The organism is Streptacidiphilus pinicola (assembly GCF_003258295.1).
Classification (GTDB): Bacteria; Actinomycetota; Actinomycetes; order Streptomycetales; family Streptomycetaceae; genus Streptacidiphilus; species Streptacidiphilus pinicola.
Window position 1 is genome coordinate 1 of sequence record NZ_QKYN01000051.1, and the last position, 55197, is coordinate 55197.

Consider the following 55197-nt stretch of genomic DNA (forward strand, 5'->3'; position numbering starts at 1 on the left):
GCGCGGGGGGCAGCGGTCCGGCGGGGCCGGGGGAGGTGGCTGGGGGGGGGCGCTGGCGCGGCGAGGCGGGGGGGCGGGGGGGGGGGAGGGTGGACGCGTGCCGAGGCAGCGCCCGCAGGGGGCGGGAGGTCATGGAGCAGAGTGGCTACGGGGAGTGGCCATCGGGGGCACGAGCCCCCTGGAGGCTGCGACGGCCTGGGGGAGCGTTGCTGACGGCTGGCGCTCGGGGGCTATCGCCCAGCGCCCACGGGCTGCGGGTCGGGTTCGGGGGTCGGCGCGGGCTCGGGCTCGGGCTCCGTGTCGGATTCTGCATCCGGCTCGGGCTCGGGGTCTGGCTCGGGGTCAGACTCCGCATCTGGCTCGGCGTCGAGCTCGGCCTCCGCGTCCGCCTCCTCGTCGGCGTCGGGGACGGGGACGTCTTCGTCGGTGTCGGACGCCGCAGCAGCGGATTCGTCGTCGGAGCCCGCATCGGGCGTGGCCGGAACGGGGTCAGGGTGTGGTTGCTGCTGCTCGTCGGTCGACGTGGGCACGACAGACCTCAGTCCTCAAGGGGCCAGAAGAAAAAGAACGGCTTGGAACGCACACGGAGATTTCTCGTCTGGCCCCAGAGGTGGACTGTACAAGGTGACAGGCGTCAGGCGCCCCAGCCATAGGCGTCGTGGGAGGAGAGCTCTCGCCAGAACATCGGCGCGAGACGGGCGCCCTCACCCATGGGCTACCGGGTCAGCTGCGTGCGCGGTAGGAGCCGGACCGCAGGTCGGTGACGGCGTCCGGGGCTTGGGGCCGCCAGCCCAGCTGCTCGCGCGCGGCGTCGCCGCTGACGGACTGGTCCAGGGCGAGGGCCTCGGCGAACGACGCGCCCAGCTCGGCCGCGGCCTCCGCCAGCGGCCAGACCTCGGGCTCGGCCTGGACCCCGGCGGCCTGCCCCGCTGCCGCGGCCAGCTCACGGACGGGTACAGCCGGCTCGCTGACGCCGTGCCAGACCGTGCCCGCCAGGGCCTGCCCGACCACCTTCACGAACAGGTCCGCCAGGTCGTCGACGTGCACCGCGGGCCAGCGCACGCCCTCGTCCCCGACGATCCGGGGCGCTCCGTGCTTGCGGGCCAGCTCGACCAGCAGGGCCGGGATCCCGCCGCCGCGGCCGTGGACGATGCCCGGACGGACCACGCTGGCCCGTACGCCGTCGGCCCCGGTGGCGAGCACCCGGCGTTCGATGTCCGGCCGGTTCGCCACGATCGGGATCGGGTCGGTCGCCGCGGTCTCGTCCGCGGTCGCCGCCCCGGTGGCGCCCAGCACCCAGACCCCGCTGGTGTAGACGAACGCGCGACCGGTGCCGCGCAGCGGGGCCGTCAACGCGTCGACGGCCGCCGCGTCGGTCGCCGCGTCGCCGGTGGGGCTGGCCAGGTGGACCAACGCGTCGATGTCGGGGGTGACCGAGGCGGTGAGCGAACCGGGGTCCGTCAAGTCACCGATCCGCCGCTCACGACCGCCGGCCTGCTCGGCCTGGCCGGACCGGCCCGGGCGGACGAGCTCCACGACCTGATGCCCGGCATCCGTCAGCTGCTCGGCGACGGCGGAGCCCACATAGCCGCTCGCACCGAGGACCAGAACACGCATGTTGCCTCCAGAGATGGCTGCGTCACCGCAGCGTCCACCCGCTCGAGGTACAGGAAAACGGTCAACCAGGCTGCGGCGCAACGGGATTCGGGGCGCGGGACCTGGTTTCGGCCGTACCGACGTCCTCGCGCTGACGTGGCCGGCACGCCCGGGGGACGGGCGGGAGAAATTCAGGGCGACCGCGTGAAGCCCACGGATGCCCCGTCCCGCTGCCAGGGCCCAGAGTGAATTCCGTGCCGCACAGGGGGTGAGGCACGGGAGGTGAACATGTCTCTGAGGGCCGATCTCTACGCGGACATCACGGGGTTCCTCACGGCCAAGTGCGATGCCGACCCGGACGAACTCTCCGCGGAATCCGATCTGTACAACGACATCGGCATCGACTCACTCGACCTCGTCGCCATGGCGCAGACCCTTCAGGGTGCGTACGGCATCTCGATGGACGACGAGCGCATCGGTTCGCTCCGCACTGTCGGCGACGTCCTGGAGTTCGCCGTCTCCAAGGTCGAAACCACCGCAACCGTCTAGATCACACGGGGGAGACACAGTCATGCCTGCCTACATCACCGCGATGGGACGCTTCCTGCCTGGCGAACCCGTGCCCAACGAGGAGATCGAGGACTACATCGGCAGCGTGGGTCAGGCGAGTTCGGGGCTGCGCGAACAGATCCTCGACAACTGCGGGATCAAGTCGCGGCACTACGCCATCGACAAGCAGCACCGGACCCTGATCTCCAACACCGAGATGGCGGCCGCGGCCATCCGCGAGGCGGTGGACCGCTCGGACATCACGCTCGACGACATCGACCTCATCTCGGCGGCCACCGCCGTCCCGGATCTCGTCGCGCCCGGCATCGCCAGCGGTATCCACGGCGAACTCGGCAGCCCGCCCTGCGAGATCGTCACCACCCACGGCATCTGCAGCTCCGGGATGATGGCGCTCAAGAACGCCTACCTCCAGGTGGCAGCCGGGGAGAAGAAGGCCGCGGTCGCCTCCGCGTCCGAACTGGCCTCGCGTTTCATGAGGAGCGAGCGGTTCGCCGACGTCCGGCCGGTCTCCGACGACGGTGCGATCGCCATGGAGATGGCGTTCCTGCGCTACATGCTCTCGGACGGCGCCGGCGCCGCGGTGGTACAGGACCGCCCGGCCGCCGAGGGGGTGAGCCTGCGGATCGACTGGATCTCGCTCACCTCGTACGCCAACACCGAGCAGACCTGCATGTTCATGGGCTCGACCGACAACTCGGTGGAGCGGACCTGGTGGGACTACCCCTCCGCGGCCGAGGCCGCCGCTGACGGCGCGCTGGCGCTGCGTCAGAACCTGGGCCTGCTGCCGCATCTGGTGCGGATCGGGGTCAAGGAGTACCAGCGGCTGCTGGACGAGGGCCGCTTCGACCCGGACGAGCTCGCCTGGTTCCCCGCGCACTACTCCAGCGAGCGGATGAAGTCCATGGTGCTCAAGGAGATCGAGCGGAAGAAGGTCAGGGGCCCCTCCGTCGAGAAGTGGTACAGCAACCTGCCCCGGGTCGGGAACATGGGCTCCGCCAGTATCTACGTGATCCTGGAGGAGATGCTCCGCGAGGGCCTGGTGTCGCCCGGCGACAAGATCCTGGCGATGGTCCCGGAGTCCGGCCGGTTCGCGGTGTCCTTCGCGCACCTGACGGCCGTCTCCCCAGGGGAGGCCTGACGCCGTGGGTGCGCAGCCCCGAGTGACGGTCTACTGGTACTCGCAGACCGGTCAGCTCATGGAGTCCATATCCGCCGTCACCGACCCGCTGGAGAAGGCCGGTTGGGACATCCGCAAGGTCGAGATCCGGCCGTGGGAGACCTTTCCCTTCCCCTGGCCCGTGCGCCGCTTCTTCGGTGTCTTCCCCGCCTCCGTCGACCCCGAGGCGATGCCCGCGTTCACCGCCGTGCCGCCGGTGACCGAGGACGACGACGCGGACCTGGTCGTCTTCGCCTTCCCCGTCTGGTACCTGGCCCCGGCGCTGCCCATGCGGGCGCTGGTCGGCCGCGAGCCGCAGGCGTTCGACGGGCGAGCCGTCATCGGCCTCGTGGCCTGCCGGAACATGTGGTACTCGGCCGCCCTCGAGGTGCGGCAGCTGCTCCAGGCCGCGGGCGGCCGCTACCTGGGCACGATCGCCGCGGTGGACACCGCCTCCGCCGGGGTCACCTTCGTCACCACGCTGCGGTGGTTGCTCGCCGGCAAGCGCGAGGCGTCCTGGGGTTTCCCGCGCGCCGGAGTCGGCACGGACGAGCTGGACCGGCTCGCGCTCCTGGGCGAGCGCATCGCCGAACTCGCCCCGGCGCAGACCGAACCCGCCCCGGCACAGCCCGAGTCCGCGTCCGGCGCCGTCTCGGAGGAGGCCCTGGCCGACCGGGTCCGCGAGATTCTCGCCGCCCATGACGCGGCCCCCGTCTTCGCTCCGCTGGCCGCCGCCGACCTCCTGGCCGGGAAGGTCTTCCGGATCTGGGGCCGGGTCATCCGTGCCGGCGGCCGCCGCGGCGACGTCCAACGCACCGCGCTCACCGGGGCGTTCGTGCTCTGGCTGACCGGAGCCGTCTTCGTCGGACTGCCCACGGTCGTCGTCGCCCGCGTTCTGTTCAAAGCCGGTTTCGACGCCGCGGTGGCGCGGCGCCTGGCGCCGGTCGTCGCCCGACTTGCGGAGGTGCACCGATGACCGCACACGTATCGCCCCAGCCGGAGTCCGACCCGCAGCCGGAGACCGGCGCGCTCGTCGAGGCCGACGTCGTGGTGGTCGGTGGCGGGCCCACCGGCCTCGCCGCGGCCCACTTCCTGGCCGGACACGGCGTCCGCACGGTCGTCCTGGAGCAGCGCCTCACCCCGTCAGGTCACCCGCGCGCCACGGTGATCAACTCGCGCACCATGGAGCTGCTCCGGCACCTGGGCATCGACGCCGCGGTGCGCCGCGCCGGTGTGCCGCTGCAGAACACGGCGCGCATCACCTGGTGCACCGAGCTCGCCGGCACCGAGCTGGCCGGGCTCGACATCATCGCCTCGGCGGACGCCCTGATGCAGCGAGCGGTCAACAGCCCCGTCCTGCCCGTCATCTGCTCGCAGAACCGCGTCGAAGCGCTGCTGGTCGACCGGCTGCCCGACAACGCCCGTGTGATCCGCGGCGTCAAGGCCGAGGAGCTGGCCCCCACGCCGTCCGGCGTCAGGGTGACGGCCTCGGGCGAGGGCGGGCGCCCGTTGGTCGTCGAGGCCCGCTACGCCGTCCTGGCCGAGGGGCTGCACGGTTCGCTGCGCGAGACCGTGGGCCTGGAGCAGACGGCGGCCACGCCGCTCGGCCGGCTCCTCGACATCCACTTCAGCGCCGACCTCTCGCCCTGGACGGCGGGTCGGGAGAGCGCCCTGTACTGGGTGCTCAACGACACCGTGCGCGGCGTCCTGGTCACCGTCGACCCCGTGGACGGCGAGTGGCTGCTGGAGATCCCCGCCCTCAGCGCCGACGAGGAACACCGCTACTTCGAGCAGGAAGTCGACCACCACAAGCTGATCGAGGCCGCCATCGGCAAGCCGGTCGACGCGATCGAGGGGCTGCGCATCCACTCGGTACGGAACTGGGTGATGGGCTCCACCGGGCTCACCTCCTGGCGCAGCGCGGACGGCCGGGTGCTCGCCGCGGGCGACGCGGCCCACACCTTCCCGCCCACCGGCGGCTTCGGTATGAACACCGGCATCCAGGACGCCCACAACCTCGCCTGGAAGCTGGCCGCGGTGCTGCGCGGCAACGCCACCGACGCGCTGCTCGACTCCTACGAGCGGGAGCGGCGCCCGGTCGCGGAGTTCAACGCCCGGCACAGCGAGACCAACGCCCTGCAGAAGCGGGCGCTGCTCCAGTCCGACGCCGACCCGGAGTTCGCCCGCAACATCGAGGAGCACCGGCCGCACTTCGACTTCGAGGGGCAGACGCTGGGCTTCAGCTACGAACCGGGCCCCGGCGAGTCGGTCGTCCAGGACGTGGTGAACTACCGGCCGACCGCCCAGGCCGGCCACCGGGCCCCGCACGCCTGGCTCGACCGGGACGGCGACCGGATCTCCTCCATCGACCTGGCCCGTACCGGCTTCGCCCTGCTGACCGGGCCCGGTGGAGCGGTCTGGCGGCAGGTGGCGCAGGAGACCGCGACCGTCGCGGGCCTGCCCCTCACCGCAACCGTCATCGGCACGGCCGGCAGTACGGCGGCCGACACCGCCGCCGACGGGCCCCAACTGCGGGACGTCAACGGGGCCTTCGCCGACAGCTACGCGCTGCGAGGGGCGGAAGCGGTGCTGGTACGGCCCGACGGCCACGTCCTCGCCCGGCTGCCCGGCGTCGCACCGCGGCAGGAACTGGCCCAGGCCGTCGACCGAATCGTCACCACCGGGCTGATGCCCGCACGAGCGGAGGTGCTCTCATGACCGTCGGACCCCTCTTCCCCCCGGAGCGGCTCGCGGCCCTGCGCTCCGGCGACCTCGCCGACGTGCGCGCCGCCCTCGCCGGGCTGCCGCGCGCGGAGCTGGCCGCCTGGCTGGCCACGTCCGAGGGCGAGGCCGTGCTGCGCACGGTCTTCGAGCGGATGCCCGAGCGCTACACCGGAGGTCCCATGGACGGTCAGCAGACCGCCCGTTGGGTGGTCGAGCGGGAGCCGGCCGAGACCCTGGCCTACGACCTCGTGCTGACCGAGGACAACTGCGAGGTGCGCCGGACGGGCACCTCGGGCGAACCGACGGTCACCCTCACGCTCGACGCGGTCAGCTTCGTGGAGATGGCCTCCGCCGCGGCCCAGGGCATGGACCTGCTGCTCCAGGGCCGCCTGCAGATCCAGGGTGACGTGCACCTCGCGGTGCGGATGGAGTCCCTCTTCGGGCTCGCCGCGCCGGGTGAGCCCGGATGAGCACCGTCCCCGGGCGCCACCGGGTGGTGGTGACGGGCATCGGCATGGTCAACCCGCTCGGCATCGGCACCGAGACCGTCTGGACCCGGCTGCTCGCCGGAACCTCCGGCGTGGGACCGATCCGGGGCTTCGACGCCGACCGGCTGCCGGTGCGCATCGCCGCCGAGGTCACGGACTTCGATCCGACCGACTGGCTGACGCCCAAGGAGGCCAGGCGCCTGGACCGGTTCTGCCACTTCGCGATCGCCGCGGCCGAACTGGCGGTGGAGCGCGCGGGCCTCGACGGCATCGACCGGGAGGGTGCCGCCACGGTGATCGGCAGCGCCATCGGCGGCGCCACGACCATCATCGAGGGAGTGCTCAAGGACGCGACGGCGCCGAGGATGGTCTCCCCGTTCTTCGTGCCCAGCTCCATCGCCAACATGGGCGCCGGCACCGTCGCCCAGCGCTTCGGCTTCCGCGGCCCCAGCGCCGCACCCGTCACCGCCTGCGCCTCCTCGGCCGACGCGGTCGGGCAGGCCTACCGCATGGTCCGCGACGGCTACGCGGGGGTCGCCCTGGCGGGCGGCTCCGAGGCGTGCGTCGCCTCGCCGCTGGTCGCGGGCTTCGCCAACATGCGGGCGCTGTCCCGCCGCAACGACGAACCCGGCCGGGCCTCCCGCCCGTTCACCGCGGACCGGGACGGCTTCGTCATGGGCGAGGGCGCCACCATGCTGCTCCTGGAGACCGCGGAGTCGGCCGAGGCGCGGGGCGCCCACGTCTACGCCGAGATCTGCGGCTACGGCCAGACCACCGACGCCTACCACGTCACCGCCCCCGAGCCCACCGGGCGCAGCGCCGCCCGCGCCATGCTCGCCGCGCTGCGCGAGGCCGACCTCAAGCCCGGCGAGATCGACTACGTCAACGCCCACGGCACCTCGACGCCGTTCTCCGACGCCGCCGAGACGAAGGCGATCAAGTCCGCCTTCGGGGCGCACAGCGGGAACCTGGCCGTCAGCTCGACCAAGTCGATGACCGGCCACCTGCTCGGCGCCGCCGGCGCGACCGAGACGGCGTTCTGCGCCCTGGCCCTGGACCGCGGGGTCATCCCGCCCACCGTCAACCAGGACGCGCCCGACCCCGAGTGCGATCTCGACTACGTGCCCAACGCCGCGCGGCCGCACGAGCTCCGGGCCGTCCTGTCCAACTCCTTCGCCTTCGGCGGGCAGAACGTCGCGCTCGCCCTCCAACGCTTCGTCAGGGAGTGAGCCCGCCCGTGAGGAAGGTACCCCGATGACCCAGGTCACCACCGCGCCCCCGGCCGCAGCCCGCAGGGCCGCCGCGACCGCCGCCCCGGGCCCCACCGGCCGGCTGCGCGCCCTGCTCGCGATGTCCGGCAATCCGCTGGACTACCTCACCGGGCTGCGCGACCAGTACGGCCCCGTCGTGCGGATCCCGCTCGGCTGGCGCGAGTTGTACATGATCAACGACCCGGAGGCGGTCCACGAGGTTCTCGTCACCTCGCAGCGCAACTTCAGGAAGGACGTGATGAGCGCCGGGCGCGGCAAGTGGGCCGCCCCGCTCGAGGTGATCCTCGGCAACGGCCTGGTCACCAGCGACGGCTCGTTCCACCGCCAGCAGCGCCGGCTGATCCAGCCGATGTTCCACCACGAGCGCATCGCCGGCTACGGCCGCGCGTTCGCCGAGCTCTCCGACGACATCCAGTCCGGCTGGAGGGACGGGGGCCGGCTCGACCTGCACGTCGAGATGACCGAGCTGACCCTCGCCATCGTCGCCCGCACGCTCTTCGACGTCTCGCTCGACAGCGATGTGGCCCGCACCGTCCGCACCGCCATCCCGCGCCACGAAGGGCCGATGCGCTGGGACTCCCTGCCCTTCGCCCGCCAGCTCGCCAAGCTGCCGCTGCCCGGCAACAAGCGCTTCTACGCGGGCCGGGCCAGCCTCCATGACATCGTCGACCAGCTCATGGCCGAGCGCAGGCGGGGCGACGGCCAGGGCGCCGACCTGCTCTCCCTGCTGCTCGCGGCGCGCGACGCCGACACCGGGGAGCCGATGGAGGACGGGCAGGTCCGGGACGAGGCGATCACCCTGCTGATGGCCGGTCACGAGACCACGGCCAGCTCCCTCACCTGGGCCTACCACCTGCTCGGCAGCCATCCCGAGGCACGCGAGCGGATGCACCGGGAGATCGACGAGGTGCTCGGCGGCCGGCTGCCCACGGTCGAGGACCTGCCCCACCTGGTCTGGACCGACGCGGTCCTGTCCGAGGCGATGCGCCTCTACCCGCCGATCATGGGCCTCGCCCGGCGTCCACTGGACGACTTCGAGGTCTGCGGCCACCGGATCCCCAAGGACACCTTCGTCGGGATCATCCCCTACGTCGTCCACCGCGACCCGACGTGGTGGCCGCAGCCGGAGCTCTTCGCCCCGCAGCGCTGGCTCGAGCACCCGCCACCCGACGGCTCGGCCGACGAGCTCACCGGTCACGCGGTCCGGCCCGGACGCCCGCGCTTCGCCTACGTTCCCTTCGGCGGCGGTCCGCGGCAGTGCATCGGCAACACCTTCACGCGGATGGAGGGCGTCATGGCGCTCGCCACCCTGGGCCGGCACTGGGAGTTCGAGCCCGTTCCCGGGTTCGACGTCGACCCGCTGGCCCGGATCACCATCCGGCCGCGCCACGGTCTGCCGGTCACCGCCCGGCGCCGCTGAGCGCGTCGGAACCGGGCGCGCACCGGCCGGCCCCTCACTGACTCACATTCGAAGGGAATGCCCGCACATGTCCCAGCACACCCAGATCGCACTCGACAAGGAAGAGCTGCGCTCCCTCATCGCCGACGTCCTCGAGCTCGACGTCGAGGAGATCACCGACGAGGCCGACTTCGCGCAGGACCTGGACGTCGACTCGCTGATGGCGCTGACGATCGTGGTCCGGCTGGAGAAGCGGTACGGCGTCAAGCTGAAGGAGGGCGACCTCAAGCAGGTCTCCTCGCTCGACCAGGTGCTGCAGCTGCTCACGGACAAGCGCGGCGCGCAGGCCGCATCCTGACGGGGGGAGAGAGGCATGCCAGACACCCAGCGCCCGGTGGCGCTCGTCTCGGGCGGCTCCCGCGGCATCGGCCGCGCCGTCGTGTCCCGGCTGGCCCGCGACGGCTTCGACGTCGCGTTCTGCTACCGCGCGGACGCGGACGCGGCCGACGAGGTCGTCAGGTCGGCCGCCGGCACCGGAGCCCGGGTCGTCCCCCACCGCGTCGACGTCGCCTCCCTGGAGGAGGTCCGGGCGTTCACCGACGCCGCGGAGAGCGAGCTCGGTGAGATCGACGCCGTGGTGACCTGCGCGGGCGTGGTACGCGACAACCCCCTGGTGCGGATGACCGACGAGGACTGGGGCGAGGTCCTGAGGACCAACCTCGACGGCACCTACAACATGTGCCGCGCGGCCGTCTTCTCGTTCATGAAGCGCCGGGCCGGCTGCGTGGTGACGCTCTCGTCCATCGCCGGGGTGCACGGCAACGCCATGCAGGCCAACTACGCGGCCTCCAAGGCGGGGATCATCGGATTCACCAAGTCCCTGGCCAAGGAGTGCGGACGGTACGGCGTCCGTGCCAACGTCGTGGCCCCCGGCCTCATCGAGACCGACATGACCGCGGGTCTGAGCGAGGCGGTCAGGAAGGACGTCCTCGACAGCGTCCCGCTCGGCCGTCTCGGCACCCCCGACGACGTCGCCGAAGTCGTCTCCTTCCTCGTCTCCGACCGGGCCCGCTACATCTCCGGCCAGGTCCTGGGTGTGGACGGCGGCCTGGTGATCTGATGAGGCTCGGACTCAACCTCCGCTACCTCGGCAGCCTGGGCGCCGGGGCCCGGCCGAGGGAATCCGCCCGGTACGTGCGCGAGGCCGAGCGCCTGGGCTTCTCGGTGGCCTGGACCGCCGAGGTCTTCAGCTCGGACACGGTCTCGCTGCTCGGTTGGCTCGCCGCGCAGACCTCGCGCATCGACCTGGGCACGGCGGCGATGCAGATCCCCGCCCGCACCCCCGCGATGACGGCGATGACCGCCGCCACCCTCGACCTGCTCTCCGAGGGCCGCTTCCGCCTCGGACTCGGCGTGTCCGGTCCGCAGGTCGCCGAGGGCTGGCACGGCGTCCCGTTCGACAAGCCGCTGGCCCGCACCCGCGAGTACGTCGACGTCGTCCGGATGGCCCTGGAGCGCAAGGCTCTTGCCTACGAGGGGGAGCACTACCGCCTGCCGCTCCCGGACGGCCCGGGCAAGGCCCTCCAGTTGGGCATGCGCCCGCGGCGCAAGCGGATACCGGTCTACCTCGCGGCCGTCGGCCCGGCCAACCTCCGCCTGGCGGGCGAGATCGCGGACGGCTGGCTCTCCGTCTTCCTCCAGCCCGAGTTCGCGCAGGAGTCCCTGGCCGAACTGCGCGTCGGACGCGAGCGCGCGGGGGCGGAGCTGGACGGATTCGACGTGGTGGCGGCGATGCCGGTCGCGACCGGCGGCGATCTCGCCGACTGCGCCGACCGCATTCGCGTCTTCACCACCCACTACGTGGGCGGCATGGGCTCACGCCGGCAGAACTTCTACAACCGGCTGATGGCCCGCACCGGCTTCCCCGCCGAGGCCGACCAGGTGCAGAAGCTCTACCTGGACGGGCAGCTGCGGGCGGCCACCGAGGCCGTGCCGCAGGAGTACCTCGACCGCACCGCCCTGCTGGGTTCCCCCGACCGCATCGCGGACCGGCTGCAGGCGTACGCCGAGGCCGGGGTCACCACCCTCTCGGCCATGATCTTTCCGGACGACGCCGAACAGGGCGTCGCGACCCTGCGCGCCTTGGCGGAGGCCGTGGACAAGGCCGGGGTGGGGGAGTGAGGCGCCGTCAGATGTGAGCCACCGCCGTCACGATCAGGTTTCGCCGGTGGAGCCAGCGCCCATGGAAGGTGTGGAGCTGTCGGCCCTCCGGGTCCCGGCCTTCGCGCAGGAGACGGACGCGGAAGGTTCCCCCGAGCGGGTTGATGTCCAGCTCGGCCTCGTGGAAGCCGAGCCACTGGCCGGTCAGGGGGAACCACGTCTTGTAGACCGATTCCTTGGCGCTGAAGAGCAGCCGCCCCCAGTGCAGGGAAGGATCCTGCTCCGTCAGCTCCGCGACCTGCTGCCGCTCGCGCGGCCGCGCAATGAACTCCAGGACTCCGTCCGGCAGTTCGACATCAGGCTCGGCGTCTATGCCGAGCGAGGCCACCTCCGCCCGGAGGGCCACGGCCGCGGCGTGGTAGCCGTCGCAGTGCGTCACCGATCCGACGACAGCCGGAGGCCAGCTCGGCGCGCCTTGCCTCCCGGGCAGCAGCGGCACCACCGGCTGCCCGAGGGCGGCCAACGCCCGGCGCGCGCACTGGCGCGCGGTCGCGAACTCCCGGCGCCGCTTCTCGACGGCATCGACGATCACGGCCTGCTCCTCCGGGAAGAGGAGCACATCCGCAACACTCTCGAACGCCTCGGCGGTCCGGATGCTGCCCGGCAGCAGTTCCGACAGCAGGGTCACAGGCGCGGCCCCCTTCCGCTGGTGTGGCGAACCGATCGGCTCCGTCGTGCAGCGAGGGTAGCGCGCGACCTTCGGTCAGCCGGTGGCGGGCAGGTCGCAGACGTGGTCGGGGGTCACGGGCCGTCCACCCGGACGGGCTCCACCTACTCCACGTTGGCGGCGATCACGGTCCACGCGTTCGTCGAGCTGTCGTCCAGCCGGAGGTCGAACGCGAAGGTGATCGGCCGGCGGTTGCGGGCGTCACCGCGGAGCACCTGTTCGGTGCGGCGGTCGACCTCGTAGTAGACGCCCTCGGTGGCGACCGCGACGTGGAAGACGATCGGGTCGCGCGAGACCAGCGAGCGCACCGTGACCGCTGAGATGACAGCCTCGCGCATGACGGTCCGACTGACCGTGCGGACGGAGGTGAAGTCGAGGCTGCCGTCGTTGATGACCCACTCCTCGAGGAACCGCTCGACGGCGACCTCGAGAACGGACTTGTCGAACCGGCCGTCGAGCACGCTCAGGTCGCCGACGGCGGCGTCGGCGTCCGTGCTCCACGAGATGTTGGTGAGCGACAGGATGTCGGTCCCGCCGGTGACCGCGGTCTTCCCGGCCACCTCGAGCACGGCCTGGCGGGCGACGTCCTTCTGGTCCCAGCCGTCGGTCTCGATGGCGCTGGTCAGGTGGTGGGCGCCCTCGGCCGCCTGCTCGATCGAGGAGACGATCCACTCGCCGCTGTGGTTCTTGCGCAGCGTCCAGTACTCGACCGGGCGCGTCGAGCCGTCCTTGCGCACGGCGTCCCCGCCGTAGTTGCGGCGCACGTAGTCGTTGAGCGTCGCGGTGATCCGGAAGGTGACGGTGTCGTTCACCTCGCCGGCCCGGTTCGCGACGTCGACCAGCTCGACCTCCGGGCCCGAGACGATCTCCACGACGTTGACCTCGCCGCGAGCCTGGTAGTCGCGCAGCTCGTCGGCCCACTTGCCGTACAGCACCGGGGACAGGATCTGCTGCAGGGTGCCGTGGTCGCGATCCGTCCAGGCCCGCTGGGCAGTCGTGTACAGCCAGACGGCACGGCGCTCCAGCGCGGCGCGGTCGAAGGTCGCATCCGTGTCGGCGACCGCATCCACCCGCGCCCCGACCTGGGCGGCGCGCTCGCGCGCCTGCGCGTCCGCGCGGTGCGCGGTGCGGTCGGACACGGTGTTCAGACCGGCCGCCTGCGCCGCCTTCCGGCGCCGGGACCTGAGCCACAGGATCAGCAGGACCACGGCCACGAGCAGCAGCAGGGGGAGGATCCCGCCGCCTCCGGATCCGAAGCCGGTGCCGAAACCGAAGCCGAAACCATGGCCGAAGCCACCGCCGAAGCCACCGCTCGACCCGTGGAAGCCACCACCGTGGCTGCCGCCCCCGCCGCCGTGGAAACCGTGACTACCGCCCCCACCGCGGGCGTACGCGGCCGTCGGGCTGCTCAGCGCGACGACTCCAGCGACCACACATATCCAGCGACGAGCGCGCACCGGGCCGTCCCCCCAAGAAATCAGAGATGTTCCAGGCCAGCCTACAAGCAGACGCTCCACCGGAGCTCAGCGGCGCGGTGCTGGACTTCCCGCGACGAGCCGCGCCGACCGGACCTGTGAGGCATCCCTCTCCCGTCGCCGTGGCGCTGCCCGCTCGGGAAGGTTGACCATGGAGTCATGACCTCCTCTCCCGCCCGCGGTTACCTGCTGGACAACGCACGCGCCGAGGCGGGTGAGCGATTCGTCTGGCTGGCCGAGTTGTTCGACGGCGTGACGCGCGGGCACCTCGATCGACTGGGCGTCAGGGCCGGTTCGCGCTGCTGGGTCGTGGGGGCCGGTGGCCCCAGCATCCCGGAGGCGCTCACGGCGGCCGTCGGTCCGACCGGGCACGTGCTGGCCACGGACATCGACCCGTCGTGGCTGAAGACGGACGACGGGTACGAGGTGCGCCGGCACGACGTCGCCGCAGATCCGACCCCGGAGCCGGGGACCTTCGACCTGGTGCACGCCCGGCTCGTGCTGGTCCATGTGCCCGACCGGGCTCGGGCGTTGGCCACGATGGCGGCAGCGCTGCGGCCCGGCGGCTGGCTGCTGGTCGAGGACGCGGACACCGCGCTGCAGCCCCTGGCCTGCCTGGACGACAGCGGCCCGGCGCAGCAGCGGGCCAACCGACTGCGGGACGCGATCCGCGAGCTGCTGGCGCGCCGCGGCGCGGACCTGCGGTACGGCCGGACGCTGCCGCGCGCACTGCGTGAGGCCGGCCTGGTGGACGTCGCCGCGTCGGGCGCCTTTCCCGTCGGCGGGCCGGCCTGCGACCGCCTGGAGGCGTCGACCATTCGGCACGTCCGTGGCGAGCTGCTCGCGGCCGGTCTGACCGACGACGCCGAGATCGACGCGCATTTGGCCGCGATCCACGCCGGTGAACTCGACCTGACGCTCGCGCCGCTGATCTCGGCCTGGGGACGCCGCCCCACCGAGCATCCGTCAGCACTCGGTTAGAGGCTCGCGGAGTTTTTCACGAATACCGCCATGCAGCCTGACCTGCGGGGACAGGGTTTTCGTTGCGACGGAATAGAACGCGCCGCTTGCATCTCTGTAATTCACGCTTTGATTGGGTGAATACCCGAGAACAAACTGCGAGGCTCGCGCGGATTGGCGAGAACCACAGCCAGGTGCATGCCACTCCCTTCACAAGGGCTTTTCCGCACAATCTCAGATTGTAGACACAGCATATATCACAGCTCTAGCCGGTTAATTATATCACACGACTCAGAATCGGCGTATCACATCCTGAGACGCACGTCACACTCGCACCCCAGGCTGGTTTGGTCGAGTTGTCCGATATCCGCCCGGATTGCGGGGCGCCAATAGACCTTGACTCGAATCCATGATCGTCAATATGTTCGCTCGAAATCGTTTGGATCGCGAGCTGGCACGGTCCGGTTCGGTTACTGCTCGGTAATAAGCACCGCGCACGTACCGACGGTGTGGCGATGCGTTTGCGGATTCTGAGGAAGGTAAGCGACAGTGCGGTCGAGTCCACCTCAAGCAGTAGCTGCAATAGATTTTTGTGCACTGTTCACTTTGGCTGCTGACAGTCTTGGTCTCGTCTGCGACGATCCCCGCAGCGAGTTCGGCACCAAGTCGTTCGCGGAACTCGGCGGGACATCGCTGCGCGCCGTCGATCTGATGGCGAAGGCGGAGGCGGCCGGTGCCCGCCTCGAACTGTCCGATCTGCTCGGGGAACGCCCGTTGGCCGAGGCGCTGGAGAGCGCGCAGGCCGTGATTCGGCAGCCGCTTGCCGCGCAGCACGAGTCGGTGGGGCCGGACGAGCGGGTGAGGCCCTGCACGTCGCGCGAAGCCTCGATGCTGATCAGCGAGCAGATGGGTGCCGGCACCGGATGGCACCTTCTGTTCAGCGCGGACATCCGTGGCGGCCTCGACCATCAGCGGCTTCACTCCGCTCTGCAGGCGCTGACCGACCGTCATCCGGCGCTGCGCACCGTCTTCTCGCCGGAGCAGATGACGGCCAGAGTGGTCCGAAACCACCGGGTCCGGCTGCTGACCTGTGATCTCGACCTCCCGGGCGACGATGCCGTCGGCGCGGTGAACGCCATGGTCGGCCAGAGTTCCGCGCGGCTGCTCGACCCGTTCGTGCGGCCGCCCGTGGCCTTCCAGCTGACCCGGGTGTCGCCGGAACGGCACGTGCTGAGCATGCTGATCCACCACGCGGTCGCGGACGGCTGGAGTGTCGGAGTCCTCTGGAAGGAGCTCTTCGATCGCTACGCCGCCGGTTCCGACGAGTCGGTGGGCGAGGCGGCCGTCGTGCCCGCCGTGGTCGCGTCGTACGAGGACGTGATCGAGCGAAGGGTTCCCGAGCTCAAGGGCGTCCCGACGGTTCTGGAACTCGGCGGCGATCTGGAGCGGCCGGAGGTCTTCGACTACCGGGGACTGCGGCTGCCGTTCCGGCTCCGTGCGGACGAGGTGGAGGGCTGCGAGCGGCTGGCGAGCTCCCTCGGGGTCACCCGCAACGCCGTGCTGCTGGCGGCGTGGTCGCTGACCCTCGCCAGGCAGGCGAGCGTCGACGACCTGCTCCTGGGCCTGACCTGGGCCGGACGGATCTCGGAGGCGGAACGCGGGCTGGTCGGCCTGCTGACCGACGTGCTGCCGATCCGGTGCGCCGTGGACGGCGACATCGCCACAGCGGAGTTCGTGCAGCGGATCGCCCGGGAGATGCGTTCCGCGCTGTCCGCGCGCAAGGCGCCGTTCGAGGAGATCGCGAAGACCCTCGGGGCGGACTACGACGCCACGCGCAACACGCTCGTGCAGTTCGCCTTCGCCGCCCATGACGAGCTCGTCTCCGAGCAGATGTCGCTGCCGGATCTCGACGTGACGATCCACGAGGGCCACTGCCTCGGCACCGTCTTCGACTCGGTGCTCTACGTGCGTCGTTGGGGCGACGACGCGGAACTCTGCCTCGAGTACGCGACGTCCGTCGTCGCGCCCGGCGAGGCGGCGCACCTGGTGTCCGGATTCCGTGAGGTGCTGCGCGGGTTCGTCTCCCGCTCGGAGCACGGCACGCGCATCGGCGAGCTGTCCGCCGGTCACGAGGGTGCCTCGCAGTGGGATCCGCGTCGACAGTCCGCGCGGGCACAGGTCCAGGAGGAGGCCGGCCTCGCCGGACTCTGGCAGATGTTCGAGTCCATGGCGGCGAGCCGACCGGACGAGCCCGCGTTCGCCGAGTCGGCACGGGGAACCCTGACCTACCGTCAGATAGCGGCCGCCGCAGTCGCGCAGTCCGAAGCGCTGCGTGCCGCAGGGGTCGCCGAAGGCGACCATGTCGTGCTGGCGCTGCCGTACTCCGCCCAGGAGTTGGTGGCGGTGCTCGCGGTGCTGCGCCTCGGTGCCGCCTATATCGGCCTCGACCACGCGGCCGGCGCCGCGCATATCGCGCACGTGCAGCAGATCGCCCGCCCGGTCCTCGCGATCGCTCCGCAGCCCCGTGCCAAGGAGCTTGAGCACGACGGCCTCTCCGCTCCGGTGCTCGAACCGGTCGACCCCTGGAATCCGCCCGTGCCCGCGGTCGTGGGTGCGGCGGCCGCGCCGGATCCCGACCGGATCGCCTATGTCGCCTTCACCTCCGGCTCGACGGGCCGGCCGAAGGCCGTTCGGGTGCCGCATCGCGGCGTCCTCCGCCTGGTCCACGACACCGACGTCGTCCGGCCGAACGCTCTGCGGCGCTTCCTCCGCGTGGCCCCGATCTCCTTCGACGCCTCCACCCTGGAGCTGTTCGCGCCGCTCGCGGCCGGCGGGTGCATCGTGGCCTTCCCCGAGCCGTACCCGGTCCCGACGGTGCTGGCCCGCTTCATCGAGCAGGAGCGGATCTCCGGCCTCTGGCTGACCGCCGGGTTGTTCCGTCTGGTCGCCGAGCATGCGCCGACGGCCTTCCGGGGTGTCGACCAGCTGCTGACCGGCGGCGACGTCGTCCCGTCCGGGCAGGTGCGCCGGGTGCTCGAAGCATGCCCGGGGCTGCGGGTGACGAACGGCTACGGGCCGACCGAGAACACCACCTTCACCACGGTCCATCACGTCGACGACACGACCGCCGTGCCCGCGCGCCTTCCCATCGGCGCCCCGGTCGCCGGAACCACGGTGATCGTCGTCGACCGTGCGCTGCGCGCCGTTCCGGAAGGCGCGGCCGGTGAACTCCTCACGGGCGGTGCGGGTCTGGCCGTCGACTACCTCGGCGATGCCGAGGAGACCCGCCGCCGGTTCGTCGAGCTCGAGGACGGACAGCGGTACTACCGCACCGGCGACGTGGTCCGGTGGGGCGCGGACGGCACCTTGAGGTTCCTCGGCAGGGTCGACCGGCAGGTGAAGATCCGCGGATTCCGCATCGAACTGGAGGCGGTCGAGGCCGCCCTGCGGGCCGCACCCGGAGTGCTGGACGCCGGAGCCTACGCGACGGCCGAGCAGGCGGGTGAGTCGCGCATTCTCGTCGGTGTGGCCGGCGGCGACTCCCACCTGGACCTGGACGCGCTGCGCGACTTCGTCGCGGCCCGCCTGCCGGCGTACGCGATGCCCTCCCTCTGGGCGGTCACGGACGCGCTGCCGGTGACCCGCAACGGAAAGGTCGACGTCCAGGCGCTCCTGGCGAAGGCGACGAACCGTGCGGAGGAGCCTCGCGCCGCGGCGCGGCCCCAGGACTCCGCGGAGTCGGGGATGACGGCCGAGGAGATCGAGGACGTGATCGCCGGGATCTGGGAGGACGTCCTCGGGAGCACGGACTTCGGCTACGAGGACCGCTTCTTCGACGTCGGGGGCGACTCGCTCCGCGTTCCCCAGGTGCGACGCGCTCTGCTCAGCGCCTTCCCCGGCTGCGCGATCCAGATGGTCGAAATGTTCAACAGGCCCACCATCGCGCAGTTGGCCGTGCTGATCGAAGGCAGGCTCGCGGCCTCATGACCACCCAGGACACGGTGATGGCGGATCAAGACCCTTTCCCGACCGAGGCGTTCGAGTGCGGTCCCGAGCCGATCGAGGACGGCCGCACGCTGCGCGACCTGCTCCTCGAGGCGTTCGACACCCATGCCGACCAGCCGGCGCTGGCCGACGGGTCCGTCTCGCTCAGCTACGCCGGACTCGCGCAGCACGCCGGCCTGCTGGCGGCGGACCTGCGGCGGGCGGGAGTCGGCCCGGACCGCGTCGTCGCCGTCGTCGCGGACCGCTCGGTGACGATGGCCGTGGCCATCGCGGGGGTGCTCCTTGCCGGAGGCGCGTATCTCCCGGTGGATCCCACGTGGCCTGGTGCGCGCATCAAGCAGGTGCTCGACGACGCCGAGCCGACAGCGATCCTCTGCGACGACCCGTCAGCGGTGGCTGCCGCCCTCGACGGGGCGCAGGGCGGGCCCGTGCTCCTGGACCTGGCGCAGTGGGCGAAGGCGCCGACCGGGGCGCAACCCGCGGCGGGGACCGGACAGGCCCAGTCCGACCTCGACTTGGCCTACGTCATCTACACCTCCGGCTCCACGGGCAGCCCGAAGGGTGCCGGGGTGCCGCATCGCGGGATCGTGAACCGGCTGCGGTGGATGCAGGAGCAGTTCCGCATCGGCCCCGGGGACTGCGTGCTGCAGAAGACGCCGTACACCTTCGACGTCTCCGTCTGGGAGTTCCTGTGGCCGCTGTTGACGGGCGCACGCCTGTTCATGGCCGCGCCGGGCGGGCATCGCGATCCCGGATACCTGGCGGACACGATCAGGCGCGAGCGGGTGACGATCGTTCACTTCGTCCCGTCGATGCTCGACCTGTTCCTGGCCGAGGTGGAACCGGGCTCGCTGCCCGCGCTGCGTCACGTGATCGCCAGCGGGGAGGCGTTGAGCCCCGCGCTGGCCAACAGGTTCACCGCGGCCCACGGCGGCGGGTTGCACAACCTCTACGGACCGACGGAGGCCTCCGTCGACGTCAGCTTCTGGAGCTGCGAGCGCCCGGAGACCGGACGGAGCGTGCCGATCGGCCGGCCCATCCGCGGGGTGCGGTTGACCGTGCGCGACGAGCACGGCCGTCGCGTGCCGGCGGGTGCGATCGGCGAGCTCTACATCGGGGGAGTGTGCCTGGCCCGGGAGTACCTCAACAGGCCCGAACTGACCACCCGCAGCTTCGTCGTGGGGTTGGACGGCACGCAGGACCGGTACTACCGAACCGGTGATCTCGCGAGCTGGACCCAGGACGGCCTGCTCGAGTACCACGGACGCACCGACCACCAGGTCAAACTGCACGGGCAGCGGATCGAGCTCGGCGAGATCGAGGCGGTTGCGGGGGAGCACCCCGCCGTGCGCATGGCCGCGGCCGTGGTCCGCCCCGACGCGCGTGGGCTGGCCCGACTCCTGCTGTACGTCAGCCCCGCGCTGGACCAGCAGACCTCCGGCGAGCTGCGCGGGTTCCTGAGGCAGCGGCTGCCCGAGAACTACCTGCCGTCGCTGATCACCTCGCTCGACCGCCTGCCGTTGACGTCCAGTGGCAAGTGCGACAGAAAGGCGCTGCCCGAGCCGACGCAGGGCGGACCGGGGCGCGGGGCGGGACGCCGGGCGGCGGTCCGCAGGTGAGCCAGGACATGGACACGAGGAGCACGGTCGCGCGCCTGAAGGCCGCACTGCCGCCACCCGGGCCGATACGGGTGCTCAAGACCAACGTCCTGATCTCCTCGACGGGTTACGGCCTCTACACCGCCGGCAGCGTCATCTTCCTGGTGAAGGTGGCGAGGATACCCGAGGCCACGGTCGGTCTCGGGCTCTCCCTGGCGGGACTCCTAGCCGTGCTGCTCGCCGTCCACCTCGGCAAGGTCGCGGACCGACTCGGCGCCCGCGACGCGGCGATCGGCTTCAACGCCCTCCTGGTCGTCTTCCTGACGGCCCTGGTCTTCGTGCGCAGCTCGGCCGTCTTCGTCGTGCTGGCCGGCGCCATCGGGATCGCGGAGTCGGGCGGCATGATCTCGCGCAGTGCCCTGGTGGGCAAGCTCGTCCCCAAGGAGGCCAGAGTCGCCCTTTCCGCGGCGAACCGGGTGCTGACGAACATCGGGTTCTCGCTGGGCACCCTGCTCGCCGGTCTCGCCATCGGCGTCAACACGACCGCCTCGTACACCAGCCTCGTGCTCGGCATGGCCCTCGCGTCGCTGCTCACCGCCCTCACCAGCCTGAGGCTGCCCCGCGACGCGCGCAGCCGGCACAGCGGTGAGACGGCGAAACGCCGCGACAAGTACGACCTGCCCTATGTGGCGGTCTCGGTGGTCAGCGGACTGACGTTGATCGGGAACACCATCCTCACCGTCGGCCTGCCGTTGTGGGTCATCACCGACACTGGCGTGCCGCACGAGGTCGCCGCGTGGATGATCATCGGCAACACCGTGCTGGTGATCCTGTTGCAGGTCAAGGTGTCGAAGGGGGCGGACACGGTCCGGGGCGCCCGCCGGATGCAGCGGCTCGCCTTCCTGGCCCTCATCGCCGCCTCCGCACTGGCCAGCGTGACCTACCACCTGGGTGCGGTGCTGGGGACGGTGCTGATCGTCTGCGACGTCATGCTGCTCACCCTGGCCGAGCTCTGGGGGGAAAGCGCCAGCTGGTCCTTCCGCTTCGGGCTCGCCGACGCCAGGAAGCAGGGCGCGTACGCCGGGATGTTCCAGATGGGCAGCTCGATCGCGGCGGTCGTCGGTCCCACCGCGGTGACGTACTTCGTGGCGCGATTCGTCCCCGAGGGGTGGTTCGTCCTGGCGCTCGTCTTCGCGGTCGGACTCGCCCTCAACGGCCCCGTGATCGCGTGGGCCGAACGCACGCGCCCGGAAGCACAACGAACGGAGTAGGACGATGACGGTACGTGCGGACGGCCACGACTCGGTGGCGGTGATCGGCTTCGCAGGGAGATTTCCGCAGGCGGACTCCGTGCCCCGGTTGTGGGACGCCCTGCTCCAGGGCCGGGAGCTGATCACCCACTACGACCGCGACCAGCTTGCCGCCCTCGGGGCGCCGGAGGCGGTCCTCGGCGACGAGCAGTTCGTCGGCGCCTTCGGCGCGCTGGACGACATCGAGTCCTTCGACGCCGACCTCTTCGGCTACTCCCGCAGGGAGGCCGAACTGACGGACCCGCAACAGCGCCTCCTTCTCGAATGCGCCTGGCATGCGCTGGACGACGCCGGGTACGGCGGCTTCCACGGGGACTGCGCGGTCTTCGCCAGCACGAGTGTCAGCGGATACCTGCTGCGCCACGTCCTCGGGAACGCGGCGGAGTGGGCGGGCGCCGACCAACTGCAACTGGTGCTGGGCAACGAGAAGGACCACGCGTCGACGCGCATCGCCTACAAACTCGACCTGACCGGCCCGGCCCTGACGGTGCAGACGGCCTGTTCCAGCTCGCTGGTGGCCGTGCACCTGGCCACGCAGTCCATCCTGAACGGCGAATGCGACCTCGCCCTCGCGGGCGCCGCGACCGTGCAACTGCCCGAGGTGCCCGGCTACCAGTTCAGCAAGCACGGGATCTTCTCGCCGGACGGACACTGCCGGCCTTTCGACGAGTCCGCCCACGGCACCGTTCCGGCGAACGGCGTGGCCATGGTCGTGCTCAAGCGCACCGACCGGGCCATCGCCGACGGCGACACCGTGCACGCCGTCATCCGGGGTTCGGCGCTCAACAACGACGGCGCACGCAAGATGGGCTACAGCGCGCCCAGCCACGACGGACAGGTGGCGGTCATCTCCGCGGCCCTGCGCGCCGCCGACGTCGATCCGGCCACGATCGGCTACGTCGAGGCGCACGGTACCGGGACCGAGGTCGGCGACGTCATCGAGCTGGCGGCACTGACCGAGGCGTACCGGCGCCACACCGACGCGTCGGGGTACTGCAAGATCGGGAGCCTCAAGGGCAACGCCGGTCACCTCGACGCGGCCGCCGGGGTCTCGTCCCTCATCAAGACCGTGCTCGCCGTGCGCGAAGGCGTCATCCCCGCCTCCATCAACTGCGACGTTCCGCATCCGGGCTTCGACTGGGCGAACAGCCCGTTCACCGTGAACACCGAGTCCTCGCCCTGGGAGGCGGCGACCGGACCGCGCCGGGCCGCGGTCAGCGGGTTCGGCATGGGCGGCACCAACGTCCACGTCATCGTCGAGCAGGCTCCCGAGTCGGCGAGCCGGCCGGAACCCCGGGCAGCCGGCGGTCCGCGTCTGGTACCCGTGTCGGGTCACACCCAGGAGGCCGTGGAGGCACTGTCCGCCGACTTGGCGGGTCGGCTCGAAGAGGGCACCGTGGACGCCGGTGACATGGCGCACACCCTCGCCCACGGCCGGAGGACGCTGCGCTGGCGCAGCGCGGTGACCGGCTCCACCAGCGCGGAGATCGCCGAGCGCCTGCGCGGCAGCCGACCTCGTCTGGTGCCCAAGAAGGCGGCGCTCACGATGCTGTTCCCCGGGCAGGGGCAGCACTACCCGGGCATGGCGGCGAACCTCTACGAGGCGTTCGACACCTTCCGCGAGGTCTTCGACGAGTGCACGAAGGCCGCCGATCCGCTGGCCGGTCCGACGCTGCGCGAGACGCTGCTGGGCACTGCGGACCCCGGTGTCGCCGAGGCCGCCATGGCGAGCACGCGCTTCGCGCAACCCGCGCTCTTCATCGTGGAGTACGCGCTCGCACGCCAGCTTCGGTCCTGGGGCGTGCACCCCAGGTATCTCGTCGGCCACAGCATCGGGGAGTTCGCGGCGGCCTGCCTCGCCGAAGTGATGAGTCCTCAGGACGCCGTCGCCCTGGTCTGCGCACGCGGACGGCTCATGGACGCGACCACGCGGGCGGGCATGCTCGCGGTGCGGACCTCCGAGGCCGCCTGTGAGGCGCTGCTCCCACCGACGTTGACCATTGCGGCGGTCAACGGCCCGAGCGCCGTGGTGGTCGCCGGGGCGGACGACGACCTGGACTCCTTCGCGGCGGACCTCGCGCGCCAGGGGATCACCACGAGGCGGCTGTCGGTCGAACGCGCCTTCCACAGCCCGTTCATGGACCCGGTGCTCGACGAGTTCCGCGAGATCGCCGAGGGGTTCCGCTACCGCAAGCCCCGCCTGCGGGTCATCTCCACGCTGACCGGTGCGCCGGTCCGCGAGTACTCGGCGGACTACTGGGTGCGCCAGCTCCGGCAGCGGGTCCGGTTCGCCGAGGCCGCGGCCCACGCGGTCGCGGCGCAGAACCCCGTGCTCCTGGAGGTGGGTCCGGGAGCGGCGCTGACCGGTGCCGTGCAGTCCTTCGCGACCGACGCCCGGCCGAGCGCCGTGCTCACCATGCCTCAGCCTGGTCGTCAGCACGAGGCGCCGACCGCCCTGCTCGAGGCGGCGGGCGTGCTGTGGGAGTCGGGAGTCGACCTCGACCTGGGAGCGCTTGGCGCCGCACCAGGGCGCCGGGTCCCGCTTCCTGCCTATCCCTTCAGCCGTGAACGCCACTGGCTCGACGCCCGGCCGAGCGTGCCACAGCCCGCGGTCCCCGAGCCGACGCGTGCGGCGGACGAGGGACCCAAGGCGCCGGCACCGCAGGCCGACCGGCACGAGCCTGATGTCCTGGGGCGGGTCGTCCAGATCTGGCAGCGGCTGCTCGGGGCCGGCGATCTGGGCCCGGACTCGGACTTCTTCGAGCTAGGAGGCGACTCGCTGACGGCCGTGCGCCTGCTCGCCGCCCTCAACCGCGACCTCGGCGTCACCCTCGACCTCACCGACGTGCTCGAGGAGCGCACGATCGCGCGACAGGCAACCGCCATTCGACAGCTGCTGGACTCACCCTCTGCACGGACGGAAGACCATTGAACTCACCAGCAAACACCCAAGCCGCAGTTCCCGATGTGTCGCTCGTGGTGGACTTCAAGGAGTTCTCCGCGAAGACGACTCTCTTCGCGGCCCTTTCCGCCGCGTACCCCGATCGGCCGCTGCACCGCATCGACGCCGTGGCGGCCGTCAGCCGCTTCGGAACGGAGCTCCAGGAGGTCGCGGCACGCTGTGTCGACGAGCTCGTGGCAGAGGACCGGGCACCGGAGGTGGTCTTCGGCTATTGCAGTGCCGCCGGTCTGGCCCTGCACATCGCCGCCGGACTCGAAGCGCGCGGCCTGCGCCGACCGCCGGTGATTCTCGTCGAACCGAGCTGGCTGACGCCGGAACTGGTCCGGCGGGATGTCGACGCGCTGTCCGGGTCGGAATTCGGGACGTATCAGGGACCGGCCGATCTTTCGTCGATCATGCCCGAACTGCGCGGTCCGCTGGAACGGAAACTCCGCGACGAGGGTGTCGACGAGGAGGAAATCGACCTCTGCGTCGACATCATGGCGGAGCGTCTCCGTGCTTGGTTCACGTTCCTTGTGGCTGCCGAAAGCGCGGACGTGCCGACGGAGGTGATTCCCGTGGGCGTGATGCTCGCGGACGACGGAGCGCGTTTCCCGCATCCGGCCTGGCCCGAGGGGTCGGTGCGGATCGAGTACCTGGCCGGTCGGAGCGGCGAACTACTGGGCCGGCTCGAATCCATGGAGACGCTTGAACTCCTGTGGCAGCGCGCTTGCGCAATTCCGCGTTGACCCCGGTCGACCCTTCTCGCAAAAGTCTTGACACGCGGGCAACGGAGTGATTTTGTTGTCCGCGTACGTGCAGTGCACACACGGGAGCAACTACCTTTGCTCGACCGAGTGTTGAGGCAAATTCTGCACGGTCCATTCGTGTCCGATCCGACCGATGGGCTTTTCCCGCAGGATGTGATGACCAGGCGAACATCCACCGCATGGTCTCGACCAGCAACGACAACGCGACGGCCAGGCCTACCGGTACGACCCGCCGCCCAGGGAGGACCGACCCACCCATGCTCGATCGCGACCTTTCGCGCCGCGCCGCACCAGCTGACGAGGTACTGGCCGCGGCATGGTGCTCCTCCCTCGGCGTACCGGAAGCCCGGCCGGGAGACAACTTCTTCGAGCTCGGCGGTGACTCGATCACCGCCATCAAGCTCGTCGCCAAGCTGCGGGCCGGCGGTCTCGCCCTGCGTCTCCAGGACGTCCTCGACCACCCGACCTTCGCCGACCTGGCGTCGGCGCTCGACGGGCGGGCGGTGGAGGTGGAGGCGGTGAAGCCCGCGGTCGCCGTCCCGTCGACGACCGCGGACGGGTCCGAGCCGACGGGTGCCGTGCGGCGCGTCCCGCTGGTACCGGTCCAGGCCAGGTTCCTGGAGGACGACCGTCTTGCGCCGGACTACCACAACACCGACGCGGTCCTCGAGCTCCCCGCCGGCGTCACCGTGGCGCAGGTGTCCGACGCCCTGTCAGTTCTTGTGCGCCGACACGGCGTTCTCGCCGTCAGGTTCGACGGCACGGGCGCGGAGCGCACCCAGGAGTTCGGCCACCCCTTCGATCCGGCCACCGTCCTCGAGGTGCACGAGGCGAGCCCGGAGGACGCCGAGACGATCGAGCGGATCGGCACGGTCGCCCAGGAGGGGCTGAGCCTCGCGGACGGCCGGGTGTTCGCGGCACGCATCCTCACCCACGACGGCACACCCTGGGCGCTCGCCCTGATCCTCCACCACCTGGTGGGCGACATGCTGAGCTGGAGCGTCATCGCCTCCGAGCTCGGCTACCTGCTCAGTGGGGACGCGGCTGCGCTGCCCCCGGCCACCGCCTACGCGGACTGGGCCGCCTACCTCGCGGACCGGACCGCCGCCGGAGCCTTCGACGAGCACCTGGCCTACTGGCGCGCCCGGCCCTGGTCCGCGGCCACGGGTATGCGCACCCTGACGGAGCATCCGGACCGCAGGCTCGGCGGCCTGCGCCGGCACCGTTCCTCGGTCGAACTCGGCGACGCCGCGGCCTTCCGCCGGCTGACCGTCGAGCTCGGCGGCAACGCGATCGTCGTGGGCGCGGTCAACTACGCCTTGAACGCCGTCTACCGGGCGAGGACGACGATCGTCGACGTCGTGGTCAACGGCCGCGACCAGATCCTCGACGGCCCCGACCTGAGCCGCACGGTCGGCATGCTGGCCGAATTCGCGCCGGTCGTCACCGAGTTGGGCGAGGCCACGGATCCGGTCGCGATCGTGCGCGCCACCGCCGCGCAGATGCGGGCCGTGCCCGCCCCGTTCATCGCCTTCGGCGCCCTGCGCGAGCTCGCGGCCGAGCCGCAGGTCCGGCAGGAGCTGCGTGGGCTGCCGGCGGCGGACATCTACGTCAACTACCGAGGGGCGCCCCTCGGGGGTGAGACGCCCGGTGCGCTCAACGGGCTCGGCTACTCGCTCGGGCCCTTCCAGTCTCCCAAGGAGCAACAGGCGTATCCGGTGCGCCTCATGGTCGACCTCGACGGCACCGTGATCAAGTCCCTGTGGAAGTACTCCGCCACGGAGCTCGACGAAGCCGAGATGGAGGCCGTGATCGAGGCCTTCAACCGCGCCATCCGGGAACTCGTCGCCCACTGCTGACCTGCGGACAACCCCTCTGCGCACGGCGACAGGTCGCGCCGAGCGTCACCCCGGCATGCCTTCGGTCCGTCACAGAAAGTATGGCCCATCACCATGTGCAGAATTTATGGCCACTTCGGTGGTCCGCCGATCGCCTCGGACGCGCTGCGCGCCGTCGGACACGCGATGCTGCACGGCGGACCCGACGCCCAGACACTGTGGACGGGTGCGGAAGGCGCCCTCGGCAACAACCGCCTGGCGATCCAGGGCGTCGCCGACGGGGACCAGCCGTTCGTCTCCGCGGACAGCGTGTGCGTCTTCAACGGCGAGATCTACAACCACCGTGCCCTGCGCGCCGAACTCGTCGCGGCCGGTCGGCGTATCGACGGGGACTGCGACGGCAACATCCTGCTTCCCCTGTACGAGCTCTACGGCGACGCCTTCGTCGACCGGCTCGAGGGCATGTACGCCATCGCGATCATCGACCGGCGCGAGCGCGTGCTCAAGCTGTTCTCCGACCCCACCGGCATGAAGTCGCTCTACTACTTCGTGTCGCCGGACGGCCGGCGGCTCGCCTTCGCCCAGGAGCTGCAGGCGCTCTCGAAGTACCCCGGCTTCCCGTCGGCCCTGGATCCCCTGGCCCTGGACCGGTACCTCGGGGGCAAGGCCGTGTGGGGGCCGGAGACGGTCTATCAGGACGTCAGGACCCTGCCTCCCGGTACCGTGCTGCGCTTCTCCGAGGCCGGCGTCAAGGTCGAGTCCCGCGAGCCCGTCGCGGCAGTGATCGACTGGCCCGAAGGCGGGCCGGACCTCGGTCATGCCGCGGGCATGCTCGACACCATGCTCCAGGACGAGCTGACCCGCATGCTGGCGGCGGACGTGCCGGTGTGCGTGATCACCAGCGGGGGGCTCGACTCCAGCTACATCACGGCCCTGGCCCGCCGACGCGTGCCCGACCTCGCCTCCTTCAACATCGCCTACGCCGGGAACTGGCCCGCGGACGAGCGCGCGTTCGCCCGCGAGGTGGCCGCGCACTGCGGCACCCGCCACCATCAGGTCGAGATCCACCCCGACACGTTCCCGGGCCTGGTGGAGCGTTTCGTCCGCCATCTCGACCAGCCGAACAACGCGCCGCACAGTCTCAGCACCTTCGCCATCTTCGAGGCGATCCACGAGGCGGGATTCAAGGTCGCGCTCACCGGGGACGGCGCGGACGAGCTGTTCGCCGGCTACGCCAGGTACGCGAGCGCGGCCGCCGACGAGGCTCCCGGCTGGGAGCGGCGTTACCAGGACACGATGTCCGCCGTCGGCACGGATCTGCTCGGGCGCCTGTACACCCCCGCGTACCGCGCCGAACTGGACCGCAACGGCGGCCTGTTCGCCGATCGCAGCGGCAAGGACCTGGCCGAGCGCGTGCGCACGGCGCCCGGGAACAAGCTCGAGACCCTGCTGAGGTACGACCAGTACGCGCGGTTCCCCTACTACATCCTGCGGCGGGTCGACCACCTGAGCATGGCGCACTCGGTCGAGGCACGGATCCCGTTCCTGCAGCCCCGGATCGTCGAGTTCGCCCACGCGCTCCCGGCCGCGCTCAAGGTCGTGGACAGCAAGGTCAAGGCGCCGGTCGTCGAGGCCGCGCGGCCCTGGCTGCCCAGCAGCGTCATCGAACGACCCAAGCAGCCCTTCACCTTGCCCATCACGGCGATGATCAGGCCGGGCGAGGCCCTGCACGAGCTCGTCGGTGACGTGCTGCTGGCCTCCGACCGCCGCTGTGCGGACCTCATCGAGCAGCGCGAGATCGAGGAGCTCTTCCGGCTGCAGAGCGCGCAGCCGACCGCGTGGGCCGCCGAGGCCCTGTGGTCCGTGCTCATGGTCGAACTGTGGCTGTCCGCCCGCGGCCTGACGCTCTGACGCCCTGACGCCCGGAATCCAAGAGGAGTGAGAACCATGGTTCCCTTTGACCAGCGAAGCGGCCACATCTGGTACGACGGTGCGCTCGTCGACTGGGCCGACGCCACCCTGCACGTGCTCACCCACGGCCTGCACTACGCGAGCAGCGTCTTCGAGGGGCTGCGCGTCTACGACGGTGTCCCGTTCATGATCCGCGAACACCTCGCCCGGCTCGCCGCGTCCGCGCGGATCCTCGACTTCGAGGTCCCGTTCCCCGAGCAGGAGCTCTACGAGGCGACGCTCGAGGTGGTCGGCAAGGCGGGCATCGTCGACGGCTACATCCGGATGAACGCGTGGCGCGGCTCCGAGGTCATCCAGACCGCCGCCCTGCACACCTCGGTGCACGCGTCCATCGCGGCCTGGGAGACCCCGGCCGGCTACTACTCCGCGGCCGACGCGCTGCAGACCGGTATCTCCCTCCAGACCGCGCGCTACCGCCGGCCGAGCGCGGACAGCGCGCCGATCAAGAGCAAGGCCGCGGGCAACTACATGATCGGCACCGTCTGCAAGAACGAGGCCCTCCGCGCGGGCTTCGACGACGCGCTGCTCCTCGACACGGACGGCCTGATCGCCGAGTCCACCGGTGCGCACGTCTTCTTCGTCCGCGACGGAGCGCTGCACACGCCGACCACGCGCGCCACGATCGACGGCATCACCCGCGCGTGCGTGCTCGCCATCGCCGAGCACCTCGGCATCCCCTGTGTCGTCGGCGACCTCGAGCCCGCGTTCGTGGCGAGCGCGGACTCCGCCTTCATCTGCGGAACCGCCCTCGAACTGCTGCCGGTGGCCCGCATCGACGAGCATTCCTACGCACCGGGCGAGCACGAGGTCTTCACGCAGCTGCTCGCCGAATACCGCGAGCTGACCCGGGGCCGCAGCGCGGTCACCGTGGCACGTCCCTGAGCCTTCACCATCTCGACGCAGAGAACAGGATCCGCACCATGACCGCAGTGATCGAGAACACTGTCGCAGAACTGGACGTCCGACGCGTCGCCGGACGCATCGGCGCCGAGATCCACGGCCTCGACCTGACCGCCGAGCTCGACGACCCGACGATCGCCGCGATCCGGCGAGCGGTGCTCACGCACCGCGTGGTGTTCTTCCGCGGCCCCGACCTCGGCCACCAGGCCCATGTCGCCTTCGGCCGCCGCTTCGGCGAGTTGACCCGCCGCGCCGGCAAGAAGCACGGCGTGCACCCCGAGGGCTTTCCCGAGATCCTCACCGTCGACCCGAAGGCCGACGTCGAGCGCTACGGCGCGGACTTCGAGGAGCACTACCGGCGCAAGTGGGTCTCGCCCCTGGCGGGCTGGCACAGCGACCTGACCCAGATGGTCAACCCGCCGGCCCTGTCGATCCTCCGCGCCGAGACCACACCGCCCTTCGGCGGTGACACGCAGTGGACGAACACGGTGGACGCCTACGAGGGGCTCGCCGCGCCGCTGCGCGCCCTCGTCGACACGCTGCACGCGGAGCACGCCTTCTTCACCGGCGTGCACCTGCGGCACAGCGACGAGCGGGACCGCGAGATTCTGCGCCTCTACTGCGACCAGCCCGAGGCGGCCGTGCACCCCGTCGTGCGCGTGCACCCGGAGACGGGGGAGAAGGCGCTGTTCGTGAGCCCCGGCTCGACGACGCGCATCATCGGCTTCACCGAGGTGGAGAGCCGGCACCTGCTCGAGCTGCTCTACCAGCACATGACCAGCGCCGAGTACACCGTGCGCTTCCGCTGGGAGCCGGGCAGCATCGCGATGTGGGACAACCGGTCGACCTGCCACTTCGCGCCGACGGACTTCGCGCATCTCCCGGACACCGACCGGCGCATGCACCGGGTCACCGTGCTCGGCGACAGCCCGCTGGGCCCGGACGGCTTCCGCTCCGAACTCGTCAGCGGCGAGCCCATGCGGGCCTGGTGACCCGGATGCCGCAACAGACGGGGAAACACGTCGTCTTCGTGACCTGGAAGACGGGCAACGCGCCCGCCTTCGCGGCGGCCCAGCGGCTCGGGCACCACGTCACCCTCATCCGTTCCCTGGAGATGGAACGCCTTCAGGGACTGGACTTCGAGACCTCGCCGTACGGCGCGAGCGTCGACGAGGTCCACTGCCTCCAGGACGCCGGCGACCTCGACGCGCTGCGCGTCTGCGTCGGACGGATCCACCAGGCACGTCCGATCGCCGGCTTCGTCGCGTCGACGGACGCGTTCGTGATCCCGGTGGCCCAGGTCGCCGCGGAGCTCGGCATCCCGTTCACCGACGCCGCCGCCGCGCGCACGGCGAAGCAGAAGTCCCGCTGCCGGGACGCGCTGGCCGCAGCCGGTGTCGAGGACACGGCGCACGCCGTGGTGAAGGACCTCGATGAGGCGCTCCGGTTCGCCGCCCTCGCGGGCTACCCGCTCGTCCTCAAGCCGGAGATGGCCTCGGCGAGCGAGGGCGCGTTCGTCCTGGCGGACGAGGCGGCCCTGCGCGAGGCCATGGCCGGCGTTGCGGAACACGCCGACCTCTACCGGCACGGAGTGCTGCTCGAGGAGTACCTGAGCGGCACCTTCCTGTCCGCGGAGATCGGGCTCAGCCGCGGCCGGGTGCTCCGCCTGGCCGTCAGCGAGCGCAAGACCTGGGACGGACACGAGCCGCTCGAGATCGGCACGACCATTCCGGCCGCGATCAGCGACGGGCAGTACGAGGCCGTCATGGACTTCGCCGAACGCGTGATCAAGGCGGTGGATTTGCGCCTCGGCATCTTCCACGTCGAGGTCATGCTCGGGGCGGACGGCGTGCCGCGGCTGATCGAGCTCAACCCCCGGGTGATGGGCTCGTGCCTGCCCAACCTGTTCTGCCTGGCGAGCGGTGTCGACTTCTTCGAACTGCTGGTGCGCGTGTACCTCGACGAGCAGCTCGACCTCGGGCCGATCGACTTCACGCACTACGCCACCGTGCGCTGGTTCGGGGCGGCGGACCGCGAGCCCACCCCGGCGGAACTCCCCGATCTCGGCTGGACCGAGGAGTACCGCCCGGCCCTGCAGTCGCTGCATCTCGCCTTCCCCGACACCCCGACGCTCGAACCGCACCGCGGCAACCTCGGGGCCTTCGGCGAGGTGCAGGTCCGGCACGCGGACTACCAGGCTTCCATCGACATCGCCACGCACGTCGTCGACCGCGTGGCCTCCCAACTCGGCATGGAGGTGACGAGGTGAGCGACACGCTGTACGGCGAATCGCGCAAGCAGCTCAGCGCGCTCGGACTGCCTACCGGTGACAGCTCCGAATTTGACTCGGAGCGCACCTTTCCCGACGGCGGGCACTACCGCATCGAGGTGCCGACGATCAATTCCGCGGCGGCCGCGCGCCGGGTGCTCAGCGAGTGCCGCAGCCAGGGGATCCGCGTCAACCGGATCACCGAGACGCTCGGTATGTTCCGGCACACCTCGCGGGAGATCCGCGAGTACGTGGAGCTCGGGCAGGAGTACGACGCGCAGATCCTCATGTCGGTCGGCCCGCGCGCCAACTACGACATCGGCGGCAGCGTCCAGACGACGGAGGGCGCGCGCGTCGGCTACCGGCTGCGCGGGCAGGAACAGATCGTGCGCGCGCTCGAGGACGTCAGACGTGCCGTCGACCTCGGGGTCCGCGGCTTCGTCGTCTACGACGAGGGCCTGTTGTGGGTGCTCGGCCGGCTGCGCAGGTCCGGCTCGCTGCCCGAGGACGTGCACCTGAAGGTCTCGGCGCACTGCGGACACGGCAACGGAGCCTCGGCCCAGCTGCTGGAGATGCTCGGCGCGGACAGCTTCAATCCCGTCAGGGACCTGACGCTGCCGATGGTGGGCGCCATCCGGGCGGCGATCGGGATTCCGATCGACGTGCACGTGGACAACCCCCGGCTGTCCGGGGGCTTCGTGCGCACCTACGACGCGCCCGAGTTCGTCCGGATCGCCGCGCCGGTCTTCCTCAAGACGGGCAACAGCGCCCTCGAAGGCCACGGCTCGGTACCCAGTTCGCAGCAGATCGACGCCGTCGTCGCCCAGGTCGAGATCCTCGCGGAGTTCCTCGACCGACACGGATCCGGGCTTCGCCAGTCGGAGCCGACCGCATTCCACAGCAGCACCGGCACGGACGAAAGCACACACGGGTGAATCTGCTCAACGCCTTCATCCCGATCTGGGCGCTCACCGCCGTGGGCTACGCGGCGCGTCGGCGCGGCCTGCTCGGCGAGAGCGCCGCGGGGGTGCTCGGCAGGTACGTGTTCCACCTCGCCATGCCGCCCGCGCTCTTCCTCACCCTGAGCAAGACACCGCTGTCGAGTTTCGACGTGCGGGCCCTGGTCGCCTTCGGGGTGAGCACGGGTGTCACGCTCGGCGTGGGCTGGTTCGCGGCCGGGCGCCTGTTCGGCCGCAAACAGGGCGAGCGGCCCATCTGGGGCATGGCGGCCGGGTACGTGAACTCGGCGAACCTCGGCATCCCGATCGCCCTGCAGGTGCTGCACAGCGTCTCCTTCCTCGCCGAGGTGGTGCTGCTGCAGGTGCTCGTGGTCACGCCGATCATCCTGATCGCCCTGGACCGGCACGGTGACGCCTCGGGCACCGTGCGCCTGCGCAGGATTCTGACCCTGCCCGTGCGCAACCCGGTCATCCTCGGCTCCGCGCTCGGCGTGGTCTGGTCGGTCGGGCACTGGCACGTGCCGGCCGAGGTGTCGAACTGCCTGGGCCTGCTGTCGGGTTCGGCCGTCCCGGTCGCGCTGGTCGCACTCGGCGCCTCGCTCCACGGCGAGGCACGGGCGTCGGCGGCGGGGCGCGAGATCGGGGTGCTCACGGCACTGAAACTGGTGCTGCAGCCCGTCATCGCCTTCGCGGTGGGCGAGCTGCTCCACCTCTCGCACGCGCAGTTGCTCGCGGTCGTCGTGTGCGCGGGCCTGCCGACGGCGCAGAACACGTTCATCTTCGCCCAGGAGTACGGGGTGGGTGAGGCCCTGGCGAACCGCGCCGTCATCGTCACCACGACCTGCTCGCTCGCCACACTCGCCACGGTGGCCGCCCTGCTCGGGAACCACTAGCCCCATGCCCGGAGAGTATCCATGTCACTGATCCCGGATCACGAACTTCGTGAGGCCGTCGACGCGCTCATGCCGCGCGCGCGAGTCGATCTGGAACGGCTGGTGGCGATCCCGTCCGTCTCCTTCCCCGGCTTCGACCCGGCGCACGTCGACGCCTCCGCCGCGGCGACGGCCGAGCTGCTGCGGGAGGCAGGCCTCCCGGACGTGCGCATCGTCCGGGCGGGCGGCCGGCCCGCGGTCATCGGCCGCCGCCCGGCGCCCGAAGGCGCCCCGACGGTCCTGCTGTACGCCCACCACGACGTGCAGCCCGCGGGAGACCCGGCGCTCTGGGACTCAGCCCCGTTCACGGCCGTCGAGCGGGACGGCCGGCTGTTCGGGCGCGGCGCCGCCGACGACAAGGCGGGCGTTCTCGCCCACGTGACCGCGCTGCGGGCGCTCGGCGACCGACTCCCGGTGGGCGTCGTCGTGTTCGTCGAGGGCGAGGAGGAATACGGGTCCGTCACTCTTCCGCAGTTGCTGGCGGAGCACGGAACCCTGCTCTCAGCTGATGTCATCGTCATCGCCGACTCGCAGAACTGGGACATCGGCGCGCCCTCGGTGACCACCTCGCTGCGCGGCACGGTCAATCTCTTCGTCGACGTGCGCACGTCGGAGCGCGCGGTGCACAGCGGCATGTTCGGCGGACCGGTCCCCGACGCCCTCACGGCTCTGGTGCGCCTGCTGGGCACGCTGCACGACGAGAAGGGAAGCGTCGCGGTCGCCGGGCTCAAGGCGGTCGACGGCGTCGGCTCTCCTGGATCCGCCGGGGCCGCCGCTGGATCGCGCGTCGACTACCCCGAGGAGCGGCTCCGCCGGGAAGCCGGCCTCATGGCGGGGGTCGAACTGATCGGCACCGGAGCCATCACCGAGCGCCTGTGGGACAAGCCGGCCATCTCCGTCCTCGGCATCGACGCGCCGCGCACGGATGCCGCGCCGAACGCGCTCATCCCGGCCGCCCGCGCCAAGGTCGGCGTCCGGTTCGCCCCGTCCGACAGCATCGCGTCCGTGCACGCGGCCGTGCGAGCGCATCTGCTGCGTCACGCACCGTGGGGCGCGCAGGTGACCGTCGAACTCGAACACGACGGCGCGCCCTGCCTGCTGGACTCCGGCGGACCAGCCCACGCCACGGCCCGCGACGCGCTGCGCGACGCGTGGGACGGAACGGAACCGGTGGAGATCGGCGTGGGCGGCTCCATCCCGTTCATCGCCGCCTTCCGCGCGATGTTCCCTCACGCGGAGGTCATCGTCACCGGGGTGGAGGACCCCGAGTCCAGCGCGCACGGCCCGAACGAGAGCCTGCACCTGGGCGAGTTCGCCCGCGCCTGCTTCGCGGAGGCCCTGCTGCTGAGCCGCCTGGGCGGCGGGCCGGCTGCCCGCTGAGGCGGCGGCTGCAGCAGGGGTGGTGGACCGAGCCCACCACCCCGACGTGCTTCAGGACGTGGTTCAGGACGTCGTGACGTCGTCGTAGTAGGTGTAGGTCGGGTCGCTCGGGTAGTTGTCGTCCCGGTTGGTCAGGGTCAGCGTGTAGCTGTGACCGGCCGTGATGGTCGCGGTCTTCTGCACCCAGCCGGAGTTGGAGACACAGGTCTTGGCCAGGACCGTGGTCGTGGTCCCGGTCGTGTTGTCCTTCAGCGTGGCGGTGGCCCAGTCGTAGGTGACGGTGTCCGGGCAGGTCACGTTGTAGTAGAAGGACAGCTTGGTCGAACCGGTCGGAGCGGTGAAGGTCTGCGCGGCGGTCGAGGTGTTGGACGGGGTGGTGAGACCCAGCATCGCGCCGTAGCTGCCGCTGTGGGCCGCGCCGGCCGTCACCGCGGCGTTGCCGGTCGTGGTCCAGCTGGAGAAGCTGCCGGTCTCGAAGCCGCCGTTGACCACGCCGTTGCCCCCGCCGACCGGGTTGACGGTCCAGCTGAACGAGGTGGAGCCGGAGGCGCCGGTGCTGTCGGAGGCGGTGACGGTCACGTTCGAGGTGCCGGCGGTCGAGGGCGTGCCGGAGATCAGGCCGCCCGAGGAGATGGACAGGCCCGCCGGGAGGCCGGTGGCGGTGTAGGTCAGGGCCGCGCCGCCGGAGTCCGTGGCGTTGATCTGGAGCGAGACCGCGGTGCCGACGGTGCCGGTCTGGTTGCCCGGGTTGGTGACGGTGACGGTGTTGCCGCCGGTGGACGTGCCGACGGGCAGGCCTCCGGTGGGCGCGTACATCGCCACGTTGAACGTGCTGCCGCTGGGCGCCTGGGCGACCGGGATGACGGTGACGGCGTTGCCGCCGGCGAGCACGGAGGTGGAGATGTAGTCGCCGAACATCCGGCCCTGGCTGGTGTTCGGCAGCCAGGCGAGCGTCATCGGGCCGGCCAGCTGGACGGCGGTGGTCCAGGTGGTGCCGCCGTTGCCGGAGGAGATGTAGCCCGCCTCGAGCTGGCAGGTGGTGTCCGTGCAGTTCGCGTTCGGGTAGTAGTAGTACGTCACACCGATCCGGGCGGTACCGCCCGAGCTGGACGGGTCGACGCCGATACCCGGGGTGAAGTGGTCGTCGGTGCTGCTGACCGCGTCGATCGGCACCCGCACCGGCGAGCTCCACGAAGTGCCGTTCGTGGAGGTCGACATGATGATGTCGTTGCTCGAGCAGCCGCTGCGGAAGCTGCAGTCGGACCAGACCGCGTAGACCTTCCCGGACGCGTCGATCTCGGCCGAGGGCAGGGGACTCTCACGCAGGGTGTCCCGCGGGCGCAGCCGCGTCATGTCGTTGGCCGCGTCCTCCAGGCCGGCCACGGTGTGGTGCGAGACGGGGGCGATCTGCACGCTGGAACCCCAGCTGGCACCACCGTTGGTGGAGGTGAAGGAGCGCTCCTCGTTCGAGCTGGCCGAGGAGAACGGGACGACGACGGTGCCGTTCGGCTGCACGACCGGCTGGCCGCCGAGCCCGCTGGGGCCGTCGGCCGGGCTCATCTCGCTGCCCCAGCTCTGGCCGCCGTCGGTCGAGGTGCGCATGTGCTCCGCGTCACCGGCGTTGGCGTCGTCGTACTCGGTGTAGCACTGGCCGTAGTACGGGCTGGACGAGTGGTTGTCGCAGACCGACCAGTTCTTGTCGTCGAAGGTACCGGTGGAAATGGTGACCGGGTTGCCCCAGGTCTGGCCGCCGTCGGTGGAGCGGCTGAGGTCCACGTCCACGTTGCCGGAGGCGTCGATGCCCAGCCAGGAGACCATCCAGACGCCGTCCTTGGCGTCGTAGGCCACCGAGGCGTCGCTCACCTGCCCGTAGGGACCGCCGGTGTTCGCCGTGGTGGCGGGCATGAACCCGTGCGTCCAGGTCTGCCCACCGTCGGTGGAGGTGGCCCAACCGATGTTGGACGCGCCGCCACCGGACACCCGGCCGACCTGGAAGGCGGAGACGACGGTGTTGCCGTAGCTGAACGTGTCCGGCTCGACCTCGGTGGCGTGCTGGGCCTGGGAGTCGGAGTACGGATCGCTGCTGACCTGCGTGAGCGCGGGAGCGGCGTGGATCGTGTGTCCATGGTCCGCCGCCGGCGATGCGGCGGCGAAGCCGGGAGCGGATAAGGCCAGGGCCGCGGCCATGGCGCCGACGAGAAGCGTGGGTCCTTTTCGAGCCAGTCCGGACATGTCTCTCCTGACATGCGAGGCGGTACCGGTGGGTGCCGGCGTGACTCCGGCACGGGACAGCCGAATGGTGGTGCCACCACCAGCCGTGGAGAAAGACCGCCAGGGTGGCGGGAACATGTCATCACGTGGATGGCACGTTGCCGCCAGCGGTCCTGAGGGGTGTTGGGGTGTCGTGTGCACAAGTCAACGACGACATAGGTGATCTGATGGCGCGATTGACCGGGCGCAAAACCCGCAGCCCTTTGACTCCGGGATTGCCTGATACTCTCCGTTGCCGCCTTCTCGCACCATTCGAGCCGGCAGTTGGCGAAGCTGCTGCACGAGTGGCTTCGGGGGATGTCAGGCAAAGGGGAGTTGCATGGCGGGGGTATCCAAGTCGCCGATAGCGCGGGCGCTCGGCGTGGCACTGTTGGCCACGGTCGTCGCCTTGATGCCCGTGGGATTTCTCGCGTCGTCCAACATCGTCTGGGGCGAGGACAACCAGTACGGACGAGTATCGATACCCGGCGCCGAGGTGATTCATATCCCTGCGGGCCAAGTGACGGTCTCGGTAGCGGTGGCATTGCCCGGCCGGGGGAACGGGACACCGACCCTGCGCCTGCCTGACTGTGGCTTCACGATCGACGCGGTCGACGGCGGCTCTACTCCCAAAGTCACCGAAGACATCGGGTCTTCGAACAATGCAAATGACAACCTGGACGACACGCAGCGCCAGGTATGGCGCATGTCCGTCACCCGGACCGCCGACTACAAGATCACAACGCACGGCGATTTCACCGGCTACGGGGTCAACCCCGAGCTGTGGTTCGGACATACGGCCGGGATGCCCGGCGTCTACGTGCTCCCCGTTTCGGCGTTGGTCGGACTGTGCGCCAGTCTGGCCTGGCTCGCTTTCCGGTGGCTCCGGCGCCGGCTGCGTCGCGGGGCGTCGTCGGACTAGCCGGCTCGCGTCCGGGCGCACAACCGATGAGGGCCGCAGTCGGAGTTGTCGCGGCCCTGTTCAGTCGGGTCCTCGCTTGCTATGGTCCAGCGGTCTAGACCCATCTCAATGGACTAGTCCAATGCTCTCCCTGTTCACCGCACTGCTCCGCACCCTGCGATCTGACGAGGAAGGCATATGAAGGCCATCACATTCATCGCCGCCGCAGCACTCGCCTTGGGCGGCGCGTTCCCGCTGGCCGTGGGCGCGGCCGAACCGGCAGCGGGAGCGGTCGTCCTGCCGGCGGTCGTCCCCCAGCCGGTCTCGGAAGCGGCAGGCTCGGGCGGGGCGTTCACCCTCGACACGAACACGTCGATCACCGTCACCACGTCGGCGACCGACGTCGCGGGGGTTGCGTCGTACCTCGCCGGGCTCGCCCGCCCGTCGACGGGGCTGGCCCTGCCGGTCGTCTCCGGCGGCAACACGGCGGCGGACTCGATCGTCCTCGACGCGACCGGGCCGTCCTCGCTCGGCCAGGAGGGCTACACGCTGAGCAGCACGTCGAAGTCGGTCGTCATCACGGCGAACACCGCAGACGGCCTCTTCCACGGCGTGCAGACCCTCCGCCAGATCCTGCCGGCGCAGATCGAGACGACGGCGGCGCAGACGGGGGTGAGTTGGAGCATCCCGCCGGTGGCGATCTCGGACAGCCCGCGCTACGCCTACCGCGGGATCATGATCGACACCGCGCGTCACTTCTACCCGGTCGCGGCCGTCGAGCGCGTCATCGACCAGGCCGCGATGTACAAGCTGAACGTGCTCCACCTGCACATGACCGACGACCAGGGCTGGCGCATCGCCATCAACGCCTACCCGGACCTGACGACGATCGGAAGCAACATCCCGGTGGCGTCCGGCGCCGTCGACGGCGGGCCCGGCTCATACAGTCAGGCCGACTACAAGGCCATCGTCGCCTACGCGGCGGCCCGTTACATATCAGTCGTCCCCGAGGTCGACGGCCCTGCGCACACCGGCGCCGCGGTCACGTCGATGGCCACCGGCACGGACCCCAACGACCTCCCGATCGACCCGAACAACTCCGCCGACAACGCCAATGTCCAGACGTTCCTGGACAAGGTCACGGCCGAGGTCGCCCCCATGAGCAGCAGCGGCTACTTCCACATAGGCGGCGACGAGTTCTCGGGGACCGCGGCGCAGTACCAGGCGTGGGTGTCGAGCGCCGCCCGTGCCGTCGTCGCGTCCGGCAAGACGCCCATCGGCTGGAACGAGATGGGCCAGGACACCACCATCCCGACCACCTCCGTGCTCGAGTACTGGGCCGGCGACAACACCGGTGTCGCCACCGGCCTGGAACGCGGCGAGAAGCTCATCGAAGCCCCCGCGCCACACGCCTACTTCGACATGAAGTACGACGCGAACACACCCCTGGGCCTGACTTGGGCCGGTTACGTGCCGCTGTCCAAGGCGTACGGCTGGGATCCGTCCGCCGCCACGACCGCGCTGGAGTCCGCCGCCGGCATCCCCGCGGGAGCGGTAACGGGCGACCCGACCATCGGCGTGGAGGGTGCGCTCTGGGCCGACTCCGTCCCGGCCTCCTACACGACCAGCCAGATCGAGGGCTACGCGGACTTCATGCTCCTGCCCCGCCTGCCCGCGCTGGCCGAGGAGGGATGGTCCCCGTCATCCGTGCTGACCGGGTCGAGCGCCTGGACCGACTTCGCCTCGCGGATCGCCGCCCAGGGACCGCGCTGGGACGCTCTCGGATACGGCTACTACCGCACGCCCGAGGTGACCTGGCCGGCCCGGCCGGTTCAGCTGGTCGACCACTGGACGATGGACGGTGTCTCCGGCTCGACGGTGACCGACTCGGCGACCGGCGGGTACAACGGCACGGTCACCGGGTCGACGACTTTCGCCGCGGGCAAGGTGGGCAGTGCGGCGGTCTTCGACGGGAGTGCGTCGCCGATCACGACTTCCGCTCCGGACCTGCCTGCTCCGTGGACGGCGAGCGCGTGGGTCGATCCGACCGCTTCGAACGCCAGTGTGTCGTTGCTGTCCAGTTCCACGATGGCCTTGAAGGTCCAACAGTGGAACGGCACGGGAGAGGTGGGCGCCACCAAGTACGGCTCGGCGGACTACACGGTCAACGACAAGGCGCCGCTGAACACGTGGACGTACGTGTCCTTCGTCGACGACGGGACCCAGATCACCGTCTACGCCAACGGCCAGTCGGTCGGCACGATCGCGGCCAGCATGCCGTTGGGCCGGGCCTCGATCGGGAGCACCGCCAGGGATCCGGGCAAGGAGAACCTGGACGAGGTGTCGGTGTTCAACAACGCCCTGACCGCCAGTCAGGCGGGCGCGCTCTACACCTCGGCCCAGGCCGGCGGCACCGACATCACCCCACCGTCCCCGACCCTCACGGACGACTGGACGATGGACGGTGTCTCGGGCTCGACGGTGACCGACTCGGTGACCGGCGGGTACAACGGCACGGTCACCGGGTCGACGACTTTCGCTGCGGGCAAGGTGGGCAGTGCGGCGGTCTTCGACGGGAGTGCGTCGCCGATCACGACTTCCGCTCCGGACCTGCCTGCTCCGTGGACGGCGAGCGCGTGGGTCGATCCGACCGCTTCGAACGCCAGTGTGTCGTTGCTGTCCAGTTCCACGATGGCCTTGAAGGTCCAACAGTGGAACGGCACAGGAGAGTTGGGGGCCACCAAGTACGGCTCGGCGGACTACACGGTCAACGACAAGGCGCCGCTGAACACGTGGACGTACGTGACCTGGGTCGATGACGGCTCCACGATCACCGTCTACGCCAACGGTCAGCCGGTCGGCACGATCGCGGCCAGCATGCCGTTGGGCCGGGCCTCGATCGGCAGCACCGCCAAGGACCCGGGCAAGGAAGGCCTGGAGGAGGTCTCGGTCTTCTCCTCCGCACTGACCGCGACCCAAGCGGCGGCGCTCTACACCTCGGCCCAGACCGGCGGCACCTCGACCGGCTGACCGCGGCCCGACGCCCGCACCACGGACCCCGCTCCCGTTCCCGCCGCACACGCCGCGTCGGGAACGGGAGGCAGGCGCGGCGCTGAGAGCCGCGGCAACGCTTGGCCGGAGGGCGGGGCCTTCACGCGGTTGTCTGCCGGGAGACGCGCTTGCCGTCCGGGCAGTAGGCCAGATCGGTGAGGGGCCGGTCGGCGAAGAAGCGGAGGCAGAGGTCGGAGACTTCGCGGCCGCGTTCCAGTGGCAGCATGTGGTCTGCGTCGGTGATGACGGTGAACCAGCCGTCGGGGCACGCCGCGGCGAGTTCCTGGCCGAGGGCGGGGGTGGCGTAGTGGTCGTGTTCACCGGTGGTCACCAGCACGGGCATGGTGGGCGCGGCGGCCAGGTCGAGGCCGCGGTGGGTGAGAAGGCGCCTGGTGTTCGTCGTCAACTGCTGGGCTTCGTCCGGGCGCAGGCGTGCCAGGCGGGTGTGGAGGAAGCGACGGATCCGGTGTCCTGCGACAGTTCTGTCCAGTGCGCCGCGGTTCATCAGCTGGTCGAGGGCCTCGTCGGCGAACTCCTCCATCCGCTCGGCAGCCAGCAGGCCGAGGCCGCGGTGGAACGAATCCCTGGCGTGTTCGGGCACGGAGGCGGTGGTGCCGATGAGCGCCATCCTTCGGACGCGGCCGGGGTGACGTTGCGCGAAGGTGTAGGTGACGGCGGTGCCGTAGGAGCACCCGACCAGATTGACCTCGGTGAGTCCGGTGTCGTCGAGGATGCGGCAGAGGGCGTCCGCCAGGAAGTCCACTCCGTAGCGCTCGGGAAGGACGCCGGCCTTGCCCCAGCCCGGCAGGTCGACGGCGAGCACATCGGCGTGCGTGAGGAACTCGGCCTCGACGTCACCCCAGTTCTCCTTGGTCTGGAACGCACCGCCGACCAGCACCACCGGCGCGATCCGGGGTGCGGCGGAGAAGACCAGGCGGGACTCACAGCGGTAGTCCTGCCATGTGTGCGCAGCCACGACGGTCGGTGGTAGCCCACCGCTCGAAGTGGTTGTCGCCGACGTAGTTGCGTGGGGCACGGTGTCTCTCCCTGTCAACGCCCAACTGCCTTGGCTCTCTGCGGCCGTCACGCCTGGCCGAGGATGACGGCGGGGCTGACCGTCGTCCGTCAGTCTGCCCATGCGGGGCAATCTAGATCAAACCGACCATGGTGTCCGAGCGGCGCACGGGTGGGCGCGGCGAGCGGCAGAAGCCCGGGATCGAGACGGGGCGCGCGTAGGCATGCGGCTCGCGCCCCGTGCCCCAGGGTGACCGTATGTCGTTTGCTGGTTATGCACGACATGATTCAGGAGCTATCGGTGGAGCCGGCGCGCCCCCATGTGGTTGTGGTCAACGTGCCCGAGCACGGCCACGTGAATCCGACCCTCGCCGTGGTCACCGAGCTTGTGAGGCGGGGCTGCCGGGTGAGCTACGCGGTCGCCCAGCAGTTCGCGCCTCAGGTCAGGGCCGCAGGCGCCATGCCGGTCATCGTCCCCGTACCGGAGCGCGCCGCAGGTGCTTCCTCCGAGGACCTGTGCGACGGGGTCGACGTCTTCGTCGGTGAGGCCGAGGCGGCGCTGCCCGTCCTCGAAGCCGCGTTCGCGGACGACCGGCCCGATGCGGTGCTGTACGACCTCGAGGCGTTCGCGGGGAAGGCACTTGCCCGCAAGTGGGGCCTCCCCGGGATCGAGCTGTCCCCGACGCACGCCCTGTTCCCCGGCTGGGAGCGGGCCTTCCTCGGACTGAACGACCTCAGCGAGATGCCCTGTGCTCCGCACTTCCAGCGGTTCCTCGACGACAACGGCCTCGACTGCACGATCGGCGACTTCGTTCAGCGCTCGGACGCGAAAGTGGTCTTCGTCCCCAGGACGTTCCAGGTCCACGCAGACCTGATGGGTCCCGAGCACAGCTTCGTCGGACCCGCCCTGGGTGACCGGTCCTCCTTCCAGGGGTCCTGGCGGGCTCCCGTCGACGGCCGGCCGGTTCTGCTGGTCTCCCTCGGGTCGGTCTTCACCGACCAGCCGGAATTCTTCCGCCAGTGCCTGGAGGCCGCGAGCCGACTCGACTGGCACACCGTCATCGCCGTCGGTCGCCATGTCGACCCCGCGACCCTCGGCACACTGCCCGCCCACGTGGAGGTCCACGCCTCCGTCCCCCAACTCGACGTGCTCGCCGCTGCATCGGCCTTTGTCACGCATGCCGGCATGGGCAGCGTCCTCGAGGCCCTGCACTTCGGCGTGCCCATGGTCGCCGTCCCGCAGATGGCCGAGCAGCGCGTCAACGCCAGGAGGTTGGAACAACTGGGGCTCGGGGTGTACCTCCCTCGTGAGCAGGCAGACGCGTCGGCCCTGCTCAGCGCTGTCCGGCAGGTGTCCGGCGATCCGAGGGTGGCCGCGGCGGTGTCGGCGATGCGCGAGGACGTGCGTGCCTGCGGTGGCGCGGCGGCGGCCGCGGACGTCGTGGAGGCCGTCGCCGGGCTGAAGCTGCCTGCGACGGCCCGGCTTGCCACCGTGCACTGACCACCGCCCCGAACCGGCTCACTTCGCCGGATCCTCGACCCACTCGCGCGGAAGACCGGACCATGTTCCACAGCGCTTCGCTGACGCCCCTCGACGAACTCATGACCCGCTGGCCGTTCAGCCCGTCCGTGGCCGGCGTGGCTGTCACCTGCGAGGGGCCGATGCCTGCGGCATCACGGATCGCCGAGCTGGTCCGCGAACGCCTGGGGCCATTTCCGCGCCTCGGCTGGGTCCTGACCCCACCCGGTGGGCCCCGTCTGGCCCGCCGTCACCGCTGGGTTCCCCAGCCGGATTTCGATGTCGCGGACCAGATCGTCTTCGATTCAGGTGCGCAGTCCTTCCAGGAGCTGGCGTTGCGGCTGATGACCGAGCCGCTCAGCCCGGACCGGCCGCCCTGGCGGCTCCATGTGCTGCCGGAGCCGGACGGCTCCGGGTTCACCCTGCTGATGCGGGCGCACCACAGCCTGCTCGACGGCCGGTCCTTCACGACACTGTTCCGCGCCCTGCTGGACGACGTGCCTGCGCCTCCCACGTCGCACGCGACCCGCACCGAACAGCGACCGCTCCAACGGATCGGGAGCGTGACACGAGCGCTGCGCACCTCGTTCTCGCCCGGCACGGCGGTCCCCATGCCCAACCACGGGCCGTCGAGCCCTGCCTACGCGTGGTGCGCCGTGCCCCCCCAGGTCTTCGAGCGTGCTCGGGCCGCTGTGCCCGGACACGTCGCGACCGCGACCGAGGTCTTCGTGGCTGCGGCGGCGGGCACGTTCCGCTCCCACCTCGGGTCATGGCCTCCCGCGTCCGGACCCGAGCGCTCCCTGTTCGTCGCGGTGCCCATGGACATGCGTCGCGCCGATCAGGGCCACAGACTCGGCAACGCGTTCGGAGCCGCCCGCGTCCCGCTCCCGGTCGCCACGGAAGACCCCGTCGCGCGGCTGGCGGCCTGCCGAGGCCTGGTCAGGTCCGGCGAGCACCAGGCGGCCCTGAGATTCGGCAACTCGCTGCTGCGTGCGCTCTCACTGGTAGGGCCTCGTCTGGTCGACGCGATCCTCGCCCCGCAGTACGACCCTGCCTACTCCGCGGGATGCTGCACCTCCCTTCCTCTCACCGGCGAGGGCCTCGCCTTCGACCGCCACCCGCTGCGCCAGCTGCGAGGCTTCCCCATGGTGCCCCCGCACGGAACGGCCACCTTCTTCCTCCTGGGCTGCTCCGAGGGCTACACACTCAACGTGGCGACCAACTCGGGCTCCGGCGACGCCCGACTGCTCGCGGACTCCATGCTCCGGGAACTTCACCAGTTGGCCGCTCATGCACAGGGCGTTTCCCGCTACGCGGAGCGCTGCTGAGCGCCAGAACCCCAGAGGCCCATGACAACGTTGTCGGGGCAGGCCTCGGTGGCGTCACCGCGAGCTCGTTGTGCTGGCTGCCTTGACAGTTCGACCGGGCAGGGCCACGCTCCCCCCACGACTTCGTTGCCATGACAACGTTGTCAGGCTCAGGCCCTGTCATGAGCCTGGCATTCCAGAAGGGAGCTCCAGAGATGGGACACCCAAGCGGGAGGCGCCGGGGCGCCTTATCCCTGCTGGCAGCCGGGGCGCTGCTGGCAACCGCCGCCACCACCGCCCCCGCGTCGGCGCGATCGCGGCCGGTGCAGCACGCCCGTCCGGCGCTGGTCACCGCGCCGGCCTCGCTCGTCAACCCGTTCATCGGCACATCGAACTCCGCCGACGACTTCCCCGGGGCCGATGTGCCGTTCGGTATGGTGCAGTGGAGCCCTGACACCCCGTCACGGCCGGACGGCGGCGGCTACGAGTACAACGACTCTTCGATCACCGGGTTCAGCCTCACCCATATAGCCGGCCCCGGGTGCGGCGCCGCCGGCGACATCCCCGTCCTGCCGACCGTCGGCTCCGTCGACACCAGTGCCACGGACGGGTTCTCCCACACCGCCGAGTCCGCCTCTCCCGGCTCCTACACGGTGTCGCTGAGCAACGGCGTCAAGACCGAACTCACCGCCACCACCCGCAGCGGCATGGCGCGCTTCACCTTTCCCGCCACCGCACAGGCCAATCTCGTCTTCAAGTTGGCCAACAGTCAGAACGGTGACTCCAACACCCAGTTCGCCGTCGTGAACAACAACGAGGTGAGCGGGCAGGTCACCAGCGGTAGCTTCTGCGGTGCGAGCAACAGCTACACGGTCTACTTCGACATGGTCTTCGACCAGCCGTTCACGTCCAACGGCACACAGGCGGTCAGGGCCACGGAGCCCCCGACAGCAGGCGCCCGCCCCGGCCAGAGCCGGCCCGAACGGCAGAACCACCCAACGCTCCACGGCGCCCCACCGAGGAGTGCCGGCACCGCCACTCCGCAGACTGCCGCCAAGGACGGCTACGTCACGTTCAACACCACCGGCACGCAGGTCGTCCAGGCCAAGGTGGGCATCTCCTACGTCTCCACCGCGAACGCGGTGGCCAACCGCACGGCCGAGAATCCCGGGTGGAATTTCGCCGGGACCGAGAGCAGTGTCCAGCAGGCATGGAACTCCCTACTCGGCCGGGTCTCCGTCGCGGGCGGCACGGCCGCCCAGCAGACGGTCTTCTACACCGCGCTCTACCACTCGCTGCTCCACCCCAACGTCATCAGCGACACCAACGGCCAGTACGACGGCTTCGACTCCAAGACCCACGTCGTCGACTCCGGCCACGGCGCCGTCTACGCCAACTACTCCGGCTGGGACGTCTACCGTTCGCAGGCCCAACTCGAGGCTCTGATCGACCCGCAGGCCGCCTCGGACACCGCCCAGTCGATGGTCGACGACTACACCCAGACCGGCCAGTTCCCCAAGTGGTCAGAGAACAACGGCGAGACCTACGTGATGGTCGGCGATCCCGCCGACGCCATCCTGGCCGACTACCACGCCTTCGGGGCAACCGCCTTCGACAGCGGGACCGCGCTCACCGACATGGTCGCGGAGGCGACCACCGCCAACAACAACCGGCCCGGCCTCGCCTATCTGGAGCAACTCGGCTACCTGCCCAGCGACGGAAGCTACGGCTGCTGCAACTTCTACGGCCCCGCCTCCACAACACTGGAGTACGACACCGCGGACTTCTCCGTCTCGGCCCTGGCCGGCGCACTCGGCGACACCACGGACCAGACCGCCTTCGCCAACCGGGCGCAGGACTGGCGCAACCTGTTCCACGCCGGAACGGGATTCATCCAGCCCCGTGACAAGTCGGGCTCCTGGACCGGGGGATTCTCCGCGACCTCGGGCAGCAACTTCGTCGAGGGGGACGCCTGGCAGTACACGCCGATGGTGCCGTTCAACCTGCACGGGCTGGCGACCGCGATGGGCGGCAACTCGGCGATGGCGAACTACCTCACCACCGACCTGTCCTCACTGACCGGCGCGAACGGCTACACCGACCTCGGCAACGAGCCCAGCCTGGACATCCCCTGGGAGTACGACTACATCGGCCGGCCCTACCTCACCCAACAGGTCGTGCGGCAGGTCCAGGACCAGATCTGGACCGACAGCCCCTCCGGCCTGGCCGGCAACGACGACCTCGGCGAGATGAGCTCCTGGTACGTGTGGTCGGCCCTGGGGATGTACCCGGAGACGCCCGGTACGTCCGACCTGGCACTCGGCAGCCCGCTGTTCACCCAGGCGGTCGTCACCCTTCCCAGCGGCAACACCCTGACGGTCAACGGCGACAACGCCGCCGACAACGCCCCCTATGTCCAGTCGGCCAGCTGGAACGGCTCCCCGTGGAACAGCGCGGCCGCACCCATCGGCAGCATCACCAGCGGCGGCACGCTGACCTACACCCTGGGCACCACGGCGAACTCCGCCTGGGCGTCCGCCGCATCTGCCGCCCCTCCCTCCTACCCCGGCGCGCCCGGCTACGGCAACACGGGCATATCGGCGGACTCCGCCTCCTCGTCCGCCGACTTCGACGGAAGCGGTTACAGCTACTCCGCCGCCGTCCTGTCCGCCGCAGGAGTCAACCCCGGCTCCACGGTCAGCGCCGCCGGAACCTCCTTCACCTGGCCCGGAGCCGCAGCGGGACAGCCTGACAACTACACCGCCAACGGCCAAACCGTCCCGCTCTCGGGCACAGGGGCGATCTCCTTTCTCGGCTCCTCCACCAACGGCCCCGCAGGCGGCACCGCCACAGTCGACTACACCGACGGCACCAGCCAGTCCGTGGCCGTCTCCTTCTCCGACTGGACGCTGAACGGCGGCTCGGCCACGCCGCTCGCCGGCAACACCACCGCGGTGACCGCCGCCTACCGCAACCACGCCGGAGCCTCCACCGACCCCGTGAAGACCTACGTCTTCGCGACCACACCCGCGGCCCTGACCCCTGGCAAGACCGTCAGCGACGTCCGCCTGCCCTCCGACACCTCCCAGGGCGCTCTGCACATCTTCGCGATCGGGTTCACCAGCGCGAGTGCTCCACCGACCGGGGCGATCGTCTCCGGAGTCGCATCGAACCTGTGCGCCGACGACAACAACGGCGCCGCGTCCAACGGCAACCGGATCCAGATCTGGGGTTGCAACGGGTCCGCTGCCCAGCAGTGGACGGTCGAGCCGGACGGCACCGTCCAGGTGGTCGGCGGATGCCTCGACGTCACGTCCAGCGGCACCACGAACGGGACCCTTGTCCAGTGGTACACGTGCAACGGCACTGGCGCGCAGCAGTGGAAACCGGGTGCGAACAGCTCGCTGATCAACCCCGAGTCCGGCAAGTGCCTGGACGACCCCGGATCCTCCACCTCACCCGGCACCCAACTCCAGCTCTACACCTGCAACGGCACCGGAGCCCAGAACTGGACCCTGCCCTGACGCCGGTCCAGCAGCCGTGCGCCACCCGGTTGGCCGTCCGGAGTAACGACGGACGGCCAACCACCGGGTACGACCAGGCGCCGAACGCCCGCGGCCTCGCCGGCCACGACCCGCGCTCGGCCGACACCCCGAACTCGCCTCACTGATGGCCTCGGCGGAGCCCACACCGGATCAATGCGTTCCTGGAGGCCTAGCGGGCGAGGACGATCGTGGCCGGGGACGGGGTGGGATGGAACTGGATGTCGGTGAAGCCGGCGGCGCTGAGCCAGGCGTGGTAGTCGCTGCGGGTCCAGGTGGAGCCCTGGGTGGTCTGGAGCAGCATGGTGGTGTGGAAGATCAGCGGGAACGGGGGGCCTGAGCGGTCGTCTTCGACGACGAAGTCGTTGACCACGAGGGTGCCGCCGGGCTTGAGTGCCTGGCGGAACTTGGCGAAGACGGCTCGGTTGTCGGCCGGGCTCTCCTGGTGGGCGATGTGGGAGTAGACAGCCACGTCGTAGAGGTCGGTGCCGAAGTCGGTGGTGTGGAAGTCGCCGTCGACGGTGTGGAAGCGGTCGGCGACACCGTGCTCGGCGACCAGGCGGTGAGCGATCCGGTTGACGTTCGCCCAGTCGAGCTGCGTGGAGCGGGCCTGGGGGTTCATACCGAGCCAGACCGAGGAGTAGATCCCGGAGCCGCCGCCGACGTCGAGGATGGAGATCGGTCCGGCCTCGGCCAGGCCCAGGCGCTGGGCTGCCGCCAGGGCGGACGGTACTGACAGGGGTGCGATGGCGGGCACGAGCTGCTCCCAGAACGGGTTCTCGGGCAGGTCGGCGCGCTCCGGCGTGACCGGGACGCCGGTGCGGGCGACTTGTGGCAGATCCGCACGGATGGGCATGTCGGCGAAGATCACTTTGGCGAAGCCGCCGAGATAGCCGGGTTTGCCCTCGACCAGGAAGGCGGCCGCCTCGGGGGTGTTGTGGTAGCGCCCGCCACGTGTTTCGACCAGGCCCAGCCCCACCAGGCCGTCGAGCAGCGCCTGGGTGCCGCGCTGCGACAGTTCTGCGGCCTTGGCGACCTGCTCGGGGGTGTCCGCCCCGGCCTCCAGGTGGTTGAAGAGCGAGTGGATCGCGCTGGTGGCCAGAATGCTCTGCGCCCAGTTTCCCGTGGTGATCTGCATGATCCGCTCGGGGGACGGCTGTCCCGACGCCTCGTTCATGTGCTTCCCCTGACTGTGCCGGTTCCAGCATGAGTGCTGCTGACTCTCCGTCACTGGACCATCGCGACATGTTCGCAGGCAAGACGGCGCGCGCAGCCAAGCCGGTAACGCTCGGCGCTGTCGGGGCGGTGGTACTGACGTCGCCGCGCGCCGAAAGGCGCGCAGGGAACTGCTGGACCCGCGAGCCGGAGCGGGCCCCGAAGTGCCAGGCCCACGTGACCGAACCGGGCGCTGTGACCTCGGGCGGGATCTGGCAGTCCAGCGTGTCCGGCAGCGGCTACACCATGCACTCGGTCGCCCAGTCCACTGCCGAGCCCGTGGCGATCGCCTGTGCCCGCGACGCGCTGGCCACACTCAGCTGAAGGCCGAACCCCATCGCGGGCCACGCGCGTCACGGTGCCCTGGCCGGTTCGGTGGGCGCTTCGCTACCGCCGCGGCCCTGCGCGACGCGTAACGGAATGGCGGCACGCTCGACCTTGCGTCCAGTCATGCGGGACAACGACCACGGCTCCTCTGCGGGGAACCAACAAGGCCCGAGAGTTGGCCGCAGGGACGGTCTACTTGCAGATCATCGGACTCGTGTTGATCGCGATCGGGACCGTCCTGCGCACCCTCGCCTCATGCTGCGGACACGCGAGGGCCCCCGCGCACCGGACTCGTGCGCGGGGGCCTTGTGCTTCGGTCAGAGGCCGGAGTGGTTGACGACGTTGCCGTTGGAGCAGGTGTTGAAGCCGAGGCCGGTCACGTCTGCCAGCGCTGGGACGATGGCGAGTTCCTGCAGGCAGACCGCGGCGGCGGTGAAGTTCCAGTTGTTGGCGGCGTTGACGCCTGGACCGAAGTTGCTGTCGTTGTCGGCCTGGGCGGGGGTGGCCGCGGCCAGGGCGGTGAGGGTGATCGCGGCAAGCGCGATGATCTTCTTCATGCCGTGGGAACGACGCACCGGACGCCGAGTCACTCACGTCAGCGCTTGCAGTCGTAGTTCAGCCCCACCATGGCTGCCAGGAACGAGGCGTGCCGGTCTCGATCGACCCGTGCAAGAGCGGGTGGCGCGGAGCAGGGACGCGGTGGGCGGGCTGTCGTATCGGATCAGCCCGCCCAGCGCGTCCAAGGGATGGCGCTGCTTCGTCAGGAGAGAGTCACGTCGTCGTAGTAGGTGTAGGTCGGGTCGCTCGGGTAGTTGTCGTCCCGGTTGGTCAGGGTCAGCGTGTAGCTGTGGCCGGCGGTGATGGTCGCGGTCTTCTGCACCCAGCCGGAGTTGGAGACACAGGTCTTGGCCAGGACCGTGGTCGTGGTGCCGGTCGTGTTGTCCTTCAGGGTGGCGGTGGCCCAGTCGTAGGTGACGGTGTCCGGGCAGGTCACGTTGTAGTAGAAGGACAGCTTGGTCGAACCGGTCGGCGCGGTGAAGGTTTGCGCCGCGGTCGAGGTGTTGGACGGGGTGGTGAGGCCCAGCATCGCGCCGTAGCTGCCGCTGTGGGCCGCGCCGGCCGTCACCGCGGCGTTGCCGGTCGTGGTCCAGTTGGAGAAGCTGCCGGTCTCGAAGCCGCCGTTGGTGACCCCGCCGCCGCCCGAACTGCCGTTGACGGTGAGCGAGAAGGTGGCGGTGTGGGTGTGCGTGGTCCCGGTTCCTGTGACAGTGATCTGATACGTCCCGACCGGCGTGCTCGAGGCCGTCGAGACGGTCAGCGTCGAGGAGCCGCCGGCCGTGACGGAGGAAGGGCTGAATGCCGCGGTGGCGCCGGTCGGGAGGCCGGACGCGCTCAGTGCGACCGATTCGGTGTCCCCGCCGCTCGCGGTGGTCGCGATCGTCGTGGTGGCCGACGACCCCTGTGTGACCGAACCGGAGGTCGGGTTCGCGGCGAGCGAGAAGTCGGAGGCCGGAGGCGCGGTCGAGACGGTCGTCGCGTAGATCTCCGCGGTGGAGCCGCCGCTGTCCGCGCTGCCCCAGCTCACCGCGATCTGGTTGTTCGGCAGCGTCGCCAGGCCGAAGGTGTCACCCGGCCACACCGAGGCGTTGCCGTAGTTGGTCGACACCTGGGTCGGCGTGCCGACCAGGCCCGAGGCGGTGGTGAAAGTCTGCAGGTAGGTGGCGTAACCCTGGCTCGGCGCGTTGGTCTGCCATCCGACGTACGCGGTGCCCGCCGGCCCGCCGACGACCTCCATGATGTGGGCCGCGCTGGTGTTGTCGGGCGTCACGTGGGTCGGTGCGGACCAGGTGGCGCCGTTGTCAGTGGAGTAGCTGAGCCAGCCGATGTCGGTGCCGGAGGACTGCGTGTCCCAGGTGGCGTACAGCGTGCCGCCCGCGTCGATGGCTATGGAGCCGTTGATCCACCAGTTCGCCACCGCGTCCGTCCCGGCGTCCGGCCGCACCTGCACCGTCGGGTTCGGCCAGGTGGTGCCGGCGTCGTTCGACCAGGTGAAGTACTCGTAGCCGTCGTGGATCGCATATGGGGACGTCGCGTCGGTCGGGTGGCCCTCGTAGAGCGAGTCCACACGGCCGTGCGAGTCGACCAGCAGCGGCGCGGCGAACCCGCCCATGGTGGGGTAGTTGGGACCGATCGGGGTGAATCCGCTGAACGTCCTGCCACCGTCGGTCGACTTCTCGATCACGGCGTTCAGCTGGCCGTCGGCGAAGGAGCACGATCCGACCGGGCTGCAGGTGGTCTGGACGTTGTTGTGGTCCGGGCCGTAGTCCCAGGTCACGTAAACGGTCCCGTCGGGTGCCACGGCGATGTAGGGCCGGTCACCGAAGTAGCCACTCCCGGACGGCTTCACCGAGGCGGTTTGGGTGAAGGTCGCCCCGTGGTCGAACGAGGCCTCCACCACCGGATAGTTGTTCGTCGACATGAACGCCGCGTAGACGGTGCCGTTCGGCGCGACCGCGAGCGCCGGGTCCCAGGCCCCGGACGAGCCCGACAGCATGATCGGCGCGTCGTAGCTTGCACCGCTGTTGGTGGACCGGGCGAACCCGATGCCGCCGCATCCGATCCATGACTGGAAGACGTCGCCGGTCGTGTCGGCGGCGGCCACGACCTCCTGGTTCTGGCCGGAGCAGGACGAGCTGACGTTCAGGATCGGCGCCGTGGCGGCCGGGCGGTGTGGTACCGCCGTGGCCGTGGCCGTGACGCCGAGCAGGAGGAAGGCCGCGGAGGCCGCCGCGGCGAGGCCTCGCAGTCGCCGACGAGTAGCTGCTAAGTGGCGGGACCCGACGTGGTACATGATGGTGGCACCCCTTTCAACTGCGCATACGGAGATCCGGGGTGGTGCAGGCCATGCATGGCTGACCCGTTGGGAGAGACGCGGGCCCGGCGGATAGTAGAAGTAGACATGACAATGCGTCAAGAAGGCCGCAGGATCCCGCTGATCCCAGAGAAGCTGCCGGGCACGGCTCGCTGTGTCCGACCTGGTGGAGGTTTCCTCGGTCAGGGGAGCAGCGGACCGGTCCTCGGTCGAACTGGAAGGGTTGATGCCCTAGTTGGTCGGGCTACTGATGCCTTGCCGCTCATGCAGTGCTCGTAGGTCGGGGGTTCGGGGCGTCACGGTGACGCCGTAGACGGCATGGAGGGCGGCGCTCAGTGAGGCGGCGTGCTGGGCTCGCCGGGTGAGTGTGCTCCCGAGCCGGAGCAGACGTTCGGTGTCTCGGACGTCGATCGTGCCGCTGTCAGCAATGTGGCGGGCCAACGCGGCGATCTCCCGGGCGATCTCCTGACCCTTCAGATGCTCGGTGTCTGCCTGGTCCGCCAATCGGCCGATCACCGGCTTTCCGGGCGGAAGTCCTCCACGAGCCGTTCGGGTGCAGCCTGCCTCCAGGAGTCCACCAGAATCTCGTACAGCTCGGCACTTCCTTCCAGGGCGCCGAGTCGCACCCGCACCCAAGCGGAAGACGCCTCATGTGGCGGCACCCAGAACTTCCCGGGCTCCGCGGCGATCAGCTCCGCCCGATCATGCTTGGGACACCGCACGGCGAATGACGTCTGGTCGTCGGGAACCGTGACGAACATCTTCCCGGCGACCCGAAACGTGGGCATGCTCCACGCCTCCTTTTCCACGGTCTCCGGGAGGGACAGCGCGATACGGCGGACATCATCGGCATCTACCATGGCCGCCACCCTAGACGCGCAGGGTGGCTGCGCCGGCATCAGCCACCCGTTCGGGCCGTGACATCAGTTCGGTGGCCGGGGTGCAACCCCGTCGAGCCGTACGAACACGGCGAGCGCCTCGGGTGACGGCGTCGCTGTTCGCGTCGCCGTCACCGACGTCAGGCCGCCCTGGTGCATGAATCGACCATCAAGCATGCTGACTTCCGCTCCGGCACTCCCAGGGCGGTGCTGATCAGTGGGCCGTGGCGGAACCGGTGCTGGAGCCCGGCGTGATCACGCAGCCGCCGTCGTTGTTGCTCCACAGCGGCTGCATCGCGAAGGTGCCCGTCGAGAGGGTGACGCCCTGGAAGTTGCTCTCGCACAGGTCGCCGATTTCCTCACCGTTCGCGTCGACCCAGCCGCTGGACGGCTGCGGGTCGGTGACCGATTCGGCGAACTCGTGCCCCTCGACGATGCTGAACGCGTCCAGCTTGCCACCCAACGCCGCGTTCGGGCAGCGGCTGCCGCTGGGCGCGTCGAGTTCGTAGGGCATGTTGGTGTACGAGACGCTGCCGGTGTAGTCGTGCCAGGCGCAGAATCCGGACGAGGGCCAGCCGTCGGGGGAGGTTCCCTGCGGGCTCATCACCACGATCTGGGCGTCCGGGTCGCCGGCCACGCCGAAGTGGGAGGCTGCCGCGTCGGCCTCGGCGGCGATGTCGGCCTGCTGCGCGGCGGCCGGGGCGGNNGGGGCCGGTGCCGCTGGAGTCCGGGTACTGGGTGGTGGTGGTCGACCAGCTGTCCGAGCTGGTGCCGACGCCGTTGAAGAGGTTGGTCATGTACGGCTGGACGCCGCTGCTGTCGGTGTCCCACTGGGAACCCCAGTAGACCAGGTACACCCTGGGGCTGTGCTGCACGACGCCGCCGTTGTACTGCAGGCCGCCGGAGTTGGCGCGCCGCCTGG

43 protein-coding genes are annotated in these 55197 nt (G+C 70.5%); 31 read left to right on the top strand and 12 right to left on the bottom strand.

The genetic code is table 11. From position 1 onward, the window contains the following. Positions 1–230: 230 nt before the first annotated feature. Both DN069_RS39380 and DN069_RS13315 read right to left on the bottom strand, forming a co-directional pair. The gene (locus DN069_RS39380; protein WP_111501160.1) at positions 231–530 is read right to left on the bottom strand and encodes a hypothetical protein; all 300 of its coding nucleotides are present in this window, start codon (positions 528–530) and stop codon (positions 231–233) included. 193 nt (positions 531–723) lie between these two features. Then, complete coding sequence (locus DN069_RS13315) at positions 724–1617, bottom strand: NAD-dependent epimerase/dehydratase family protein (protein ID WP_111501161.1); 894 nt, start codon at positions 1615–1617, stop codon at positions 724–726. A 267-nt stretch (positions 1618–1884) separates the two neighbouring features. On the opposite strand from DN069_RS13315, the gene DN069_RS13320 reads away from it, so the two are divergent. From DN069_RS13320 to DN069_RS13365, 10 genes are all read left to right on the top strand, one after another. After that, positions 1885–2145, top strand: a complete 261-nt coding sequence (locus DN069_RS13320; RefSeq protein ID WP_111501162.1) for an acyl carrier protein — start codon at positions 1885–1887, stop codon at positions 2143–2145. A gap of 22 nt (positions 2146–2167) precedes the next feature. Then, entirely contained in the window at positions 2168–3304 is a 1137-nt protein-coding gene (locus DN069_RS13325) for a StlD/DarB family beta-ketosynthase (protein ID WP_111501163.1), read from the top strand. Between the two features lie 4 nt (positions 3305–3308). Next, positions 3309–4298, top strand: a complete 990-nt coding sequence (locus DN069_RS13330) for a hypothetical protein (RefSeq protein WP_133259911.1) — start codon at positions 3309–3311, stop codon at positions 4296–4298. Further along, the gene (locus tag DN069_RS13335) at positions 4295–6040 is read left to right on the top strand and encodes an FAD-dependent oxidoreductase (RefSeq protein WP_111501165.1); all 1746 of its coding nucleotides are present in this window, start codon (positions 4295–4297) and stop codon (positions 6038–6040) included. Before DN069_RS13330 ends, DN069_RS13335 begins: the two co-directional genes overlap by 4 nt. Continuing rightward, the gene (locus DN069_RS13340; protein ID WP_111501166.1) at positions 6037–6516 is read left to right on the top strand and encodes an SCP2 sterol-binding domain-containing protein; all 480 of its coding nucleotides are present in this window, start codon (positions 6037–6039) and stop codon (positions 6514–6516) included. The genes DN069_RS13335 and DN069_RS13340 overlap by 4 nt, the downstream gene beginning before the upstream one ends. After that, a complete protein-coding gene (gene fabF, locus DN069_RS13345; protein WP_111501167.1) occupies positions 6513–7763 on the top strand; it encodes a beta-ketoacyl-ACP synthase II in 1251 nt (416 codons plus the stop codon). Before DN069_RS13340 ends, fabF begins: the two co-directional genes overlap by 4 nt. A gap of 25 nt (positions 7764–7788) precedes the next feature. Next, complete coding sequence (locus tag DN069_RS13350) at positions 7789–9225, top strand: cytochrome P450 (RefSeq protein ID WP_111501168.1); 1437 nt, start codon at positions 7789–7791, stop codon at positions 9223–9225. A 67-nt stretch (positions 9226–9292) separates the two neighbouring features. Further along, the gene (locus tag DN069_RS13355) at positions 9293–9562 is read left to right on the top strand and encodes an acyl carrier protein (protein ID WP_111501169.1); all 270 of its coding nucleotides are present in this window, start codon (positions 9293–9295) and stop codon (positions 9560–9562) included. Between the two features lie 15 nt (positions 9563–9577). Next, positions 9578–10324: a 3-oxoacyl-ACP reductase FabG gene (fabG, locus tag DN069_RS13360; protein WP_111501170.1), complete on the top strand. Its 747-nt coding sequence runs from the start codon at positions 9578–9580 to the stop codon at positions 10322–10324. Continuing rightward, entirely contained in the window at positions 10324–11385 is a 1062-nt protein-coding gene (locus DN069_RS13365; RefSeq protein ID WP_111501171.1) for an LLM class F420-dependent oxidoreductase, read from the top strand. The genes fabG and DN069_RS13365 overlap by 1 nt, the downstream gene beginning before the upstream one ends. Positions 11386–11392: 7 nt before the next feature. Here the strand turns inward: DN069_RS13365 and DN069_RS13370 are convergent, their stop codons facing one another. Both DN069_RS13370 and DN069_RS13375 read right to left on the bottom strand, forming a co-directional pair. After that, complete coding sequence (locus tag DN069_RS13370; RefSeq protein WP_243639173.1) at positions 11393–12052, bottom strand: 4'-phosphopantetheinyl transferase family protein; 660 nt, start codon at positions 12050–12052, stop codon at positions 11393–11395. Between the two features lie 143 nt (positions 12053–12195). Continuing rightward, the gene (locus DN069_RS13375) at positions 12196–13524 is read right to left on the bottom strand and encodes a Tim44 domain-containing protein (RefSeq protein ID WP_111501172.1); all 1329 of its coding nucleotides are present in this window, start codon (positions 13522–13524) and stop codon (positions 12196–12198) included. A gap of 201 nt (positions 13525–13725) precedes the next feature. On the opposite strand from DN069_RS13375, the gene DN069_RS13380 reads away from it, so the two are divergent. From DN069_RS13380 to DN069_RS13445, 14 genes are all read left to right on the top strand, one after another. After that, positions 13726–14547 (top strand): methyltransferase domain-containing protein, encoded by an 822-nt coding sequence (locus DN069_RS13380; RefSeq protein ID WP_111501173.1) that lies wholly within the window; start codon positions 13726–13728, stop codon positions 14545–14547. Between the two features lie 528 nt (positions 14548–15075). Then, a complete protein-coding gene (locus tag DN069_RS13385; protein WP_133259912.1) occupies positions 15076–18513 on the top strand; it encodes a non-ribosomal peptide synthetase in 3438 nt (1145 codons plus the stop codon). After that, complete coding sequence (locus tag DN069_RS13390) at positions 18510–20150, top strand: amino acid adenylation domain-containing protein (protein ID WP_111501175.1); 1641 nt, start codon at positions 18510–18512, stop codon at positions 20148–20150. The genes DN069_RS13385 and DN069_RS13390 overlap by 4 nt, the downstream gene beginning before the upstream one ends. A gap of 8 nt (positions 20151–20158) precedes the next feature. Next, positions 20159–21400, top strand: a complete 1242-nt coding sequence (locus DN069_RS13395) for an MFS transporter (protein WP_111501176.1) — start codon at positions 20159–20161, stop codon at positions 21398–21400. A gap of 4 nt (positions 21401–21404) precedes the next feature. Further along, a complete protein-coding gene (locus DN069_RS13400; RefSeq protein ID WP_111501177.1) occupies positions 21405–24371 on the top strand; it encodes a type I polyketide synthase in 2967 nt (988 codons plus the stop codon). 44 nt (positions 24372–24415) lie between these two features. Beyond that, positions 24416–25129, top strand: coding sequence for a hypothetical protein (locus tag DN069_RS13405; protein ID WP_165845490.1), 714 nt, complete (start codon positions 24416–24418; stop codon positions 25127–25129). A gap of 278 nt (positions 25130–25407) precedes the next feature. Then, positions 25408–27009, top strand: a complete 1602-nt coding sequence (locus DN069_RS13410; protein ID WP_165845491.1) for a condensation domain-containing protein — start codon at positions 25408–25410, stop codon at positions 27007–27009. Positions 27010–27102: 93 nt separating this feature from the next. Continuing rightward, on the top strand, positions 27103–28899 hold the full coding sequence (gene asnB / locus DN069_RS13415; RefSeq protein WP_111501180.1) for an asparagine synthase (glutamine-hydrolyzing): 1797 nt from the start codon (positions 27103–27105) through the stop codon (positions 28897–28899). Between the two features lie 36 nt (positions 28900–28935). Next, positions 28936–29841: an aminotransferase class IV gene (locus DN069_RS13420; RefSeq protein ID WP_111501181.1), complete on the top strand. Its 906-nt coding sequence runs from the start codon at positions 28936–28938 to the stop codon at positions 29839–29841. A gap of 38 nt (positions 29842–29879) precedes the next feature. After that, a complete protein-coding gene (locus DN069_RS13425; RefSeq protein WP_111501182.1) occupies positions 29880–30851 on the top strand; it encodes a TauD/TfdA dioxygenase family protein in 972 nt (323 codons plus the stop codon). 5 nt (positions 30852–30856) lie between these two features. Then, positions 30857–32128, top strand: a complete 1272-nt coding sequence (locus DN069_RS13430; RefSeq protein WP_111501183.1) for an ATP-grasp domain-containing protein — start codon at positions 30857–30859, stop codon at positions 32126–32128. Next, entirely contained in the window at positions 32125–33063 is a 939-nt protein-coding gene (locus DN069_RS13435; protein WP_207892146.1) for a peptidase, read from the top strand. Before DN069_RS13430 ends, DN069_RS13435 begins: the two co-directional genes overlap by 4 nt. Next, complete coding sequence (locus DN069_RS13440; RefSeq protein WP_111501184.1) at positions 33060–33980, top strand: AEC family transporter; 921 nt, start codon at positions 33060–33062, stop codon at positions 33978–33980. The genes DN069_RS13435 and DN069_RS13440 overlap by 4 nt, the downstream gene beginning before the upstream one ends. A 21-nt stretch (positions 33981–34001) precedes the next feature. Then, complete coding sequence (locus DN069_RS13445) at positions 34002–35399, top strand: dipeptidase (protein WP_111501185.1); 1398 nt, start codon at positions 34002–34004, stop codon at positions 35397–35399. A 63-nt stretch (positions 35400–35462) separates the two neighbouring features. Here DN069_RS13445 and DN069_RS13450 read toward each other — a convergent pair whose 3' ends face one another. Next, the gene (locus DN069_RS13450; RefSeq protein WP_243639174.1) at positions 35463–37586 is read right to left on the bottom strand and encodes a putative Ig domain-containing protein; all 2124 of its coding nucleotides are present in this window, start codon (positions 37584–37586) and stop codon (positions 35463–35465) included. 403 nt (positions 37587–37989) lie between these two features. Between DN069_RS13450 and DN069_RS13455 the strand changes: the two genes are divergently transcribed. Together DN069_RS13455 and DN069_RS13460 are read left to right on the top strand one after the other, a co-directional pair. Continuing rightward, a complete protein-coding gene (locus DN069_RS13455) occupies positions 37990–38571 on the top strand; it encodes a hypothetical protein (RefSeq protein ID WP_111501187.1) in 582 nt (193 codons plus the stop codon). 177 nt (positions 38572–38748) lie between these two features. After that, positions 38749–41580: a family 20 glycosylhydrolase gene (locus DN069_RS13460; RefSeq protein ID WP_111501188.1), complete on the top strand. Its 2832-nt coding sequence runs from the start codon at positions 38749–38751 to the stop codon at positions 41578–41580. A gap of 121 nt (positions 41581–41701) precedes the next feature. Here DN069_RS13460 and DN069_RS13465 read toward each other — a convergent pair whose 3' ends face one another. After that, positions 41702–42577 (bottom strand): alpha/beta fold hydrolase, encoded by an 876-nt coding sequence (locus DN069_RS13465; protein ID WP_165845492.1) that lies wholly within the window; start codon positions 42575–42577, stop codon positions 41702–41704. Between the two features lie 339 nt (positions 42578–42916). Here DN069_RS13465 and DN069_RS13470 point away from each other — a divergent pair, with 339 nt between their 5' ends. From DN069_RS13470 to DN069_RS13480, 3 genes are all read left to right on the top strand, one after another. Beyond that, the gene (locus DN069_RS13470; RefSeq protein WP_243639175.1) at positions 42917–44116 is read left to right on the top strand and encodes a macrolide family glycosyltransferase; all 1200 of its coding nucleotides are present in this window, start codon (positions 42917–42919) and stop codon (positions 44114–44116) included. Between the two features lie 62 nt (positions 44117–44178). Further along, complete coding sequence (locus DN069_RS13475; protein ID WP_111501190.1) at positions 44179–45462, top strand: wax ester/triacylglycerol synthase domain-containing protein; 1284 nt, start codon at positions 44179–44181, stop codon at positions 45460–45462. Between the two features lie 194 nt (positions 45463–45656). After that, entirely contained in the window at positions 45657–48965 is a 3309-nt protein-coding gene (locus DN069_RS13480) for a lectin (RefSeq protein WP_111501191.1), read from the top strand. Between the two features lie 190 nt (positions 48966–49155). Here DN069_RS13480 and DN069_RS13485 read toward each other — a convergent pair whose 3' ends face one another. Then, positions 49156–50160 (bottom strand): class I SAM-dependent methyltransferase, encoded by a 1005-nt coding sequence (locus DN069_RS13485; protein ID WP_243639176.1) that lies wholly within the window; start codon positions 50158–50160, stop codon positions 49156–49158. Positions 50161–50228: 68 nt separating this feature from the next. Between DN069_RS13485 and DN069_RS39385 the strand changes: the two genes are divergently transcribed. Continuing rightward, entirely contained in the window at positions 50229–50522 is a 294-nt protein-coding gene (locus DN069_RS39385) for a hypothetical protein (protein ID WP_133259913.1), read from the top strand. Between the two features lie 320 nt (positions 50523–50842). Here DN069_RS39385 and DN069_RS13490 read toward each other — a convergent pair whose 3' ends face one another. The 5 genes from DN069_RS13490 to DN069_RS13510 all read right to left on the bottom strand — a co-directional run bounded on the left by DN069_RS13490 (position 50843) and on the right by DN069_RS13510 (position 54912). Continuing rightward, positions 50843–51082: a hypothetical protein gene (locus DN069_RS13490; RefSeq protein WP_111501192.1), complete on the bottom strand. Its 240-nt coding sequence runs from the start codon at positions 51080–51082 to the stop codon at positions 50843–50845. A 203-nt stretch (positions 51083–51285) separates the two neighbouring features. Beyond that, positions 51286–53376: an exo-alpha-sialidase gene (locus DN069_RS13495; RefSeq protein ID WP_111501193.1), complete on the bottom strand. Its 2091-nt coding sequence runs from the start codon at positions 53374–53376 to the stop codon at positions 51286–51288. 252 nt (positions 53377–53628) lie between these two features. Beyond that, positions 53629–53913, bottom strand: coding sequence for a hypothetical protein (locus DN069_RS13500; RefSeq protein ID WP_111501194.1), 285 nt, complete (start codon positions 53911–53913; stop codon positions 53629–53631). After that, positions 53910–54257, bottom strand: a complete 348-nt coding sequence (locus DN069_RS13505) for an MmcQ/YjbR family DNA-binding protein (protein ID WP_111501199.1) — start codon at positions 54255–54257, stop codon at positions 53910–53912. Before DN069_RS13505 ends, DN069_RS13500 begins: the two co-directional genes overlap by 4 nt. Positions 54258–54489: 232 nt before the next feature. After that, the gene (locus DN069_RS13510; RefSeq protein WP_111501195.1) at positions 54490–54912 is read right to left on the bottom strand and encodes a hypothetical protein; all 423 of its coding nucleotides are present in this window, start codon (positions 54910–54912) and stop codon (positions 54490–54492) included. A 77-nt stretch (positions 54913–54989) separates the two neighbouring features. Between DN069_RS13510 and DN069_RS42380 the strand changes: the two genes are divergently transcribed. Further along, positions 54990–55121: a hypothetical protein gene (locus tag DN069_RS42380; protein ID WP_279387896.1), complete on the top strand. Its 132-nt coding sequence runs from the start codon at positions 54990–54992 to the stop codon at positions 55119–55121. The last annotated feature ends 76 nt before the right edge of the window (positions 55122–55197 follow it).

What these genes read in the sequence shown, in the direction of transcription:
- DN069_RS13315 (WP_111501161.1), bottom strand. Translation starts at nt 1,617, where the DNA reads ATGCGTGTTCTGGTCCTCGGTGCGAGCGGCTATGTGGGCTCCGCCGTC.
- DN069_RS13320 (WP_111501162.1), top strand. Translation starts at nt 1,885, where the DNA reads ATGTCTCTGAGGGCCGATCTCTACGCGGACATCACGGGGTTCCTCACG.
- DN069_RS13325 (WP_111501163.1), top strand. Translation starts at nt 2,168, where the DNA reads ATGCCTGCCTACATCACCGCGATGGGACGCTTCCTGCCTGGCGAACCC.
- DN069_RS13335 (WP_111501165.1), top strand. Translation starts at nt 4,295, where the DNA reads ATGACCGCACACGTATCGCCCCAGCCGGAGTCCGACCCGCAGCCGGAG.
- DN069_RS13340 (WP_111501166.1), top strand. Translation starts at nt 6,037, where the DNA reads ATGACCGTCGGACCCCTCTTCCCCCCGGAGCGGCTCGCGGCCCTGCGC.
- fabF (WP_111501167.1), top strand. Translation starts at nt 6,513, where the DNA reads ATGAGCACCGTCCCCGGGCGCCACCGGGTGGTGGTGACGGGCATCGGC.
- DN069_RS13350 (WP_111501168.1), top strand. Translation starts at nt 7,789, where the DNA reads ATGACCCAGGTCACCACCGCGCCCCCGGCCGCAGCCCGCAGGGCCGCC.
- DN069_RS13355 (WP_111501169.1), top strand. Translation starts at nt 9,293, where the DNA reads ATGTCCCAGCACACCCAGATCGCACTCGACAAGGAAGAGCTGCGCTCC.
- fabG (WP_111501170.1), top strand. Translation starts at nt 9,578, where the DNA reads ATGCCAGACACCCAGCGCCCGGTGGCGCTCGTCTCGGGCGGCTCCCGC.
- DN069_RS13365 (WP_111501171.1), top strand. Translation starts at nt 10,324, where the DNA reads ATGAGGCTCGGACTCAACCTCCGCTACCTCGGCAGCCTGGGCGCCGGG.
- DN069_RS13380 (WP_111501173.1), top strand. Translation starts at nt 13,726, where the DNA reads ATGACCTCCTCTCCCGCCCGCGGTTACCTGCTGGACAACGCACGCGCC.
- DN069_RS13390 (WP_111501175.1), top strand. Translation starts at nt 18,510, where the DNA reads ATGACCACCCAGGACACGGTGATGGCGGATCAAGACCCTTTCCCGACC.
- DN069_RS13395 (WP_111501176.1), top strand. Translation starts at nt 20,159, where the DNA reads ATGGACACGAGGAGCACGGTCGCGCGCCTGAAGGCCGCACTGCCGCCA.
- DN069_RS13400 (WP_111501177.1), top strand. Translation starts at nt 21,405, where the DNA reads ATGACGGTACGTGCGGACGGCCACGACTCGGTGGCGGTGATCGGCTTC.
- DN069_RS13410 (WP_165845491.1), top strand. Translation starts at nt 25,408, where the DNA reads ATGCTCGATCGCGACCTTTCGCGCCGCGCCGCACCAGCTGACGAGGTA.
- asnB (WP_111501180.1), top strand. Translation starts at nt 27,103, where the DNA reads ATGTGCAGAATTTATGGCCACTTCGGTGGTCCGCCGATCGCCTCGGAC.
- DN069_RS13420 (WP_111501181.1), top strand. Translation starts at nt 28,936, where the DNA reads ATGGTTCCCTTTGACCAGCGAAGCGGCCACATCTGGTACGACGGTGCG.
- DN069_RS13425 (WP_111501182.1), top strand. Translation starts at nt 29,880, where the DNA reads ATGACCGCAGTGATCGAGAACACTGTCGCAGAACTGGACGTCCGACGC.
- DN069_RS13430 (WP_111501183.1), top strand. Translation starts at nt 30,857, where the DNA reads ATGCCGCAACAGACGGGGAAACACGTCGTCTTCGTGACCTGGAAGACG.
- DN069_RS13445 (WP_111501185.1), top strand. Translation starts at nt 34,002, where the DNA reads ATGTCACTGATCCCGGATCACGAACTTCGTGAGGCCGTCGACGCGCTC.
- DN069_RS13450 (WP_243639174.1), bottom strand. Translation starts at nt 37,586, where the DNA reads ATGGCCGCGGCCCTGGCCTTATCCGCTCCCGGCTTCGCCGCCGCATCG.
- DN069_RS13455 (WP_111501187.1), top strand. Translation starts at nt 37,990, where the DNA reads ATGGCGGGGGTATCCAAGTCGCCGATAGCGCGGGCGCTCGGCGTGGCA.
- DN069_RS13460 (WP_111501188.1), top strand. Translation starts at nt 38,749, where the DNA reads ATGAAGGCCATCACATTCATCGCCGCCGCAGCACTCGCCTTGGGCGGC.
- DN069_RS13475 (WP_111501190.1), top strand. Translation starts at nt 44,179, where the DNA reads ATGTTCCACAGCGCTTCGCTGACGCCCCTCGACGAACTCATGACCCGC.
- DN069_RS13480 (WP_111501191.1), top strand. Translation starts at nt 45,657, where the DNA reads ATGGGACACCCAAGCGGGAGGCGCCGGGGCGCCTTATCCCTGCTGGCA.
- DN069_RS13485 (WP_243639176.1), bottom strand. Translation starts at nt 50,160, where the DNA reads ATGAACGAGGCGTCGGGACAGCCGTCCCCCGAGCGGATCATGCAGATC.
- DN069_RS39385 (WP_133259913.1), top strand. Translation starts at nt 50,229, where the DNA reads ATGTTCGCAGGCAAGACGGCGCGCGCAGCCAAGCCGGTAACGCTCGGC.
- DN069_RS13490 (WP_111501192.1), bottom strand. Translation starts at nt 51,082, where the DNA reads ATGAAGAAGATCATCGCGCTTGCCGCGATCACCCTCACCGCCCTGGCC.
- DN069_RS13495 (WP_111501193.1), bottom strand. Translation starts at nt 53,376, where the DNA reads ATGTACCACGTCGGGTCCCGCCACTTAGCAGCTACTCGTCGGCGACTG.
- DN069_RS13505 (WP_111501199.1), bottom strand. Translation starts at nt 54,257, where the DNA reads ATGGTAGATGCCGATGATGTCCGCCGTATCGCGCTGTCCCTCCCGGAG.